Annotated in this window: 36 protein-coding genes and 1 pseudogene (1 of these 37 cut by a window edge); 19 read left to right on the plus strand and 18 right to left on the minus strand. The window is 65.0% G+C overall.

All coding sequences use genetic code 11. The features are described from left to right. Together GTP69_RS19155 and GTP69_RS31735 are read right to left on the minus strand one after the other, a co-directional pair. Positions 1 to 993, minus strand: partial view of a bifunctional diguanylate cyclase/phosphodiesterase gene (locus tag GTP69_RS19155; protein ID WP_229261046.1) — the 5' portion only. It extends 1,758 nt beyond the left edge of the window; 993 of the gene's 2,751 nt are visible here — the first part of the coding sequence; it begins with the start codon at positions 991 to 993; its stop codon lies off the left edge, out of view. 150 nt (positions 994 to 1,143) lie between these two features. Further along, positions 1,144 to 2,736, minus strand: coding sequence for a methyl-accepting chemotaxis protein (locus GTP69_RS31735; protein WP_161056351.1), 1,593 nt, complete (start codon positions 2,734 to 2,736; stop codon positions 1,144 to 1,146). 165 nt (positions 2,737 to 2,901) lie between these two features. On the opposite strand from GTP69_RS31735, the gene GTP69_RS19165 reads away from it, so the two are divergent. The 3 genes from GTP69_RS19165 to GTP69_RS19175 are packed head-to-tail and all read left to right on the plus strand — an operon-like array spanning position 2,902 to position 6,865. Then, positions 2,902 to 4,167 carry a c-type cytochrome gene (locus tag GTP69_RS19165; RefSeq protein ID WP_161056352.1) on the plus strand — a complete coding sequence of 422 codons (1,266 nt, stop codon included), beginning with the start codon at positions 2,902 to 2,904 and terminating at the stop codon, positions 4,165 to 4,167. Further along, positions 4,167 to 4,640, plus strand: coding sequence for a (2Fe-2S)-binding protein (locus tag GTP69_RS19170; RefSeq protein WP_161056353.1), 474 nt, complete (start codon positions 4,167 to 4,169; stop codon positions 4,638 to 4,640). The genes GTP69_RS19165 and GTP69_RS19170 overlap by 1 nt, the downstream gene beginning before the upstream one ends. Next, complete coding sequence (locus GTP69_RS19175; RefSeq protein ID WP_161056354.1) at positions 4,637 to 6,865, plus strand: xanthine dehydrogenase family protein molybdopterin-binding subunit; 2,229 nt, start codon at positions 4,637 to 4,639, stop codon at positions 6,863 to 6,865. The genes GTP69_RS19170 and GTP69_RS19175 overlap by 4 nt, the downstream gene beginning before the upstream one ends. On the opposite strand, the gene GTP69_RS19180 is transcribed toward GTP69_RS19175, so the two are convergent. Then, positions 6,854 to 7,738, minus strand: coding sequence for a LysR family transcriptional regulator (locus tag GTP69_RS19180; RefSeq protein ID WP_161056355.1), 885 nt, complete (start codon positions 7,736 to 7,738; stop codon positions 6,854 to 6,856). The two genes, GTP69_RS19175 and GTP69_RS19180, sit on opposite strands and share 12 nt — an antisense overlap. 2 nt (positions 7,739 to 7,740) lie before the next feature. Continuing rightward, entirely contained in the window at positions 7,741 to 8,835 is a 1,095-nt protein-coding gene (locus GTP69_RS19185; RefSeq protein WP_161056356.1) for an alkene reductase, read from the minus strand. A gap of 217 nt (positions 8,836 to 9,052) precedes the next feature. Here GTP69_RS19185 and GTP69_RS19190 point away from each other — a divergent pair, with 217 nt between their 5' ends. After that, complete coding sequence (locus GTP69_RS19190; RefSeq protein ID WP_161056357.1) at positions 9,053 to 10,027, plus strand: SLAC1 family transporter; 975 nt, start codon at positions 9,053 to 9,055, stop codon at positions 10,025 to 10,027. Then, the gene (locus GTP69_RS19195; RefSeq protein WP_161056358.1) at positions 10,024 to 10,986 is read left to right on the plus strand and encodes a GlxA family transcriptional regulator; all 963 of its coding nucleotides are present in this window, start codon (positions 10,024 to 10,026) and stop codon (positions 10,984 to 10,986) included. Before GTP69_RS19190 ends, GTP69_RS19195 begins: the two co-directional genes overlap by 4 nt. Here GTP69_RS19195 and GTP69_RS19200 read toward each other — a convergent pair. After that, positions 10,983 to 14,657: an ATP-binding protein gene (locus GTP69_RS19200; RefSeq protein WP_202424484.1), complete on the minus strand. Its 3,675-nt coding sequence runs from the start codon at positions 14,655 to 14,657 to the stop codon at positions 10,983 to 10,985. The genes GTP69_RS19195 and GTP69_RS19200 overlap by 4 nt on opposite strands. 148 nt (positions 14,658 to 14,805) lie before the next feature. On the opposite strand from GTP69_RS19200, the gene GTP69_RS19205 reads away from it, so the two are divergent. Further along, positions 14,806 to 19,254 (plus strand): DEAD/DEAH box helicase, encoded by a 4,449-nt coding sequence (locus GTP69_RS19205; protein ID WP_161056360.1) that lies wholly within the window; start codon positions 14,806 to 14,808, stop codon positions 19,252 to 19,254. Positions 19,255 to 19,310: 56 nt separating this feature from the next. Next, complete coding sequence (locus GTP69_RS19210; RefSeq protein ID WP_161056361.1) at positions 19,311 to 21,326, plus strand: AsmA family protein; 2,016 nt, start codon at positions 19,311 to 19,313, stop codon at positions 21,324 to 21,326. Here the strand turns inward: GTP69_RS19210 and GTP69_RS19215 are convergent. Continuing rightward, the gene (locus tag GTP69_RS19215) at positions 21,313 to 23,703 is read right to left on the minus strand and encodes a glycoside hydrolase family 127 protein (protein WP_229261047.1); all 2,391 of its coding nucleotides are present in this window, start codon (positions 23,701 to 23,703) and stop codon (positions 21,313 to 21,315) included. The genes GTP69_RS19210 and GTP69_RS19215 overlap by 14 nt on opposite strands. 72 nt (positions 23,704 to 23,775) lie before the next feature. On the opposite strand from GTP69_RS19215, the gene GTP69_RS19220 reads away from it, so the two are divergent. Continuing rightward, entirely contained in the window at positions 23,776 to 25,305 is a 1,530-nt protein-coding gene (locus GTP69_RS19220; protein ID WP_202424486.1) for an MFS transporter, read from the plus strand. Between the two features lie 16 nt (positions 25,306 to 25,321). Here GTP69_RS19220 and GTP69_RS19225 read toward each other — a convergent pair whose 3' ends face one another. From GTP69_RS19225 to GTP69_RS19235, 3 genes are all read right to left on the minus strand, one after another. Beyond that, positions 25,322 to 25,588 carry a UBP-type zinc finger domain-containing protein gene (locus GTP69_RS19225; protein WP_161056362.1) on the minus strand — a complete coding sequence of 89 codons (267 nt, stop codon included), beginning with the start codon at positions 25,586 to 25,588 and terminating at the stop codon, positions 25,322 to 25,324. 82 nt (positions 25,589 to 25,670) lie between these two features. Beyond that, the gene (locus tag GTP69_RS19230; protein ID WP_161056363.1) at positions 25,671 to 26,741 is read right to left on the minus strand and encodes an SGNH/GDSL hydrolase family protein; all 1,071 of its coding nucleotides are present in this window, start codon (positions 26,739 to 26,741) and stop codon (positions 25,671 to 25,673) included. 13 nt (positions 26,742 to 26,754) lie between these two features. Beyond that, positions 26,755 to 27,684, minus strand: coding sequence for a LysR family transcriptional regulator (locus GTP69_RS19235; RefSeq protein WP_161056364.1), 930 nt, complete (start codon positions 27,682 to 27,684; stop codon positions 26,755 to 26,757). 109 nt (positions 27,685 to 27,793) lie between these two features. Between GTP69_RS19235 and GTP69_RS19240 the strand changes: the two genes are divergently transcribed. Continuing rightward, positions 27,794 to 28,543, plus strand: coding sequence for an SDR family oxidoreductase (locus tag GTP69_RS19240; RefSeq protein WP_161056365.1), 750 nt, complete (start codon positions 27,794 to 27,796; stop codon positions 28,541 to 28,543). Between the two features lies 1 nt (position 28,544). Here GTP69_RS19240 and GTP69_RS19245 read toward each other — a convergent pair whose 3' ends face one another. The 4 genes from GTP69_RS19245 to GTP69_RS19260 all read right to left on the minus strand — a co-directional run bounded on the left by GTP69_RS19245 (position 28,545) and on the right by GTP69_RS19260 (position 36,068). Further along, on the minus strand, positions 28,545 to 29,522 hold the full coding sequence (locus tag GTP69_RS19245) for a ribonuclease T2 family protein (RefSeq protein WP_161056366.1): 978 nt from the start codon (positions 29,520 to 29,522) through the stop codon (positions 28,545 to 28,547). Positions 29,523 to 29,590: 68 nt separating this feature from the next. Beyond that, positions 29,591 to 30,211, minus strand: a complete 621-nt coding sequence (locus GTP69_RS19250) for a response regulator transcription factor (protein ID WP_161056367.1) — start codon at positions 30,209 to 30,211, stop codon at positions 29,591 to 29,593. Positions 30,212 to 30,222: 11 nt separating this feature from the next. Further along, positions 30,223 to 35,688, minus strand: a complete 5,466-nt coding sequence (locus GTP69_RS19255; protein WP_161056368.1) for a trifunctional serine/threonine-protein kinase/ATP-binding protein/sensor histidine kinase — start codon at positions 35,686 to 35,688, stop codon at positions 30,223 to 30,225. After that, the gene (locus GTP69_RS19260) at positions 35,685 to 36,068 is read right to left on the minus strand and encodes a response regulator transcription factor (protein ID WP_158288086.1); all 384 of its coding nucleotides are present in this window, start codon (positions 36,066 to 36,068) and stop codon (positions 35,685 to 35,687) included. Before GTP69_RS19260 ends, GTP69_RS19255 begins: the two co-directional genes overlap by 4 nt. A 203-nt stretch (positions 36,069 to 36,271) precedes the next feature. Here GTP69_RS19260 and GTP69_RS31110 point away from each other — a divergent pair, with 203 nt between their 5' ends. Beyond that, on the plus strand, positions 36,272 to 36,541 hold the full coding sequence (locus tag GTP69_RS31110; RefSeq protein ID WP_202424487.1) for a hypothetical protein: 270 nt from the start codon (positions 36,272 to 36,274) through the stop codon (positions 36,539 to 36,541). Positions 36,542 to 36,544: 3 nt separating this feature from the next. On the opposite strand, the gene GTP69_RS19265 is transcribed toward GTP69_RS31110, so the two are convergent. Continuing rightward, entirely contained in the window at positions 36,545 to 37,414 is an 870-nt protein-coding gene (locus GTP69_RS19265; protein WP_161056369.1) for a LysR family transcriptional regulator, read from the minus strand. 97 nt (positions 37,415 to 37,511) lie between these two features. Between GTP69_RS19265 and GTP69_RS19270 the strand changes: the two genes are divergently transcribed. Together GTP69_RS19270 and GTP69_RS19275 are read left to right on the plus strand one after the other, a co-directional pair. Continuing rightward, positions 37,512 to 38,897: an MFS transporter gene (locus GTP69_RS19270; RefSeq protein WP_161056370.1), complete on the plus strand. Its 1,386-nt coding sequence runs from the start codon at positions 37,512 to 37,514 to the stop codon at positions 38,895 to 38,897. Continuing rightward, positions 38,885 to 39,106 (plus strand): 2-hydroxymuconate tautomerase family protein, encoded by a 222-nt coding sequence (locus tag GTP69_RS19275; RefSeq protein ID WP_161056371.1) that lies wholly within the window; start codon positions 38,885 to 38,887, stop codon positions 39,104 to 39,106. Before GTP69_RS19270 ends, GTP69_RS19275 begins: the two co-directional genes overlap by 13 nt. Positions 39,107 to 39,120: 14 nt before the next feature. On the opposite strand, the gene GTP69_RS19280 is transcribed toward GTP69_RS19275, so the two are convergent. Next, positions 39,121 to 39,726: a TetR/AcrR family transcriptional regulator gene (locus tag GTP69_RS19280; RefSeq protein WP_161056372.1), complete on the minus strand. Its 606-nt coding sequence runs from the start codon at positions 39,724 to 39,726 to the stop codon at positions 39,121 to 39,123. 162 nt (positions 39,727 to 39,888) lie between these two features. Here GTP69_RS19280 and GTP69_RS19285 point away from each other — a divergent pair, with 162 nt between their 5' ends. The 3 genes from GTP69_RS19285 to GTP69_RS19295 all read left to right on the plus strand — a co-directional run bounded on the left by GTP69_RS19285 (position 39,889) and on the right by GTP69_RS19295 (position 43,346). Beyond that, on the plus strand, positions 39,889 to 41,106 hold the full coding sequence (locus tag GTP69_RS19285) for an MFS transporter (RefSeq protein ID WP_161056373.1): 1,218 nt from the start codon (positions 39,889 to 39,891) through the stop codon (positions 41,104 to 41,106). Between the two features lie 46 nt (positions 41,107 to 41,152). After that, positions 41,153 to 42,103, plus strand: a complete 951-nt coding sequence (locus GTP69_RS19290; RefSeq protein ID WP_161056374.1) for an alpha/beta fold hydrolase — start codon at positions 41,153 to 41,155, stop codon at positions 42,101 to 42,103. A gap of 67 nt (positions 42,104 to 42,170) precedes the next feature. After that, a complete protein-coding gene (locus tag GTP69_RS19295; RefSeq protein ID WP_161056375.1) occupies positions 42,171 to 43,346 on the plus strand; it encodes a GGDEF domain-containing protein in 1,176 nt (391 codons plus the stop codon). A gap of 136 nt (positions 43,347 to 43,482) precedes the next feature. Here GTP69_RS19295 and GTP69_RS19300 read toward each other — a convergent pair whose 3' ends face one another. Continuing rightward, the gene (locus tag GTP69_RS19300) at positions 43,483 to 44,217 is read right to left on the minus strand and encodes an SDR family NAD(P)-dependent oxidoreductase (protein WP_161056376.1); all 735 of its coding nucleotides are present in this window, start codon (positions 44,215 to 44,217) and stop codon (positions 43,483 to 43,485) included. A gap of 108 nt (positions 44,218 to 44,325) precedes the next feature. On the opposite strand from GTP69_RS19300, the gene GTP69_RS19305 reads away from it, so the two are divergent. The 3 genes from GTP69_RS19305 to GTP69_RS19315 all read left to right on the plus strand — a co-directional run bounded on the left by GTP69_RS19305 (position 44,326) and on the right by GTP69_RS19315 (position 49,016). Further along, complete coding sequence (locus GTP69_RS19305) at positions 44,326 to 45,234, plus strand: LysR family transcriptional regulator (protein WP_161056377.1); 909 nt, start codon at positions 44,326 to 44,328, stop codon at positions 45,232 to 45,234. 101 nt (positions 45,235 to 45,335) lie between these two features. Beyond that, positions 45,336 to 46,646, plus strand: coding sequence for a sugar MFS transporter (locus tag GTP69_RS19310; RefSeq protein ID WP_161056378.1), 1,311 nt, complete (start codon positions 45,336 to 45,338; stop codon positions 46,644 to 46,646). A gap of 165 nt (positions 46,647 to 46,811) precedes the next feature. After that, entirely contained in the window at positions 46,812 to 49,016 is a 2,205-nt protein-coding gene (locus tag GTP69_RS19315) for a TonB-dependent receptor plug domain-containing protein (protein ID WP_161056379.1), read from the plus strand. A 17-nt stretch (positions 49,017 to 49,033) separates the two neighbouring features. Here the strand turns inward: GTP69_RS19315 and GTP69_RS19320 are convergent, their stop codons facing one another. Both GTP69_RS19320 and GTP69_RS19325 read right to left on the minus strand, forming a co-directional pair. Then, the gene (locus GTP69_RS19320) at positions 49,034 to 50,431 is read right to left on the minus strand and encodes a sensor histidine kinase (protein ID WP_161056380.1); all 1,398 of its coding nucleotides are present in this window, start codon (positions 50,429 to 50,431) and stop codon (positions 49,034 to 49,036) included. Further along, the gene (locus GTP69_RS19325) at positions 50,424 to 51,107 is read right to left on the minus strand and encodes a response regulator transcription factor (protein ID WP_161056381.1); all 684 of its coding nucleotides are present in this window, start codon (positions 51,105 to 51,107) and stop codon (positions 50,424 to 50,426) included. The genes GTP69_RS19320 and GTP69_RS19325 overlap by 8 nt, the downstream gene beginning before the upstream one ends. 180 nt (positions 51,108 to 51,287) lie before the next feature. Between GTP69_RS19325 and GTP69_RS19330 the strand changes: the two are divergent. Continuing rightward, positions 51,288 to 51,824 (plus strand): annotated as a pseudogene (locus tag GTP69_RS19330) (efflux RND transporter periplasmic adaptor subunit); the annotation flags it as partial.

The following is a 51,824-nucleotide window of genomic DNA, read 5'->3' on the forward strand; positions in this document are numbered from 1 at the left end:
CTCACGCGCTGCGGCCACGTCTTCCAGCACCTGCCGGCGGCGCTGCACCAGGATCAGGCCACCGCTGGCGGTCAGGCCGAATACCAGCCACGCCACGCCGCAGGTCCAGGCCATGCTATGCCAGCCGGCGGCCACCAGGGCCTGGTTGCGGCCCAGGCTCACCACCAGCGTCTTGTCCAGCCCAAGGCCGCGCAGCAGCATGGTGCGCTGGACCACCAGCCGCTGTTCGCCGCTGGCGGCCACGCCATCGAACACGGTTTCGGAGCGATGGCTGTTCTGGTGACGCACAAAGAATGGATCGGGCGCCGCGCTGGTATTGCGCATGGCGGCGGGATCGGCCGGCACGAACAGGATACGGCGGCCGCTGTCCTCGGTGATGGCGCTGTTCATGTCCGGCGCATACAGGGCCGAGCGCATCACGGCGTCAAAGTATTCGGGATTGAGGATGGCGCTGACGGCGCCGTTGTTCTTGCCGTCCGGCCCAATCAGCGCCATCGACAGCTTGATGTTGAAGACGCCGGGGGTATTTTCGTAAGGCTGCGACAGGTACAGCGTGTCCGGATCGCGCATGTGCTCAACGCGGCTGGTGTAGTTCTGGTCATCCAGGCGGCGGTCGCGCAGGTCGTCGTCGGACATCACGATCTCGCCTTTGCGGTCCAGCACCAGCAGCGCGCGCACGCCGGGCATGGCGCGTTTCAGCGATTGCAGCAGCGTGCGGCGGCAATCGGCGGTGCAGTTGCCGCCACCGCGCAGCGCATCGCGTACACTATCCAGCGCACTGCGCACGCCTTCCAGCTGGTGGCTCAGGTTTTCGTCGATGATCAGCGTCTGCAGGCGCATACGCTCGATATTGGAGGTCAGCAGCAGGCCGCGCTCATTCCAGACGAAATAGGCAATCAACAAGCCGCTGAGCACCAGCACGAAGGCCAGCATCAGCCATTCCACGGCGACCGTGCGAAAACCGGACAGCTTCCTGTAACGTTGGACGAACATACTTCCTCCCTGATTGAGCATGGACTCAATATAAAATCCGGGAAGATTTATGGAAATTGCACCTTCGTATGCAAACTCATACCAAGGTTTAGGTTGCTTTTCGCAAGTGCTTCAGCACCGCGGGCGCGCGACCGGCAACCGATCTCGCGCTCAGCTCAGCGCCAACAGCGGCCGGCGCAACTCCGCGCCGCCTTGCGCCAGGCGGAATACGCCAACGCAGCCGGTCAGATAGCTGGCCTGCTCCTGCATGCTGCCCGCCGCCGCTGCGGCCTGCTCCACCAGTGCCGCATTCTGCTGCGTCACCGCGTCCATTTCCGTAATCGCCTGATTGACATGACCGATGCCGGTGCTCTGTTCGCGCGATGCATCGCTGATGGCCGCCATGATCTGCGTCACCCGCGACACGCTGCTCACCACCTGCGCCATGGTGCTGCCGGCTTGTTCCACCAGGCTCTGGCCGGCGGCGATGCTGGCCACCGAGTTATCAATCAGCTGCTTCACCTCGCGCGCCGCCGCCGCACTGCGTTGCGCCAGGTTGCGCACTTCGGTCGCCACCACCGCAAAGCCGCGTCCCTGATCGCCGGCGCGCGCCGCCTCCACTGCGGCATTCAGCGCCAGGATATTGGTCTGGAAGGCGATACCGTCGATCACGCCGATGATATCGACCACGCGGCTAGAGGCGTTGTTGATGTCGCCCATGGTCTGGATCACGCGGTCGATCACCTGCCCGCCCTGCTGCGCCACCTGCGCCGTGGTCTGCACCAGCTCATTGGCCTGGTGCGCATTCTCCGCATTCTGCCGCACTGCGGCGGTCAACTGCTCCATCGACGCCGCCGTCTCCTCCAGCGAACTGGCCTGGGTCTCGGTGCGCGTCGACAAATCCAGGTTGCCGACCGCGATCTGGCTGGACGCCGTGGCGATGGTCTCGGCGCTGCCGCGTATTTCGCCGATGGTGCCGACCAGGTTGTGCTGCATGGTGTGCATCGCATGCAGCAGGCTGCTGTCGTCGCCCACGCTCAGCACCACCGGCTTGCTCAGGTCATTGGTGGCGATGCGGTTGGCCACTGCCACCGCATACTCCGGCGCGCCGCCCAGCGCCCGGCTCAAGCTGCGGTTGACCGCACCGGACACCAACAGCAGTAAGGTACCCGCAGCCACCAGGCCAAGCGCCGAAATCATCAGAGAGCGATGGAAGTCCGCTTCGATATCGTCGGTATAGACGCCGGTCAGGAATACCCAGCCCCACGGCTTGTAGCTGCTGACGCGCGCCAGCTTGGGCGTGGCTTCCTGCTTGCCGGGACGCTGCCACAGGAAATGCACAAAGCCGCTGCCCTCCGCCGTGGCGGCGATGCGCGCGAACTCGCGGAAGATATAAATGCCATCGGCGTCGCGGAAGTCCAGCATATTCTTGCCGTTGGAGGCGGGATTACCGGGATTCTGCAAAATCGTACCGTCCGCGCTGATCAACGACACATAGCTATCGCCGGCGTAACGGATGCTGTCCAGCGTTGTCATGGCGCGCCGCTGGGCGCCGGCCAGGTCGGTCTTGCCGCTACTGGCTTCCGCCGCATAGCGCCGCACGATATTCAGCGCGGCGTCATTCATATCCGTCAGCGCCTGCCGGCGTTCCTCGAAGCGCGTGGTGCGCAATTGCAGCGCATCGATTACCGCCACGGCGGTCAGGCAAAACATGGCACAAATCACTGGCAGCCACAGTTTCTGTTTAAAGGTCAGCGTAGGCATGGCGTTCTCCGTCGGGATAGTCAGACATCCGACTATAATTGATCAATCGATTAATTACAATCCGTCCAGCCATGCAGTTTCGGAATAGTCACCATGCCATATGGTGAGTTACCAAGCCGCGCCGCCGATGGCAAAGTAGCACCATGGACCAAAAAGGGAACTCCAATGAAAACAAAAACCTGGATCTGGATCGCCGGCGTGCTGGTCGCCGGCGGCGTAGCGGCGGCGGCATGGATGATCCAGCCGGCCATCGCGCCCATCCAGCCACCATCACCGAATGATTTCAGCAGTGACAGCATCGCACGCGGCGCCCGTGTCGTCGCCCAGGGCGATTGCATGGTCTGCCACACCTCAGCCGGCGGCGCGCCTTACGCCGGCAGCCTGCCTTTGCGCACGCCGTTCGGCACCATCTATACCACCAACATCACGCCCGACGCGGCGACCGGCATCGGCAACTGGTCGCTGGCCGCGTTCACGCGCGCGCTGCGGCATGGCGTGGCGCGTGACGGCCACCTGCTCTACCCTGCATTCCCCTACATTCACTACACGCGCATGTCCAGCGCCGACATCAGCGACGCCTACGCCTACCTGATGACGCGCACGCCGGTGGTGTCCCGCGCGCCGGACAACGACCTGCTGCTGCCATTGCGCTTCCGCCCGATGCTGGCCGGCTGGAACCTGTTGTATCTGCGTCCTGGTGCTGAGGCGGACAATCCGGCGCAAAGCGTTGAATGGAACCGTGGCCGCTACCTGGTGGACGGCGCCGGCCATTGCGCCTCGTGCCATAGCACGCTGGACCCGATCGGCGGCGAACGCAGCCCCGCCTTCAGCGGCGGCAATATCGACGGCTGGGATGCACCGGCGCTGACCGCGCTGCTGCAAACGCCCAAGCCATGGAATCGTGAACAGCTGGCACACTATCTGCGCCATGGCTGGTCGCCGGAACATGGCGCCGCCGCCGGCCCGATGGGCCCAGTGGCACACAGCCTGTCGCAGGTGCCGGAGGCGGATACCAACGCCATCGCCACCTACATCATGTCGCTGCAAAGTTTGGCCACCAAAGCTGCACCAGCCGCCGCCAGCACCAGCACCGACGTCGCCCGCGTCCAGCAAGGCGCCATCCTGTTTGCCGGCGCCTGCGCCAGCTGTCATGGCACGGCCGCGCCGATGATGGCGGCCGGCGGCCGTCCATCGCTGGCCCTGAGCAGCGCCGTCACCGGCGACAAGCCGGACAACCTGATACAGATCGTGCTGAATGGCGTGCCATGGGTCCATCCGGAACCAAGCACCTTCATGCCGCCGTTTGCCGCCGTGCTGACCGACACGCAGATCGCCAGCATCGCCGCCTACGTCCGCGCCGACATCGGCAAGCGTCCCGCATGGTCCGACGTTGAGCAGCGCACCACCAAGATCCGCAAGGAGAACCAATAATGAGCACCCTGATTGTGAATGGCGTCCGCCATACGCTGGACATCGATCCCTCGACGCCGCTGCTGTACGCGCTGCGCAACCAGCTGGAACTGAACGGCGCCAAATTCGGCTGCGGCATGGGACAATGCGGCGCCTGCACCGTCATGCTGGATGGCCAGCCGGTATTCAGCTGCCTGACGCCGGTGACCGCGTGCGAAGGCCGCCAGGTGCGCACCATCGAAGGCCTGGGCACTGCCGAAAAGCCGGGCAAGCTGCAAGCGTCGTTCATCAAGCACCAGGCGGCGCAGTGCGGCTATTGCATCGCCGGCATGGTGATGCGCGCGCAAGCGCTGCTGGAACAGAATCCGCATCCGACCGAAACGCAGATCCGCACCCACATGGAGCCTAATCTTTGCCGCTGCGGCACCCATATGCGCATCATCGCCGCCATCAAGGAAGTGACACAGGATCAAGGACGGGGAGCGAAATCATGAGCGACGACATCATCGACCTGCGCCGCCGCACCATCCTCAGCGCCGGTGCGCTGGTGCTGGGCTTTACCATGCTGCCGCGCCGCGCGCTGGCGGAATTCAACGGCATGGGCGTGCCGCCGGTCGCCAATAAGGAGCTGGCAGGCAGCCTGCAACGCACGCCCATGCTGGACGCCTGGATCAAGATCGCGCCGGACGGCAAGGTCACCGTCTTCACCGGCAAGGTGGAACTGGGCACCGGCGTGCGCACCGCATTGCTGCAAGTAGCGGCCGAACAGCTGGACGTGGCGCCGGCCGCCGTCAACTTCATCACCGCCGACACCAGCCTGACGCCGAACGAAGGCTTCACCGCCGGCAGCCACACCATGGCGGACAGCGGCACCGCGCTGCTGAACGCCGCCGCGCAAGTGCGCGCGCTGGTGGTGCAAGGCGCCGCGGCCCAGTTCAAGCTCGCTCCGGAAACGCTCAAGACCAGCAACGGCAAGGTGATTGCGCCGGATGGCCGCACCATGCATTACGGCGAAGCGGTGAGCGGCATCGACCTGCACCGCGCGGCACAAGTCAAATCGCCGCTGAAGAACGTCAACGACTACACGCTGATAGGCCATTCGCTGCCGCGCGTGGACATTCCCGCCAAGCTGACCGGCGGCGCCGCTTATGTGCAGGACATGCGTCCGCCCGGCATGGTGCACGCGCGCGTGGTGCGTCCTCCGGCCTATGGCGCCAAGCTGCTGTCGGCGGATACCGTCGGCGTGGCGCGCATGCCCGGTGTGCTGAAAGTCCACGTGGACGGCAATTACCTGGCCGTGATCGCCGACGGCGAATGGCAGGCGATACAAGCCATGCGCGCATTGTCGGCCAGCGCCAAATGGCAACGCGGACCGGCGCTGCCGTCGCCGGCCAACATCCACGCCACGCTGCGCGCGCTGCCGTCGCAGGACATCGTGATCGACGACAGACACGGTAGCGGCATCAAGCCGGTACTGACGCTGAAACGCCGCTACACCAAGCAATACGTGCTGCATGGCTCGATCGGCCCATCGTGTTCGGTGGCGCTGCTAGAGCAAGGCGCCATGACGGTGTGGACCCACACGCAAGGCGTCTACCCGCTGCGCGCCGCGCTGGCGGAGATGCTGTCGATGAAGTTTGAACAGGTACGCTGCATTCATACCGAAAGCGCCGGCTGCTATGGCCAGAATGGCGCTGACGACGTGGCAGCCGATGCCGCCCTTCTGGCGCGCGTCATGCCCGGCCGCCCGGTGCGGGTCCAGCTGATGCGCGACCAGGAAAACCAGTGGGAGCCCTACGCGCCGGCCATGAGCACCCAACTGGCGGCATCGCTGGACGCCAGCGGCAAGATCTGCGACTGGCAGTACGAATTATGGAGCGGCTCGCACAACGAACGTCCCGGCAACGCCGGCAAGCTGATACCGGCGCAACTGCTGGCCAAGGCCTTTATCCCGAGTCCCTCGCAACCGATGCCGATGCCGGAAGGTGGCGGCGACCGCAACGCCATTCCGCTGTACACGCTGCCGCAGGCGAAGATCATCAACCACTTCCTGCCGGTGACGCCGCTGCGCAGTTCCGCCATGCGTTCGCTGGGTGCGCACATCAACCTGTTCGCGATTGAAGGCATGATGGATGAACTGGCGGCGGCGGCCCATGCCGATCCGGTGGAATTCCGCCTGCGTCACCTGGACGACCCACGAGCGCGCGACGTCATCGAACGCGCCGCCAAACAGTTCGGCTGGAACCAGCGCCAGCGCCGCCGCGACCATGGTTTCGGCTTTGCCTTCGGCCAGTACAAGAACATCATGGCGTATGTGGGGCTGGCGGTGGAGGTCCGCGTCGAGCGCAGCACCGGTGCGGTGCACATCGTGCGCGTAACGGCGGCGGTGGATTGTGGCCAGGGCGTCAACCCGGACGGCATTCGCAACCAGATTGAAGGCGGCATCCTGCAATCGTCCAGCTGGACGCTGTATGAACAGCTGCAATTCACGCCGGAAGGCATCACCAGCGTGGACTGGGCCAGCTATCCGATCATGCGTTACTCGAATGTGCCGGACAAGGTCGATGTGATCCTGATCGACCGTCCCGGCGCGCCACTCCTCGGCGTGGCCGAAGCAGCGCAAGCGCCGATGGCGGGGGCGCTGGGCAACGCACTGGCCGACGCCACCGGCAAACGCTGGTTCGACTTGCCGCTGGCCGGACCGCAGCTAAGGAGTTAACAGCTCTTCGACGAAGGCCACAAACGCACGCGCCTTGGCGCTGGCCTTGCGGCCGGCCGGGAACACCGCCCACAGGTCCATGGCCGGCAGCGTCCAACCGGGCAGCACGCGCTGCACCTGGCCGCTGGCCAGCTCGGGACCGAACATCCACTCCGAGGTGATGGCGATACCCATATCCGCCAGCACCGCCGCGCGCACGCCCTCAGCCGCCGACACGCGCAAGCGGCCGTCCAGCGTCACCGGTTCCTGCATCTCGCCACACTGGAACAGGCAGGTCGCACCGCCACCGGCGCGGTGATACACCACCGCCTGATGCCGCGCCAGATCCGACGGATGGAGCGGCACGCCATGACGTTCCAGATAGGCCGGCGTGGCCAGCACCGCGCGCGGACTGCGGCTGATACGGCGCGCCGTCATGGCGGAATCGCTCAAGGCGCCGAGACGCAGCGCCACATCGATGCCGCCTTCCAGCAGGTCGATATTGCGGTCGTCCAGCACTATATCCAGCGAAATTTGCGGATGCTGGTCGAGAAAGCGCTGTATATGCGGCATGACGTGCAGCCGCGCCAACGTCACCGGCGCCGTCACCACCAACTTGCCATCCATGCCGGCGCTGGCGCCACGAGCGCTGTTGTCCGCCTCGGCGGCGGCGTCCAGTGCCCGCCGCGCGCCACGATAATAGGCCAGCCCCGACTCGGTTGGCGTCAGCCCGCGGTTGGAGCGCAGCAGCAGCTGCACGCCAAGATCGGCCTCCAGCTGCGCCACCACCTTGGAGACACTGGGCTGGCCCACATCCAGGCGGCGGGCGGCGCCCGAAAACGAGCCCGCCTCCACCACATGGACCAGCGTTTCCATCGCCTGCCATCGGTCCATGATTAGCCCAGCGTCGGATAGTCGGTGTAACCGCGCTCGGTGCCGCCGTAGAACGAGAACGGATCCGGCTGGTTATACGGGCCACCGGCGGCAATCCGCGCCACCAGGTCGGGATTGGACACGTACTGGCGGCCAAACGCCACCATATCGGCCTTGCCCTGTTCCACCAGCTGCTGCGCGTCGTCCGGTGTCAGGCCGGCGTTGGCGATCAACACGCCGCTGTAATTGCTGCGAATGATGTCGAGGATCTTTGGCATATCCGCCACGCCGCCCCAGGCGTTGGTGTCGGCGCCGTGGATGTAGCCGATGCCGTATTCATTCAGCATGCGCGCCACGTAGCCATAGGTTGCGGCGACATCCGTATCGGTAGCGTTGTTGTAGGCGGCGTAAGGCGAGATGCGCACGCCTATGCGCTGTTTCGGGAACACCGTCAACACGGCCTCGATCACCAGCCGCAGGAAGCGCGCGCGGTTTTCCACGCTGCCGCCAAATTCGTCGGTGCGGCGATTGACCAGCGGCGACAGGAACTGCTGCGGCAAGTAGCCGTTGGCAGCGTGGATCTCCACGCCATCCAGCCCGGCGCGTTTGGCGTTTTCGGCGCCGACGCGGAACTCCTCAACGGCCGCATACACTTCTGCATTGGTCATGGCGCGCGACGGCGAGGCGTAGATGCGGGTGTAGTAGCCGTTGCGCAGCGCGCCGTAGACCTGCAACAGTCCCAGGTCGTCGTTATAGCCAGATGGCGACAGCGGCTCGGCGCCTTTCAGCAGCGAATACGAGCTTACGCGGCCGCTATGCCACAGCTGCATGAACATCTTGCCGCCGGCAGCGTGTACCTGCTCGGTGACGCGGCGCCAGCCGGCTACCTGCGCATCGTTATAGATCGCCGGCGCCAGTTCGAAGGCGGCCGAATTGGGCGACACGTTGGTGGCTTCGGTGATGATCAGCCCCGCCGTGGCGCGCTGCGCATAGTATTCGGCGTTGAGCGCGACCGGTACGCCATCCTCGCCGGCGCGGGCACGGGTGATCGGCGCCATGGCGATGCGGTTGTTGAAGGTGACGTCGCCGATCTGGATCGATTGCAGTAGCTGGTTCATGGTAATGACTCCGGGTGAGTAGTAGATGAGTCACTGTACCGCCTGCGCCGCGCGGCGATAAGACGGCGCGGCTCATCAACACCTTTGCGCAAAGCGCAAAAATCAGCACAGACCGGATTCGGTGCTACATTGGCAGGATTCGATCCATCTGACTGATTTATGCCGCCGGCAGTAGCGCCTAAAATCGACACATCGATCACTTACTGCCACCAACATCATGAAAACCAAACTGCTACCCGCATCATTCTTCGCCCTTACATTGGGGTTGGCCGAAACCGGCAATGCCTGGCGCTTCGCCCACAACCTGTGGGCCTTGCCGCCGCTGGCGGGCGAACTGCTGCAAGCACTGGCCGTGCTGTCCTTCCTGGTATTTGGCGCGCTGTACGCGCACAAATGGCTGGCGCACAGCGCTGCCGCCATCGCCGAGACGCGCGACCCGGTGCAATCGTCCTTCCTGGCGCTGATCCCGGAATCGCTGATCCTGGTGGCGCTGGCGCTGCAACCGTATGCACTGTCCAGCGCCAAGCCGCTGTTCTGGATCGGCTCCGCCGCCAACGTCGCTTACGGCGCATGGCGCATGGCCGCGCACTGGAGCAGCCAGCGTGACGCCGCGCAGATCGTGCCGCCGCTGTACCTGCCCTACACCGCCAGCGTGTTGGTGAACGCCCTCGCCGCCGGCATCTTCGGCTATACCGACTACGGCTGGATGCTGTTCGGCGCCGGCGGCATCTCGTGGCTGATACTCGATTCGACCATCACCCACCAGTTGATGACCGGCGGCCTGTCCGACAAGACCCGCAACTTCATGGGCATCTACAGCGCGCCACCGGTGGTTGCGCTGGTCGCCTACCAGATACTGAGCGGCGCCAGCGTCAATCCCGCCATCACTTACGCGCTGGCCGGCTATTCGCTGTTCGTGTTTGCAGGCCTGGCACTGGCCATGCCTTGGTTGGCGCAGCAGGATTTCGCGCCGGGCTATTGGGCCTACACCTTCGGCCTTGCCACGCTGGGTCAAGGGCTGATGCTGATGGCGGAACATCAGGGCAGCATGCTGCTGCAAGCCGTCGCCGGTGTCGTCTTCGCCGCCACTCTGCTGCTGGTGCTGTATGTGGCTTGGGGTTCATTGCGATTGCTGGCGCGCGGCAGCTACTTCCCGACCGCGCCACTGCCGGTGGTGGGGCGGGCATCTTGAAAACCCTCGCGCTCGTGCTGTTCCCCGGCGTGCAGTCGCTGGACGTCTCCGGCCCGATGGACGTTTTCGCCGAATCCAACGCCTTCCTGCCGCCGCAGCAGCACTACCGCCTGATCACCATCGGCACCACGCCGGCGCCGATTCGCGCCTCCAACGGCCAGCAGCTCGGCTATGACCTGACGCTGGATGCAGCGGGCACGGACTACGACATTGTGCTGGTGGCGGGCGGCCCGCAACTGGCGCAGCAAGCGGACAATCAGCAGCTCTCGGCCTGGCTGCGCGAAGTGGCGCAGACGGTGCCGCGCTACGGCTCCATCTGCACCGGCGCCTACCTGCTGGGACGCGCCGGCCTGCTGGACGGCAAACGCGCCACCACCCACTGGAGCGACGCCGCCCGCCTGGCGGTGGAATTCCCGCTGGCCCAGGTCGAGCATGACCGCATCCACGTGCGTGACGGCCGCCTGGTGACGTCGGCCGGCGTCACCGCCGGCATCGACCTGGCACTGGCGCTGGTGGCTGAAGACCACGGCCAGGCGGTCGCGCTGGCGGCGGCCAAGCGCCTGCTGGTGCTGGCACAGCGCCAGGGCGGCCAGTCGCAATTCAGTCCCTATCTGTCGGAGGCATCGACGCCCGACGCACTGGCCACCATCATCCAGCGCCATGTGATGGACAATCTGGCGCAGCCGCTGTCGGTGGAACAGTTGTCCGCCGTCGCCGGCATGAGCACGCGCAGCTTCGCGCGCCAGTTCGTCAAGGAGATGGGAGTTACGCCGGCGGAATTCGTCCAGCGCGCCCGCGTGGATGCGGCGCGCAATCTGCTGGAGGGCAGCGAACTGGCCCTGAAGACCATCGCCTACCGCTGCGGCTTTGGCAGTCCGGCGCGCATGCGGCTGGTGTTCGCGCAGCGCTTCGGCGTTACACCCAACCAGTATCGCGACAGCTTCCGCGTCGGCGGCTAGGCCACGCGCGCGCTTTGCAGCAGCGCATCCAGCCGGGCCAATTCCAATGGCTTGGTCAGGTGATGTTCAAAGCCTGCCTCCCGCGCGCGCTGGCGATCCGCATCCTGTCCATATCCGGTCACCGCGAACAGCCGCAATGACCCAGCGCCAGGCTGTTCGCGCAAGCGCAAGGCCAGTTCATAGCCATCCATGCCCGGCAAGCCGATATCGAGCAGTCCTACCTGCGGCCGGAACTGCGGCGCCACCGCCAGCGCTTCCGGTGCGCTGAACACCACCTTGACGGTATGCCCCATCAACTCCAGTCCCTCGCCCAGCGCCCGCGCAGCATCTTCATTGTCGTCGACTACCAGGATCGACAGCCCGCCTGTCCCGAAAGCGGTGACCGCTTCCTGCGCCGCTGCCGGCTGATCAAGGCCCTGCCAGGCCGGCATGCGCACCGTGAAGATACTGCCGCGGCCAACGCCGTCGCTGCTGGCCGTCACACTGCCGCCGTGTAATGCCATCATGCTGCGCGCAATCGCCAGCCCTAATCCAAGGCCGCCCTGCGACCGGCTCAAAGCCTGGCGCGCCTGTTTAAAGCGCTCGAACACCGCGTCGATCATGTCCGGCGCAATGCCGATGCCGTTGTCGCCCACCTCCACGATCACCTGCGCGCCGTCACGCCGCGCGCTCACTGTCAGCCGGCCGCCAGCTTCCGTGTACTTGGCCGCATTGGTCAACAGATTGGCCAGCACCTGCGCAAACCGCACCGGATCGGCCTGCACAGCGAGACCGGACGACGGCATGTCCAGCGTCAGCACATGGCGCTTTTGCTCGATCAACGGGCTGGCGGTTTCAATGGCGCGCGCGATCACATCGCCCACTTCCAGCACCTGCCGGCTTAACTGGATCTTCCCTTCCGCAACGCGCGACACGTCCAGCAAGTCGTCCACCAGCGCCACCAGATGCCTGGTCTGACGCTCAATCACGGCGCGCTCCTTGATGGCGAAGTCGCTGCCGCGCATGCGCATCAGCTGTAGCGCTGTGACGATCGGCGCCAGCGGATTGCGCAGCTCGTGGCCCAGCATGGCGAGGAATTCATCCTTGGCACGGTTGGCCGATTCCGCCGCGCGCTTGGCGGTGGCCAGTTCGGTCACCTCGAAAGCCACCACCGCCACGCCATACGGCGTATCGCCGTCATCCAGCAGCGGCTGGTACACAAAGTCGAACCAGCATTCGCTCGGTTCCTGCTCCGGTGCGCGCCGCATGTTCAGTTGCACCGAGCGCCCTACATACGGCTGGCCGGTTGCCAGCACGCCGTCCAGCAGTTCATAAATGCCCTGCGACGCCAACTCCGGGAAGGCCTGCCGTATCGTCAATCCAAGCAGTGGGCGCGGGCCGACCAGCCGTTGATAGTAATCATTGGCCTGCTCGAATACATGCGTCGGGCCACTGAGAATGCAGATCGCCACCGGCGCCTGACTGAACACGCCTTGCAAGCGCCGCGCCGCCGCGCCTTCCACCACGCGCATGCGCTGGCGCAGCCGCAGCACCTCGATGCGCGCCGACAGCTCGCGCGCGGAGAACGGCTTGACCAGATAATCATCCGCCCCCGCCTGCAAGCCTTCCAGCCGCGCTTCTTCACCGGCGCGCGCGGATAGCAGCATGAACGGAATGTCGCGCGTGGCCGGATGCGCGCGCAACGCCGCCAGCAGGCCAAAGCCGTCCAGCTGCGGCATCATCACATCCGACAAGATCAGGTCCGGCGGATCGCGCTCGATGATCGCCAGCGCTTCCATGCCGTTGTTGCAGACCTCCACCTGCCACTGCGCCTGCAACAGGCGCTGGAGATAGTCGCGCATATCGGCGTTGTCGTCCACCACCAGCAGGCGGCCATGGCTGGCTTGCTCGACGGCCGGCGCTGCCTGCTGCTGCACCCAGCCCTCCGCTTCCGCCACATAGGCTTCCGCCGCTGCCGACAGCGATGGCGGCGCCACATCCTCATCCAGCTGCGCCGCCGGCAAATGCGCGCAGCCGAGCGGAATGGTCACGCTGAACACACTGCCGCAACCCGGTTCGCTGTCGACATCGAGCCGCCCGCCGTGCAGCGCCACCAGGTCATGCACCAGCGCCAGGCCGATGCCGGAACCTTCGTGCGTGCGCGAACGCGCACCTTCCACCCGGTGGAAGCGCTCGAACAGTTGCGGCAGCTGTTCGCGCGGGATGCCGGTGCCGGTATCGGCCACTTCCAGCCGCAGCCGGTCGCCGGCAATGTACTGGCGCACGCGGATCTCGCCGTCAAACGTAAACTTGAAGGCGTTCGACAGCAGGTTCAGGACAATCTTTTCCCACATGGCCGGATCGACATACACCTGCGCCACCAGCGGCTGGCACTCGACCTCCAGCTGCATGCCGGCGCCTTCGATGGCGGAGCGGAAGCTGCTGGCCAGGTCGCTGGTCAGCGCCACCAGATCCACCGCCGCAAACCGCGCCTGGGCGCGGCCAGCCTGCACACGCGAAAACTCCAGCAGTGTGTTGACCAGCTTTTGCAGCCGCTGCGCATTGCGCTGCATGAGCACCATGCGGTCGCGCTGCACCGGCGGCAGCGGCGCGTCGCTGTCTTCCAGCGCATCGTTGGCGGGTCCCAGCAACAGCGTCAATGGCGTGCGGAATTCGTGACTGACATTGCTGAAGAACTGCGTCTTGGCGTGATCCAGCTCCGCCAGTTTATCGGCCCGCAGCCGCTCATCCTCGGCCGCGCGCGCGTGGCGGATGGCGTTGCCGGCCTGCGTGGCCGTCAGCTCCAGAAAGCTGCGGTAGTCCTCATCCAGCTTGCGCGCTGAGCTCACGCCCAGCACCAGCGCGCCGGCCGACTGCTCCGCCACGCTGCCCGGTAACGGCAACACCAGCACTTCGCGCAGCGGCTGCTGCGCCAGTCCAAGCGGCAGCCCGGCCGGCAGTGCGCGTGGATCCAGCGACACCAGGCGCGGCATGCCGTCGGCGATCACGGCATCGACCGCAAACACCGCGCGCGCGCCGTCGATGTCAGCATGCGTGGCGTGCAGCAGCTGCGCCGACCCGGCGTCTGCGGCCAGGTACAACTGCGCAAACGGCACGTCGTCCGGATTACCAGCGATGGTGGCCAGCGCGATGGCGCAGACGCCGTGCACGGTTTTTTCCTGCAGCGTGCGCGCGTTCAGGTCCGACAGCATGTGCATGCGGCGCGCGTTCAAATGGCGGCTGGTCACGTCCAGATTGGCGCAAAACAGGCCCGCCACTGCGCCCGATTCGTCTCGCACCGGGCTATAGGAGAAGGCGTAGAAGGTCTCCTCCAGAAAGTCGCCGCGCCGCATGAACAGCCGCACATCGTCGGCCATGGTGGATGCGCCTTGCGAAAACACGCGGTCGGCCAGTGGGCCGCAAATATCCCAGATCTCGGCCCACACTTCTTCCGTCGGCCGCCCCAGCGCCCACGGGTGCTTGGTCATGCTGAGCACATCGATGTAGGCGTCGTTGTATAAAAACGTCATTTGCTCGCCCCAGCCTAGCCACATCGGCTGCGGAGAGTTGAGCATCAGATTAATCACCGTCTTCAGGCTATGCGGCCAGGCGCTGATGGGGCCCAACGGCGTATGCTCCCAATCGTGTGCCCAGAAGCGCGATCCCAGCTCCCCAGGAGCGTTGAGAAACATGGGGATGCCTTCTGGTGGGCGCGTAGACATGGGAGTAACAGCCATTCATGATTTACAATATTTTCAAGCTTACCATGCCACTGCTGAGATCCAGCGCGACATTGACTTTGACGGGTGCGCCCCAATCATCTCCCTTATGACAGAAGCCATGCCCGCCGCTCACGCGCACCACTTCCACCCTGCCGTCTCGGCATGGTTCGACGCGGCCTTTGCCGGCGCCACCGAAGCGCAGCGACAGGCCTGGCCGCACATTCAGGCCGGCCGCACCACGCTGATCGCCGCGCCGACCGGTTCCGGCAAGACGCTGACCGCCTTCCTGGCCGCCATCGACGCGCTGGTGCGCGAGAGCCGCAACGCGCCACTGCCGGATGAGACGCGGGTGCTGTACGTGTCGCCGCTGAAGGCGCTGTCGAACGACATTCGCGTCAACCTGCTGGCGCCACTGGAAGGCATCGGCCGCGAATTGGAAGCCATGGACCAGCCGCCGCACGGCATTCGCACCGCCGTGCGCACCGGCGACACCACCCAGGCCGAACGCAACGCCATGCGCCGGCGCGCACCGCACATCCTGGTGTCGACGCCGGAATCGCTGTACGTGCTGCTGGGTTCCGACAGTGGCCGCGCCATGCTGGCCAGCGCGCGCACCGTGATCGTCGACGAGATCCACGCGGTAGCCGGCAGCAAGCGTGGCAGCCACCTTTCCCTCAGTCTGGAGCGGCTCGACGCGCTGTGCGCGCGGCCGCCGGTGCGGGTCGGCCTGTCGGCCACGCAGAAACCGATATCGGCGGTGGCCAACTTCCTGGCCGGCGCCGGGCGGCCGTGCGCGGTGGTGGACGTGGGCCATGTGCGCGCGCGGGACCTCAACCTGGAACTGCCGCCGGTGCCGCTGGAGGCTGTGATGGCCAACGACGTGTGGGAACGCGTCTACGACCGCCTGGCCGAGCTGACGGTCATGCATCGCACCACTCTGGTCTTCGTCAACACGCGGCGCATGGCCGAACGCATGGCGCGCCATCTGGCCGACCGTCTCGGCGCCGAACACGTGGCGGCACATCACGGCAGCCTGGCCAAGGAATACCGGCTCGACGCGGAGCAGCGCCTCAAACGCGGCGAGTTGCAGGTGCTGATCGCCACCGCGTCGTTGGAGCTGGGCATCGACATCGGCGACGTGGATCTGGTGTGCCAGATTGGTTCGCCGCGGAGCATCGCCTCGTTCCTGCAACGCGTTGGGCGTTCGGGCCACCACGTGGGCGGCCTGCCAAAGGGCCGGCTGTTCCCGACCTCGCGCGACGATCTGATTGAATGCACAGCGCTGCTGGACTGCGTGCGCCGCAATGAGCTGGACGCGCTGCGCATTCCACCCGCGCCGCTGGACGTGATGGCGCAGCAGATCGTGGCGGAAGTGGCCTGCCGCGAGTGGCGCGAGGATGAGCTGTTTGCCCTGCTGCGGCAGGCGTCGCCTTATGCGCAACTGGACCGCCAGCATTATGACGATGTGCTGCACATGCTCACTGATGGCTACACCAGCCGCCAAGGCGTGCGCGGCTCCTATCTGCACCGCGACACGGTGAGCGGCACGCTGCGCGGACGGCGCGGCGGCAAGATGACGGCGGTGATGTCCGGCGGGACCATCCCGGACAATGCCGATTACACGGTGCTGCTGGAGCCGCAGGGCCAGAATATCGGCACGGTGCATGAGGACTTTGCGGTCGAGAGCCTGGCCGGCGATGTTTTCCAGCTTGGGAACACGTCGTATCGCATCCAGCGGATTGAGGCCGGCAAGGTGCGGGTGGAGGATGCGCACGGCGCGGCGCCGAATATTCCGTTCTGGCTGGGCGAGGCGCCGGGCCGCACCGACGAACTGTCGATCGGCGTGGCGCGCCTGCGCGGTGAGATTGACCGGCTGCTGGCCGGCGATGGTGACGGTGATGGCGAGGCCGCGCTGGAACGCGTGGTCGATTGGCTGGCCGAGCATCTGGGCCTGCGCGATGATGCGGCGCGTCAGATCGCCGATTACATGGCGCGTTCGCGTGCCACGCTGGGTGCCCTGCCAACGCGCGATACGCTGGTGATGGAGCGCTTCTTCGACGAATCGGGCGGCATGCAGCTGGTGGTGCATGCGCCTTACGGCAGCCGCGTCAACCGCGCCTGGGGACTGGCGCTGCGCAAGCGATTCTGCCGCACGTTTAACTTTGAATTGCAGGCGGCGGCCACCGAGGATGCGATTGTGCTGTCACTGTCGGAGAGTCACAGTTTTCCGCTGGATGAGGTGTGGCGCTATCTGCGGTCCAACACGGCCGAGCATATTCTGATTCAGGCTTTGCTGGATGCGCCGCTGTTCAATGTGCGGTGGCGCTGGAACGCGACCACGTCGCTGGCCTTGCCGCGCTTTGCCGGCGGCCGCAAGGTAGCGCCACAGCTGATGCGCATGAAGAGCGACGATTTGCTGGCGGCGGTGTTCCCCGATCAGGCAGCGTGCCTGGAGAATATCGTCGGCGAGCGTGAGCTGCCAAGTCATCCGCTGGTGGATCAGACGCTGGACGATTGCCTGCATGAGGCGATGGACAGCGAAGGCTGGCTGGCGCTGTTGCGGCGCATGGAGGCTGGCGAGGTGCGGCTGCTGTCACGCGATCTGCCTGCGCCGTCACCGCTGGCGATGGAGATTCTGAATGCACGGCCGTATGCGTTTCTGGACGATGCGCCGCTGGAGGAACGGCGCGCGCAGGCGGTGATCAACCGGCGCTGGACCGATCCGGCGTCCACTGATGATCTGGGTGCGCTCGATGCCGGCGCGATTGCGGCGGTGGCGGAGGAAGCCTGGCCGTCAGTGCGCAATGGCGACGAGATGCATGAGGCGTTGATGTCACTGGCTTGCGTGACGCAGGAGGAAGCGGCACGCGCGGAAAGCTGGCCTGCATGGCTGGACAGCCTCGCCGCCACCGGCCGCGCCACGCGCCTGCGCGACGCCACTAGCGGCGCCGACCTGTGGGTAGCGCTGGAGCGGCTTCCGTGCCTGAGCGCAGCCTATCCAGCGGCCACCACCACGCCGTCACTGACAGCTCACCTGGCCGCCAGTGCGCTCGTTGCCGGCGACGCGCAGGCCACTGGCGGCGCGCTGGCCGTGCGGGCCGGGGCGCTGGCTGCGGCAGAAGAATGGACGCGCGATGCGGCGCTGGTGGAGATTCTGCGCGCGCGGCTGGGTGGTACCGGGCCGCAGACCGTGGCTGCGATTGCCGCACCGCTCGGGCTGACCGCCTCCACCGTCACCATCGCGCTGACGCAACTGGAAACCGAAGGCTACGTGATGCGCGGCCGCTTCACACCCGGCGCCACCGTCGAGGAATGGTGCGAACGCCATCTGCTGGCGCGCATTCACCGCTACACCATCAAACGTCTGCGGCGCGAGATCGAACCAGTGGAACGCCAGGACTTCATGCGCTTCCTGTTCGAGTGGCAGCACCTAACGCCAGACGCACAACTCAAAGGGCCGGATGCCTTGCCGCAAGCGCTGGCGCAACTGTTAGGCTACGAAGCCGCCGCCGCCGCCTGGGAAAGCGATCTGCTGGCCCTGCGCGTGCAGGACTACTCGTCGCTTTGGCTGGACGACTTGTGCCGCGCCGGCAAAATCGTCTGGACGCGGGTCGGCGCACCATCCAGCGCCGTCGGCGGTCCGGTGCGCAGCACGCCGCTGGTGCTGCTGCCGCGCCGTCAACTGACGTTGTGGCACGCGCTGCCCGCCGTGGCCGACCAGGTGGAAGTATCGCCCCGCGCTGCCCGCGTGCTGGAAGCGCTGCGCCGCGACGGCGCGATGTTCTTCGACGAGCTGTCGCACGACGCCCGGCTGCTGCCGGTGGAGCTGGAGAACACGCTGGGCGAGCTGGTGGCCACAGGTCTGGTGAACGCCGACAGCTACGCCGGCTTGCGCGCCATGCTGGTTCCAGCCAACAAGCGCGCCAGCAACGACAAGCGCCGCCGCCGTGGCGCTGGACCGACGATGGAGGAAGCCGGCCGCTGGGCACTGGTCCGTCGAGGGGACAACCTGTCCATCACCGTGCGGGCGATCGAAACCGCCATCGCCGCCACGGCCACGCAGCCTGCCGCCCGTCCGGCCCCACCGGGCCGCAAGCCGCGCACCGATCCGGAAACGCTGGAGCACATCGCCATGACGCTGCTGCGCCGCTACGGCGTGATGTTCTGGCGCCTGCTGGAGCGCGAAGCCGGTTGGATGCCGAGCTGGCGCGAACTGCTGCCCGTCTATCACCGCCTGGAAGCACGCGGCGAAATCCGCGGCGGCCGTTTCGTGGCCGGCCTCTCAGGCGAACAATTCGCCCTGCCGGAAGCCATTCCCCTGCTGCGCGAAATGCGCCGCAGGCCGCACGACGGCAGCTACGTCTGCATCTCCGCCGTCGATCCGCTCAACCTGTGCGGCACCCTGCTGCCCGGCGACAAGGTCCCTGCACTGGCCGGCAACCGCCTGCTGTTCCGCGACGGCGCGCCGGTCGCCACCCAGGTCGCCGGCAAATTCCACTACCCGCCAGACGCCACCGACCGCGAATTGCTGCACGCCTGGCTGGTCGGCAAACAAGCCAGCATTTAGCCTACTGTGGCGTACCGCACATAAGCTGCGCCGATGGAGGCGTAGCATCGGTAGTCATGAAAAAATCGCGCCCACTCAAAATACTTGCTGGCCTGTTCGCCGCCCTACTACTGGTGCTGGTGGCGGTCGTCATCTTCCTGCTGACCTTCGACTGGAACCGCGCGCGGCCCTGGATCAACCATCGCGTCTCCGACAGCCTCGGCCGCGAATTCGCCATCAACGGCGACCTGCGCGTGCACTGGGAACAAGGCGACACCACCGAGTCGGGCTGGCGACGCTACGTGCCACGCCCACGCATCAGCGCCAATGACGTCTACGTCGCCAATCCCGACTGGACCAGCACCGGCCCGAAACTGGCCAGCGCCGGCAGCATCGTGGTGGCCATCCACCCGCTGCCGCTGCTGCATAAGGAAGTGGTCATCACCGACCTCGCCGTCGACAAGATCACGCTGGCCGCACAACGCCGCGCCGACGGCAGCAACACCTGGACCTTCAAGGACAACGGCCCGTCGGCATGGGAAGTCGATATCCAGCGCCTGACGCTGGGCGATGGCGACCTGCGCTACCTCGACGACGGCATCAAGCTGGATCTGCGCGCCAAAGCCAGCGGCATCAATGAAGGCGCCGACGCGCAGAAGTACGGCATCAAGTTTGACCTCAGCGGCAGCTATCGCAACGCCCCGGTCACCGGCGGCGGCAAAGTCGGCAAGGTACTCGCGCTGACCGACGAACACACGCAATTCCCGGTACAAGCCAACGCCAACCTGGGTAAAAACAAAATCGCCGTCGAAGGCATGCTGACCGACCCGCGTGCGCCGGCCGGTCTCGATCTGAAACTGTCGCTGGGCGGCGCCAGCATGGCTGACCTATATCCGCTGACGGGCGTGCTGCTGCCGGAAACGCCACCCTACGCCACCACCGGTCGTTTGATCGGCAAAAAATCCGGCGCGATCTGGAACTGGACCTACAAGAACTTCACCGGCACCGTCGGCGGCAGCGACCTGGAAGGCACGCTGGCCTACAGCCCGCGCAAACCACGCCCGATGCTGACCGGCGAAATCACCTCGCGCCAATTGCGCCTGGAAGATCTGGGGCCGACCATCGGCGCGGAGAGCAACGCGAGCAAAGCCAGTCGCGGCAAGGCGAAAAACCAGCCTGACGACAAAGCACTGCCGGTGGAGCAGTTCAACACCGCCAAATGGGATGCGCTGGATGCCGATGTCAAATTCAACGGCAAAAAGCTGATCCGCACCCACGACATTCCGCTGAACGACATCCAGGCCCACATCAAGATGAACAACAAGGTGCTGACGCTAACGCCACTGAACTTCGGCATGGCCGGCGGCGATATCAGCTCCAACATCAAGCTGGATGGCCGCCAGAAGGTGATCGACGCCGATATCCGCATGGCGGCGCGTCACCTGAAGATCAACCAGCTGTTCCCGAAACTGGAATCTATGAAAGCCAGTGTGGGTGAAGTGAGCGCCGACGCCGCGCTGGCCGGCAAAGGCAATTCCGTTTCCACCATGTTGGCGACATCCAGCGGCGAATTGGGCGCCACCGTCAGCGAAGGCTCCGTCAGCAAATTCATTCTGGAAGCCGCAGGCCTGAACGTCGCCAACCTGGTGTTCGTGAAACTGTTCGGCGACCGCCAGGTTCAGTTGAACTGCCTGGCCGGCGACTTCGTGGTGGAACACGGCAAGGCAGACGCGCGCCGCTTCGTGGTCGACACCCAGGAAGCCGTCATCAACGTCAGCGGCAACGTCGACCTGGCCAAGGAAACGCTGGATCTGGACGTGCGTCCACAAACCAAGGGCGTGCGCATCATCTCGCTGCGCACGCCGCTGTACGCCAGGGGCACCTTCACCAATCCGGACGTGGGTCCGCAAAAAGGCCCGCTGGCGCTCAAGGCCGGCGCCGCCGTGGCACTGGCCAGCATCGTCAATCCGCTGGCGGCGGTGATCCCGCTGATCAATACCGGCAAGGTCGATTCGGTGGACTGCGGCGCCCTGCTGGCGCAAGCCAACAAGACCCGCAACGACGCAAAAACCCAGCCGATCAAGAAGAAGTAAACAGCCGCACGCCAAACACCGGCCCCGCCGTGTGACCCGGCTCAGGATCGAAGCGCACCACCACGCTGCTCTTGCCGCTGGTGAGGCGCTCCGGCACCGGATACTCCTCGTCGATAAACACGCCCGGATGGCTGCCATCCAGCTTGACGCGGGCGATCCGTTCGCCGTCCACGCTGATGTAGAAATCGCGGTTGCGTTCCTCGCCCCAGTAGCTGGCTTGCAGCACCAGCGGGCCGGTCGTGCACTTCATGCGGAAGCTGAAGTAGCCGCCGGTGCGCGCATCACGGCCGTTGCGGCCACGGTAGGATACCGGATATGAGATGTCCGATTGCAGATCATGATCGCGCTCCGGCTGCATTTCGCCGAGGTGCATTACATCCACGGATCGTGCAGCCAAATCCTTGAGGCGCGCCTCCTCCTTGCGGAAGGCGACTTCCGACGCCGCCCATTCAGACTCGGTGTATGCATTGAAGTACACCGCCGCACGCCGTTCGTACTGCGAGAAGAATGGCGCAAATTTCATGTCGCCTGGCCGGCCGCTGCCGACGCTGCGGTACAGCGCTTTGCCCTTGTCCGATGGCGCGAAAGATCCGAGGATGTTGGCGCCTACCAGCGCCGGCGCCAGTCCGTCGAACGGCTTGTCGGCCGCGCCCAGATCGGCCGCCAGCACCATCGGACCGCGCAGCAGCGCCAGCACATGGTCATTGCCAGCGGTGGATTCCAATCGCAGATCCAGCGGCAGCGACAGTCGCACCGTGTCGCCCGCGCGCCAGCGGCGGCGGATCAGCACATAGCCCTTGTCTTGCCGCGCCTTGTGAGGCTTGCCGTTGACCAGCAGTGTGTGCTGCCTGGCCCATGCAGGAACGCGCAGCGCAACGGTAAACGTGCGCTGCCCCGCCAGCCGGCGCACCTTCAGGTCAATATCGCCTTCATACGGATAGCGCGTGTTCAGTTCCAGCCGCGCAGCGCCGGCCTGCCACTCTACCGTCGACGGGATATAGAGATTGACGAACAGCGTGTCGCCATTCTCCCAATAGATCGAATCGCCATGTTTGGCGTGGCTCTCCATGCCGGACAGCACGCAGCACCAGAAATCATTCTCCTCGCTGGAGTATTCGCGGGCCACGCCGGACATCAGCGGCGTCATATACGTGAACATGCCGGTGCGCGGATTCTGGTGCGCCAGGATGTGGTTCAGGTGCGTGCGTTCGTAGTAGTCGAAGTACGCGGCATCCGGCGCCCAGCTATACAGATGACGCGTCATCTTCAGCATGTTGTAGCTGCAGCAGGCTTCGCAGGTCTGCTCGGTGATGTGGGCGGCGATGGTGTCCGGCGCCGAGAAGTATTCACGATCACCATTGCCGCCGATGACGTAGCTGTGGTGCTGCGTGACGCGCTTCCAGAAGAAATCCACCGCGTTGGCGTCGCTCTGGCGGCCGGTCAGTTCGTGCAGGCGCGCGAGGCCGATCAATTTCGGGATCTGCGTATTAGAATGCAGGTTGGCCAGTTCGTCGCGGCCTTGCGTCAGCGGCAGCAGCACCTTGGTGTGATACAGCCGCTGCGCCAGCGCCAGCCAGCGCTTGTCCTGCGTGCGCGCATACAGTTCGGCGAAGCTTTCGTTGATGCCGCCATGTTCGCAGCCCAGCACCTGCTGCACCTGCTCGTCGTTGAGCGCCGCGAAGACGTTGTCGATGTAGCCGGCCAGACCCAGCGCCACTTGCAGCGCCTGATCGTTGCCGGCGCAGGTCTGGGCGTCGAACAGGCCGGCGAATACTTTGTGCCAGTTATACAGCGGTACCCAGCAGCCGTTCAGGTCAAAGCCCGCCGAGCGGATCTCGCCGCGCATGATTTCGGGGAAGATCTCCTTGCCGTCGACAACTTTGCCGTCCTTGCGTTTGCGCATAAAGCCGGCGGCGTAGCCATCGCCCTGCGCTTGCTGCACGCGCGCCAGTTCAGACACGATGTAGTCGATGCGCGGCTTCAGCGCCGGCGTGCCGGTTTGCGCATACATCAGCGACAGCGCGGACAGGTAGTGGCCCAATCCTTCGCCGGCAATGGTGTCGGATTCCCAGCCGCCGTAGATGGCGCCTTTGACCGGCAGCCCGGCGAACAGGTGGTAGTTATGCAGGAAGCGGTCGGCGCTCAGGCGCAGCAAGTAGGCCTGGTTGGCTTGCACTGCGTCCGCGTACACGGAAGGCAGCAGGCGCACCGACGATAGCGGCAGCGCCTGGGCGGTGGCCGGCACGCTGGAGGCAGCGGCGGCGGCTCCAGTGGCAACGGTGGCCGCGCTGGCGGCGTTCAATCCGGGGACCAGGCCCAGGCCGGCGGCGCCGCGCAGCACCAGGCGGCGATGGTGGAAGGACGACAAGGCGCGCATGGAAATCCTGAATAGATTAGTATTGCCGATAATGTACCGCGTCCCTCTTCACCCGTCTTGCATGACAGGAGCATGAAAAATGACGAATTCCGCACAATGCCGATTGGCCCCGACGAGCGGGCAAGGAACGCCATGAGCGCGGTGCCGCATCAGGGCTGCGACCGCGCCATCGCCGCAGCTGCCGGCGCAACAGTCGGCACATTGGGCAGCGAATCGGCCAAGGCATCGGCCAGCATGCCAGCGGTCACGCCCGCAGCCGCCGACCATCCGCGCATTGTGCTGGCGACCACCATCCTGGCTTCCAGCCTGGCTTTCATTGACGGCTCGGTGGTGAATGTCGGTCTGCCGGCGATTGGCCGCAGTCTGAATGCCGACGGTGGCGTGCTCTCTTGGATTATCAACGGCTACCTGCTGCCGCTTAGCGCCCTTTTGCTGCTGGGCGGCGCGGCTGGCGACCGTTTCGGCAGGCGTCGCATTCTAGTGCTGGGCGTGGCCTTGTTCGCGCTGGCGTCGGCCTGGTGCGCGCTGGCGCCGACGGCTACCCTGCTGGTGGCGGGACGCATCGTCCAGGGCGCCGGCGCAGCGCTGCTGATGCCCAACAGCCTGGCGATCCTTGGCACGCACTTTGAAGGCGAGGCGCGTGGACGGGCGATTGGCATCTGGGCCGCAGTCGGCGCGGCGGCGGGCGCAATCGGCCCGTTGCTCGGCGGGTGGCTGGTCGACGTCACCGGATGGCGCGCAATCTTCTTTATCAACCTGCCGCTGGCTGCAGCGACCATCGTGCTGGCCCTGCGCTATCTGCGTGCTGACGCGCCAGCAACGCCCGCCGCCGCGCTGGACATCGCCGGCGCGGCTACGGCCAGCATCGGCCTGGCGGCGCTCACCTGGGGCTTGACGGTGACCACCAGCGGTGCTGGCCTGCACTGGCAATCCGGCCTGGGAATCGTGGTCGGTGTGATGTTGATGCTGCTGTTCCTGCGCATCGAACAGCGCGCTGGCGATAGCGCCATGCTGCCACTGTCACTCTTCCGCTCGCACAGTTTCAGCGGCCTCAATCTGATGACTTTCCTGTTATATGGCGCGCTGGGTGCACTGCTGCTGGTGCTGCCGTTCGTCCTGATCGAATACGACCACTACTCGGCCAGCGAAGCCGGCGCTGCGTTGCTGCCGCTGCCGGTGGTGATTGCGCTTGCCTCCTCCACCATGGGCAGGCTCGCGGGCAAACTGGGACCACGCTTGCCGCTGACGGCAGGCCCGATCATCGTCGCCGCCGGCTTCATGCTGGCCATGCGCATCGGCGGCGGCAGCTACTGGACTACCACGCTGCCCGCCATGCTGGTGATCGCCATCGGCATGGCCGTCGCGGTGGCGCCGCTGACTACCGCCGTGCTGTCTTCGGTGGATGCCGCGCATAGCGGCGTCGCCTCCGGCTTCAATAGCGCCGTGGCGCGTGCCGGTGGCTTATTCACCACCGCGCTGCTGGCGGCGGTGCTCGGCGCACAAGGCGCTGCCTTGCTGGACGCTTTTCACGTCGCGGCATTGGCCTGCGCCGTCACTGCCCTGGCCAGCGCCGGCTGCGCCTACCGCTGGATTGCGGCCTGACGATCAAGGTCAAAACTCAAATCGGATCGAACATCTCGCGGTCGATATAGCACCAGCCCCACGTCTCGCCACGCTCGCCGGAGCGCATGATCGGATGGCCGGTGGTATTGAAATGCTTGGTGGCGTGACGGTTCTTCGACTGGTCGCAACAGCCCACATGGCCGCAGGTCAGGCAGACGCGCAAGTGCACCCACTCGTCGCCGGTCTTCAGGCATTCCTCGCAGCCGTTGGTGTTGGCGTGGTGGGTGTGGATCTGGTTGAAGTGCTGGCACTGTTCGCTCATCGCGGCCTCCGGATTGTAAAACCTCCAGTCTACCGCGTTAAAGCGAGGATGTACTCTCCCCTTGGATCAGTGGAACACGCCCTTACCAGCCCACCTTCTGGCGAATGAACGCCGTCAGCTGTGCCGCATTGGCCTGATGCTGCTTGACGCGCGGGTGCCCGCCGAAGCCATTCCACGGGAATAACAGCGTATCGATGCGCTGATCGCCCGATGCCTGCATCTGGTCCACCGCCGTACGCACATAGCCCGGCCACTTGGAGCCTTCCTGCACCGCATCCATGCTACCCAGCGCGCAGACGATATATGCATTCGGATACAGCGCGCGGATCTTCTGCACAAACGCGCGATACGCGGCGATGCGCTCGTCGTCGCTCGGCATCGGCGACAAGCGCTTTTCGCGGTCGACCAGCCAGCGGTCATTTTGGAACAGGTTAATCACCACCACATCCGGCGTCCACGACTTAAAATCCCAGTGCGTATCGTTGTTACCGACTGCGCTCAACTGGTCGTAAAAATCAGGCATGGTGAACGGGAACCAGCTGATCATGACGCCGATGCCGCTTTGCGAGACAATGTGCGCCTCCGCATCCAGCGCGCGCGCCGTGATCGACGAGTAGGACATGAAGTTGTTCTTGTCCTTCGGCAGATGATCAGGACCGTCATCCGGCGACTCGTTACCCATGCCGGTGGTGATGGAATCGCCGAAGAATTCAATATGCCGTTTTTTGCGCGGCGGTGGCGCCAGCAGCTTGCCGCCGTCTGCCAGCTCCAGTCCCTGGAAGAAGGTGCCGCCCTCCTCGCCCTCGGTACGCTTGGTGATCAGGAAGCGGTGCGCGCCCGGCGTCAGGCCGCTGACCACCGGATAGGTCTTGCTGCCCTGCGCCGCCTCGATCACCACCGGCTTGGCCAGGTCGTCATCAATAAACACGTTGAAGAAGTTCTTGCCCTGCTGGTCATCCAGCTTGACGGCCAGGCTGGCGCCCGTGAAGTTCCCTTCGATGCTGGTGCCGGGCCAGGACAGCATGGGACGCGCGCGGTCGGCGAAGTCGATGCGGCCGGTGTACTGCAACTGCGCGTTATCCGGCTGGATGGCCACGCCGGCGAAAGCCTGTCCCGCCAGCAGCAACGCCAGCATCCCTGTCTTGAACTTCATCGATACGTCTCCTTTATTGTTGGCGGAACCGCTCCGCATGCCCGCTGGCGCGGAATTGCTCGATCATGTAATCGACAAACACCCGCACCTTGGCCGGAACCAGCTTGCGGCTTGAGTAGTATATCGATAGCGGCCGGATTTCGGCATACCACTCCGGCAGCACGCGCACCAGCTCTCCGCTGTCCAGCAGCGGCAAGGCGTGCGGCAGCGGCAGCATGGCGATGCCCATGCCGCCGGCTGCGGCGCGCGCGATGGCTTCCGGGTCGTCCATCACCGCTACCGGCCGCACGCTGGCCACCACTTCCTGGCCGGCCTTGTTTTTCAGGGTCCATGCCGCCAAACGGCCGGTGGCCAATGAACGCCGCAGCAGGCCGCGATGGCGCGCCAGTTCCTGCGGCTGCGACGGCGCCGGCGACGCCTTCAGGTAGTCCGGCGATGCCGCCAGGATGATATGCACACGCGCCAGCTCGCGCGCCACCAGTGCGTCGGTCAGCTCGATGCCACCACCGATGGCGACGTCGAAGCCTTCCGCGATCAGGTCCACCTGGCGGTTATCGAAGTGCAGGTCCGGCACCACGTCCGGATAGCGGCGCGTGAATTCCGCCAGCAGCGGCACGATGTAATTGCGTCCCACCGTATGCGCCAGCGACACCTTGAGCGTGCCGGCCGGCTTGCCTGCGCCCTGACTCAGATCGGTCAGCGCATCGCCGATTTCATTCCACGGCAGCCGCACCTGCCCGTACAGGCGTTCGCCGTCGGTGGTCAGCGCCAGGCTGCGGGTGCTGCGCTGGAACAGGCGCACGCCGAGCCGCAGCTCCAGCCGGTTGACGCTTTTGCTGACGGCGGCCGGCGTCAGCCCCAGGCGGCGCGCGGCCGCAGAGAAGCTGCCCTCGTCGGCAGCAGCGATGAAGGCGTCGAGATAGCTGCTTAATTCAGTAAACATGCCCGTATCTTATACCAATGGTTGAAACTGTAGACGATATTTCATGACTACCGCGATCAAGTGGTGAAGACCATACTGTGTTCATCAACCAACCGAAAGGAACCAAATCATGACCTCGAACACTAAACTCAACGGTAAAGTCGCTTTCATCAACGGCGGTTCGCGCGGTATCGGCGCTGCCACTGCCCGTCGCCTGGCTAGCGAAGGCGCCAAAGTCGCCATCGGCTACGCCGCTTCGGCCATCGCCGCGGAAGCTCTGGTGGAAGAAATCAAAGCCGCCGGCGGTGAAGCCATCGCCATCAAGGCCGATGCCGCCAATGCCACCGCGCTGACCAACGCCATCGACAGCGTGGCCGATCGCTTTGGCCGCCTGGACATCCTGGTCAACAGCGCCGGCGTGCTGCTGCTCGGCCCAACCGACCAGTTCTCGCTGGAAGACTTCGACCGCACCCTGGCAGTCAACGTGCGCGGCGTGTTCGTCGCCTCGCAAGCCGCCGCCAAGCATATGAAAGACGGTGGCCGCATCATCAACATCGGCAGCACCAACGCGCAGCGCATGCCGTTTGAAGGCGGCGCAGCTTACGCGATGAGCAAATCGGCGCTGGTTGGCCTGGTCAAAGGCATGGCGCGCGACCTGGGTAGCCGCAACATCACCGTCAACAACGTGGCGCCAGGCCCGGTCGATACCGATATGAATCCGGCCGACAGCGATTTCGCCACCGGTTTGCATGGCCTGATGGCGCTGAAACGTCACGGCACCGCAGATGAAGTGGCAGCCATGGTGTCCTACCTGGCCGGCCCTGAAGCAGGCTTCGTCACCGGCGCCGACTTGCTGATCGACGGCGGCTTCGCAGCCTAAGTCAGTTCTTGCCGGCTGCTTCGACGTAGATTTCGTCGGCGCAGCCGACAGCGCGACTGGCGGCCGGCTTGGCGTTGGCTACCAGTTGCGGCAGTTCGCGGTCGGTGGCAAAGTCCAGCGCCAGCGACACGCGGATCTCTTGCAGGTATTTGTGCTGCGTGCAGACCAGCGTGATGGTGTCGGCGACCTTCTCGCCGTAGCGCGCCTTGATCTTGTCAAAAAAGTCGCTCACGCGAATGCTCTTGCCGGTATTCCCCAGCACGATCTTGCCCACTTCCGATTCATTCACCACCCGCACCGCCGATACGGCCTTGATGAAGTAATCATCAGGCGGCAGCGACTGGCACTTGCCATGCTTGTTCCACTCGTAGGCGCCGAAGGTGCGTTCGTAGAAGAAGTTCGGCATCCACGGTGCGATCTTCTCGATGGTGTCCTTGCTCAGCGCAAAAGGCTGGCCGCTGCAGCTGCCGTACTGCGTGCCGCATTCCTTCTTGTTTGGCCACAGGCCGTGCAGGCTGAGGGTCTTGGCCTCCAGCGTGCCGCCGTTCATGGCGTCGCATTCCGGCTTCTTGCCGTTGTATTTGGTGTGCTCGCAAAAACCGGGCTGCCAGGTGATGGCCAGCACATAGCTGTCCTGCTGGTTGGCCGCCGAGCATACCGCGCCGCTGGCGCCTTCCGGCAGACGGCTGGCTTGCTGATCTTCCAGCGCGGGCTTGCCGCATTCACGCTGCACCCAGCGCAGGGCCGGCTGCGCGCCGGGCACCTCGATGCGCACCCAGTCGTAATCGACCTTGTTGATTTCACGGACCGTGTAGCTGGTGCCGGCGCTGATCTTGACGTCGCCGGGATTGGTGCGCTTGGCGAACGAGGAAAACGCCTCGCAGCTTTGGGTGGCGGCAAAGCTGCCGCTGGCAGATTCACTGGCGCTGCAAGCCAGCGAGGTGAAGGCCAGCAGCGCGGCGGCGATATAGATGCGCATGAAATCCCCTGGTATTTGATCGAATTGCCAATATTCTACCGGAGGCGGAGAGCTAACCCCCTATTCCGCTAGCGGCTGCGCGTTTGCGTGATATTCAGGCGTTCGGCGTCGCGCACCAGATCTGGCAAAGAACGCGCCTGCATTTTGTCCATCACCTTGCGCTTGTGGGTCTTGGCCATGATTTCGCTCACGCCCAGTTCATCGGCGATCTGCTTGTTCAGCAGGCCGCCGATCACCAGTTGCATGGTCTCGCGTTCACGTGGGGTCAGGCTGTCGTGGCGGGCGCGCAGTTCGTCCAGTTCCTGCCGCTCACGATACGTCACAGCACCGGCTTCCAGCGCGCCGCGCACGGCGCGCAGCAGTTCTTCCGGCTCTACCGGCTTGGTGAGGAATTCCAGCGCCCCGGCCTTCATGGCCTGCACCGTCAGCGGAATCGAACCGAAGCCGGTGACGAAGATGATCGGAACGCCGGCGCCGGTGCGTTCCAGCTGCGCCACCACCTCAAAGCCATCCACTTCGGGCATGCGCATGTCCAGCAACAGGCAGCATGGCGCGTCCGGCAACGGCTGTTCAAAGAAAGTGGCGGCCGAGCCGTAGGCCTGCACCGTGTAGCCTTCCGATTCAAGCAGATTGACAAAGCCCTGGCGCACGCCCTCGTCGTCATCGACCACGATTACCACCTGGTTCATGCTCACTTCCATCAAACTCGCTCCGGTAATCTGAATAACACACTGCATCCATGCGGCTGGCGCGGTTGCGCGGAGATCGTGCCGCCATGCGCTTCCATGATGGAGCGGCAGATCGCCAGCCCCATGCCCATGCCATCCTGTTTGGTGGTGAAATACGCTTCAAACATCTGCGCCGCGCCTTCTTCATCAAGGCCGCTGCCGCTGTCGTCCACCCGCACCGCCAGCTGGCCGTCCTGCGTGCTGGTGGTAATGGCCAGGCTGCGCGGCCGGTCCTGTACCTCGCTCATCGCATCCAGCGCATTGACCACCACGTTCAGCAGCACCTGTTGCAGCTGCACCGTGTCGCCATCGACCCAGCCGCTGACCGCGTTCAGCGCCAGCGTCACCGCCACGTTCTGGCGTTCCAGCTCGGCGCGCGAGATGCCGATGATGTGGCGGATGGTGGCGTGCAGGTCGAACGGCGCCGATTCCTGCGGCGCCTTGCGGGTCAGCGCGCGCAGGCCGCGAATGATACCGCCGGCGCGCTGGCTCTGGGCCGCGATCTCCTGCAAGCCGGCGCGCACCCGGTCCAGCTGTGGCGGATCGCGTTCCAGCCAGCGCAGGCTGGCGCCGGCGTTGGACGAAATCGACATTAGCGGCTGGTTGATTTCATGCGCGATCGACGACGTCAATTGGCCGACCGTGGTCACGCGCGCCACGCGGGCCAGTTCGGCCTGGGTGTGGCGCAGCGAGTCTTCGGCCGCGCGGCGCGCCGTCACGTCCACCGTGGTACCGACGTAGACGGCGTTGTCGTTGACGCCGAACGGTTCGCCGGCGCCGGTCAGGTAGCGCACCTTGCCGTCGGCATCCAGCAGGCGGTAGTCGACCCGCAGCGCATGGCGGTGTTCGATGCCGCGGTCCAGCGCGCGCGTGACGCGTTCGCGGTCGTCCGGGTGCACGCGTTCGATAAAGGCCGCCAGGCTGACCTGCGGTTGCGCCGGGTCGAAGCCGAAAATGCGGCAGAACTCCGGCGAGCAATTGAGCATGCCCCGGTCCAGGTCCCAGGTCCAGCTGCCACTGCGGTTGATCTGTTCTCCCAGCAGCAGCGTGGCGCGGCTTTCGCGCAGCGCTTTCTCGGCCTGGCGCCGCTGCTGGTTTTCGTCCAGCAGTTCGGCGTACAGGCCGGCCGTCTCCAGCGACACCGCCGCCTGCGCGGCCAGCAGGGACAGCACCGCCGCCTGCTCGCTGGTGAAGGCGGCCGATGCCAGCCGGTTTTCCAGGTACAGCATGCCGACCAGGCGCGCCTGCTTCAGCATCGGGATGCAGATGGCGCTGCAACGCGGATAGCACAGCAGATAGGCGTCGCTGTCCCACGGCGCGGCACGCGGCGCGCCGGCCACGCCGACTGGCTTGAGGGTGCGCATGGCGGTGTGCAGCATGGTGAGGGGCAGATCGAGTTCGCCCGGCGCGGCCTGGCGCAGGTCAATCTGGATGCCATGTTCGCCCAGCACGGCGCTGGCTTCCATCAGCGGCGTTTCGCCATCCATGCGGATAAGCAGGCCGCGCTGGGCGCCGGCGTGTTCCAGCGCGATGGTCATCAGCGTGCGCACCAGCGGCGCGGTCTGGATTTCTTCCGACAGTGCGCGCACGGCACGGATCACGCTGTCGATGTTGCGGATCTCCGCCGTTTCGACGATGGAGATGGTGTCCTGCGCGGCGACGCCGGTGCCCTGCCCTGGCGCGTGCGGCGAGCGTTCCTGCCCTTGTAGCTCGGCCACTTTGCGCAGGGCGCCCCAGCGCCGGTAGGATTCGATGGCCGCCAGCCGGTGCGCCTGGGCGCCGGTGACGTGGCCGTGCTGGCGGCACAAGGCGGCGGCCAGTTCGTGGGCCACGGCAGCGCAATGTTCATAGCCTTGCGCGTGGGCGTGGCGGATGGCCTGGTCGTACAGCGCCAGTGCGCCGAAGGCATCGCCTTGCCGCTGGCGGATGGCGGCTTGCGCCAGCGCGTATTTGTCGGCAAAGGTGGCGGGATTGGACTCGGCCCATGCGGCCAGTGGCGCCAGGTGGGCGGCGACGTGCGCGTCTAGCGCATCATCGTCTACCGGGTCGGCGCACAGGCTCAATACGCTGAACAGGTGGAACTCCATCAGGTGCAGATGGCCGGGGGCGGACCACGCCAGTTGCGCCGCTTCGGCCAGGCTGGCGCGCGCCTTGGCGATGTCGTTTTCCAGGAAGGCCGCCATGGCCAGGTACAGCCAATGCCAGAAGCGCAGCGTGGCCATGCTGTCGGCGCCGGCTGGCGGTTGCAGCACGCCTTCGCCGCTGACGCCGCGCAGGTGGTCGACGAAGTCCTGCTGCACTTGCAGGATACCCTCGACGTCGCGGAATTCGATTTTGCCGACGAAAGCGCGGGCGCGGGCGATTTCACCGGACAGCGTATCGAGCTTGTCGCCGCGCGTCAGCATCATGCAGGTGCGGTGGCAGGCTTCGAAGGCTGCCGTGGTCAGGTCGCCAACGGCCAGCGCGGCGTCGTAGCCGGCCTGCGCGCAATCGAGCGCGAAGCCGAGCGGCTGGGTCCACACGCTGAGCTGGTCGAGGCCCAGCAGCACGAAGCCGGCGTAGGCGCGGTAGCTGTGCTGTTCGACCAGCGCGCGGGCCGCCATGCCGTACTCAAAGCCGTCTTCATTGTGGCCGTAGCGATGGCAGACCTGCACGCCGAACCACGCCAGCGCTACCGCCGTTTCGCCGCTCATGCCGTGTTCCAGGCTCACTTGCAGCGTGGCGCACAGGTGCAGGAACAGCAGCGATTGCGAGGTGAAGGTGGCCGGCGCCAGCAGGCTGGATAACAGCGCCATCAAGACGGCGGTATCGGGATCGGTTTGTTGCGGCAAGCCGCGCAGCAAGCCGCGCCAATCGCCTTGCAGGCTGGCGCGCAACGCGGCGTAAGCGCGCTCGCATTCGGCGTCGGATGGATCGGCGGCCATGTCGATGCCGAAGGCGCGCAGGCCTTCCAGAATCAGGCTGACCGCCAGCGCGTAGTCGCCGCGCCGGGTGGCGATATCGGCCGCCAGCCGCAGCACCTGGCCTTGCACGCGCGGCGCCGACGGGCCAGTGCGCAGGGCCGGCACCATGGCGGCGGCGGCATCCAGGTTACCGCTGAAGAAATAGCAACTAGCCTGCTCCAGCGCCAGGTCGAAGGCCAGCCGCTCAGTTGCGTTGTCGTCGCCAGCATCCAGCAGGCTGCGCGCCATGCTGAGGTAGGACAGCGCCGGCAGGTAGGCGCAGGCGCGGCGGGCTTTGCGGCCTGCCGTCAGGCCGATGGCGGCCATCTCTTGCCGCTCTTCGGCCGGCACCAGGTGCACGGCTTTTTGCAGATGGTCCATGGCGCCGAACAGCAAGTCGTCGCGTGCATTCTCCAGCGCGGCGCTGGCCAATAGGCGCGCCAGACGGACATGCAGGCGCTGGCGCGCTTCGCCATCCAGCTCGGCGTAGGCGGCTTCCTGCAAGCGGTCGTGGGTGAAGACGTAACCGTCGGCGTCGGCCAGCAGCACGTCGGCTTCCACCGCCACCGCCAGCAAGCCGTCGATCTCGCGCTCTTCCAGTTCGTACAAAGCGCGCAGCAGCGCGGTGCTGCCACTGCGGCCCATGCAGGCCAAGGCGCCCAGCATGCGACGAGTCGGAGACGGCAGCCGCGCCAGCCGGCCCAGCGCGATGTCGGCCAGATTGTCGGTGTAGCGCAGCGCGCCGACTTCCGACAAACGGAAACGCCACTCGCCACTGGCCGCATCACGCGCCACCAGGCCTTCATCGACAGCGGTCTGCACGAACTGCTGGACAAAATACGGATTGCCGGCGGTTTTCTGGTACACCAGCGCGGCCAGTTCGGTGATCTGCATCGGGTCGGCGGACATGGCCTCGGCCAGCATGGTTTGCAGCGCCGCTGGCGTCAGCACCGGCAGCGCGATCTCCACCGCCTGCTGGGCGCGGGTGCGCAGATGCGCGGCGGCTGGCGGCAGCGCATCGCCGTCAGCTGCGCGGCTGGTCAACAGCAGCAGGAACGGCAGGCCGCTGGCCTGTTCCAGCAATTGATCCAGCACTTGCAGGCTGGCCGCATCAAGCCACTGCACATCGTCGATCATCAGAATCAGCGGCCGTTCGCGCACGGCAAACAATTGCAACAGCCGGAACACGGTCATCGTCAAACGCGCCGGCGATTCCGGCGCGGCGGACGTGGTAGCGTTGGCGACATCGCCGGCCAGCAGCGCCAGCTCCGGCACCAGTGCGATCGCCAGTTCGGCGTGGTCGGCCAGCACTTGCTGCACGCGCTGGCGCCAGAACGCCACTTCCTGCGCGCTCTGTCCAAGAATGCGGCGCACCAGCGTGCGCAAGGCAGCCGATAGCGCGGCATACGGCGCGGTGCCGCCAAACTGGTCGACCTTGGCGCTGGCCACCGACGCGCTACGCAGTTGCGGATCGCGCAAAAACTGCGCCACCAATGCCGATTTTCCGACGCCGGACGGCCCGTGCACCAGCGCCAGCACCTCCTTGCCTTCGGCCACCACCTGCTGCCACGCGGCCAGCAGTGCGGCCATGGCGTCGTCCCGGCTATAAAGACGCGCCGGGAAGCGCAACGCCGGCGCCCCGCCCTGCCCCAGCTGGAATTGCGGAATCTGGCCCCGTTCGCGCCACGCGTCCAGGCAGCGCCGCAGGTCGGCCTCCAGTGCCGCCGCGCTTTGATAGCGCTCGGCCGGCTGCTTGGCCATCAGCTTGAGCACCACCTTGGACAACATCACCGGCATGGCCGCATGCTCGCGGTGCGGCGGCGACGGCTCGGACGCCAAGTGCGCATGCATCCACTCGCCCGCCGCCGCGCTGGCGTTGCCCAGGAACGGCAGACGGCCGGTCAGCAGTTCGTACAAGGTCACGCCCAGCGAATACAGGTCGCTGCGGGCGTCGATGCCCAGTTGCGTGCGGCCGGTCTGCTCGGGCGACATATACGCCGGCGTGCCGCGCACCACGTCCGACTGCGCGGCCCGCGTATGGGCGGCGCCGACGCGGGCCACGCCAAAACCGGTCAGGCGGCAGTGGCCGGCGCTGTCGGTCAGGATGTTGGCGGGCTTGATATTCTGATGCAGCAGGCCAGCGTCGTGCAAGCCGCGCAGCGTACCGCAGATGCTCAGCGCCAGCGGCAGGAAGGCGTCCGGCGCCAGCGGACCGGCGGCGCGTTGCGACAGCGGCGTGTCGCCGGCATCGGGATAAATCAGCGCCATCACGCCGTTGTGCCACGCCAGCCCTTGCGGCGCGCGCGACCACGCCGGCAACAGGCGCTCGCGCAGCGCGTATTCGTTGTTGAGGTACAGGGCCGCTTCGGCGGCGTCGCGCTCACAGGCGGCGGTGGTGATCAGGATTGCGCCGTGGCCGGCGGTTAAATGGCCACGCAAGGTGGCCAGCACGCCGTCCTGATAGAGAGGTTGGAACGTGTAGTCGTCCAGGTTCATGCGCCGTCGCGCCCGGACAACGTTTGTTCGATCAGCGCCAGCAGGCGGTCGACGTCGATCGGCTTGTGCAGCAACGCAATGGCGCCCGCGCGCAGTGCCAGTTGCTCCATCGCCTGGTCGGCGTGGCCGCTGATGAACACCAGCGGCAGCTTCAGGTCGAGCGCATTCAGGCTGGCTTGCAGTTCGAAGCCGCTCATGCCGCCGAGCTTGATGTCCACCACGGCGAAATCGATGTCGCCCAGCCGCGCATAGGACAGGCAGGCCTCACCCGACTCAAAGCACAGCGGAATGTAGTCGGCGGAGGTCAGCAGGTTGTCCAGTGCCTGGCGCACGCCGTCGTCGTCATCCACGACGCAAATCAGTGCAGGCCGCACGCTCATAGTGTCTCTCGGTTCATGTATTGGGCTATTCGATGGTTCGGTTGCCATCATACCTTGCCCTTTCGGCCGAGGGCAGTATCCATCCGTATAGGTAGCTTGGGCATAGGACGGGCAGTTGTCCTACAAACGCAGTGCAGTCACGCCGATACGATTAGGCCGCTGGAGTGGCTAAGATAGCAATCACCCATCAACAGGAGTCCACCATGAAACAGTTCCATCTTACTGGTAAGTTTGCTTGTGCCCTGCTCATTACCGCTGCCGTATTGGGCGGCTGCAAGAAAAAAGATGCTGACGTGCCGCCACCGGTGCCGGAAGCGACCCCGGCTCCAGCGGCCACTCCGGCACCAGCTACGCCGCCGGTGACCAACACGCCGACCACGGAAGGCGGCACGGCTACCCAGCCAGATCCGAACGCACCACCGCCAGCCACCACGCCACCGGCCACCACCGAACCGCCGCCAGCTAACCGCTAAGCGTCAGTTCTTGAGTGAGCTAAACGCCGCCGCGAAAGCATCGCGGGCGGCGTGTTGGGCGATGTCGCGCCGCCAGACCAGCATGGTTTGCACGCGCGCGACATCGTCCGGCAGCGCATGCACGCGCACGGATCTCGCCAGTTCGCGCTGCTTCAGCACTTCTTTCGGCATCATCGCCACGCCCATGCCGGCCGCCACGCAGCCGATAATCGCTTCAAACGTCCCAAACTCCGCAATCCGCGCCGGCGACACGCCGCCCTCGGCAAACCATCGCTCCAACCTTCGACGGTAAGAACAACCGCTGCGAAACCCCAGCAGCGTGCGCTTGGCCACGTCGGCCGGCGACGTGACCGGGCCGTGCAGACTGTCGGTCAGCAATACCAATTCCTCGTCAAACACCGGCAACTGCACCAGCTCCGGCCGCTCGACCGGCGCCGCCACCAGCGCCACATCCACCTTGTGATTCAGCACCGCATGCAACAGATAATCAGTGGGGCCGGTATCCAGCACCAGGTCCACCTGCGGATACTGGCGGTGAAATTGCCCCAGCACCAGCGGCAAGCGCGCGGCAGCCGTGGTTTCCATCGAGCCGATGCGCAACTGGCCGGACGGCTGACGGTCACCCCGCATGGATTCCTGCGCCTCATCCGCCAGTTGCAGCAGCCGCTCGGTGTAGGCCAGCAGCCGCGCGCCGTCCTCGGTGATCAGCATGCGCCGCCCGGAGCGGTGGAACAGGCTGACGCCCAACGATTCCTCCAACTGCGTCAGCCGGGCCGAGACATTGGATTGCACGCGGTTGAGCCGGGCGGCGGCTTGCGTCACGCCGCCCTCCTCGGCCACGGTTTTAAAGATGCGCAGGGATGAGAGTTCCATATCATTCTCTATAAAAGAATTATTCATTCAGTATAATTCATTTTTAATGATGCGTGATCAGGTCTATATTGGCAACATCGACCTCTGGAGCACCATTATGAAAACCACGCCCTCACTGGCCATACTGCTCGCTTGCAGCTTTGCCTTCATCATCGTCCAGCTGGATGTCACCATCGTCAACGTGGCGCTGCCGGAAATCGGCCGCGAGCTGCAAGCGGGCGTCAGCCAGCTGCAATGGGTGGTGGACGCCTACACGCTGGGCTTTGCCGTATTCCTGCTGTCGGCCGGCGCCATGGGCGACCGTTTCGGCTCGCGCAGCGTGTTCCTGACCGGCTTCGGCCTGTTCACCGCCGCCTCGCTGGCCTGCGCCATGGCGCCCGACGCGCTGGCGCTCAACCTGGCGCGCGCGGTGCAAGGCATCGGCGCTGCGCTGCTGGTGCCCAGCTCGCTATCCATCCTCAACGCCGTCTACGCGCACGAGCGCAAGCTGCTGGCCAAGGCCATCGCCTGGTGGACGGCCGCTGGCGGCGTCTCGATTGCCGCCGGGCCGGTGCTGGGCGGCATCTTGATGTCGGCCTTCGGCTGGCGCAGCATCTTCTGGGTGAATATCCCGATCTGCCTGATCGGCTTCTGGCTGACCTTGCGCGTGGTGCCAGTCATCCGCCACAACGGTCCAGCCCGCCATTTCGACATCCCTGGCCAGTTGCTGGCGGTGATCGCGCTGACTGCCTTCATCGGCGCGGTGATCGAAGTCCATGCGCTGGGCCTGACGCATCCAGCGGTGCTGGGCGCATTCGCCGTGGCGCTGGTGGCGGCAGTGCTGTTCGTCAGGGTGGAAGCGCGCAGCGCGGCGCCGATGCTGCCGTTGCAGCTGTTTAAGCTGGTAGGTTTTTCGCCGGCGGTACTGTTCGGCGTTTTCGTCAACTTTGCCTACTATGGCATCATCTTCGTGCTGAGCTTCTACCTGCAACAGGTGCGCGGCTTTTCGGTGCTGCATGCCGGCCTGATTTTCCTGCCGCTGACCGGCACCTTCCTGTTCGCCAACATCGCCAGCGGCTGGTTGCAATCGCGGGTCGGTTCGCGACGGCCGATGATTATTGGCGGCGTGCTCGGTGGCATCGGTTATGCGCTGCTCGGCGTGTTCGGGATTTCGACCTCGGCCAGTTTCTGGGCCATGCTGCCGGGACTGGCGCTGATCCCGGCCGGCATGGGACTGGCGGTGCCGGCCATGACGACCGCCATTCTCGGCTCAGTTGAAAAACATCAGGCCGGCACGGCGTCGGCGGTATTGAACACGGCGCGCCAGGTCGGTGGCGCGATGGGAGTGGCGGTCTACGGCGCGCTGGTGGCGGCGCCGGCCACGGCTGCTATCCTGTCGGGCATCGAGATCGCGCTGGGCGTGTCGACCGTCCTGCTGCTGGGCGGCGCGCTGCTGGCCGTATCGACCAATTTTAACCAAGGAGAAAAGTTATGCCATTCGTAAATATCCGCATCACCAATGAGGGCGCCACCGCCGAGCAGAAGCAGGAACTGATTCAGGGCGTGACCGACCTGCTGCAAAAGGTGCTGAACAAGAATCCGGCCACCACCTTCGTCATCATCGACGAGGTGGAGACCGATAACTGGGGCGTCGGCGGCACCGCCGTCACCACGCTGCGCCAGCGCGCCAAGGACGCGGCGGCCAAGTCGTAAGCCTTACTCCCTCCTCATTTCCTCGCGCAATCCCACAATAGCAGGATGTTGGTGACGGCGGCGTCCAGGTTTTCCGGCGACGTACCGTCGCGCGCGAGGGTCGATAGACCGACAAGAAAGCTTTCGAAAGCCGCTGCCAAGGCAGTCGGGTTGGTGGTGCTCGCAAGCTCCCCCTGTTCGATGCCGCGCCGGACGCACGCCAGCAAACCATTCCGGTTGCGGGCACGCGTCGCCGTCAATCCGGCGGTCACCAGCGCTTTGTCGGGCGCTCCCGCGCTCATCACACCCAGCGCCACCATGCAACCTTTCGGATGACCAGGCCCGCACTGCATGCGCGCGGACGCACGCAATGCCGTTTCGATGGCAACGCGCGGCGCCAGTTGCGCATCCCACAGACATTCCATGACGGTACCGTAGCGCTGCAGGTAGAGCGCGACCGTTTCCTGAAACAGCGCCTCCTTTGAGCCGAACGCCGCATAAAAACTCGGCGCCGAAATGCCCAGTTCAGTCTTCAACTGGCTTAACGAGGTGGCCTCGTATCCATTCTCCCAGAACAAGTGCATGGCACTGGTCAGCGCCTGGTCGCGGTCAAATTGTCGGGGGCGGCCCATCTGTGCCATAACGTTCTCCTCTTCACTACATAGATACTAAACGGTACAAAAGTAATTGACAAGCTCGGACGGGCTGAATAACATACGCCAACTTATATACCGATCGATACATAAGTATAGCAGCACAACCACGCCTTACCGATTCACTTTACTTTCACGAACAGGAACACGATGGATCACACACACTCGGACCACGGCCACGCGCAGGACAAGTTGCCGGTTGCCGCCTTGCTCGCGCTGGCGATGACCGGCTTTATTTGCATCGCCTCGGAGACCTTGCCCGCCGGCTTATTGCCCCTCATGGCGGATGACATGAACATCACTCAGGCAGTCGCAGGTCAAAGCGTGACTGCCTATGCCGTCGGCTCGGTACTGGCGGCGATTCCGCTGACCATCGCCACGGCAGGCTGGCGGCGACGCAACGTGCTGTTGCTGACCATCGTCGGCTTTCTGGTCTTCAATCTGATCACCGCCGTGTCATCGATCTTTTGGCTGACGCTGATCGCGCGCTTTTTTGCGGGCGCGTCCGCCGGTCTCGCCTGGAGCCTGCTGGCAGGCTACGCGCGACGGATGGTGGCAGTGCATCAGCAAGGGCAAGCGATGGCCATCGCCATGGTGGGTACGCCCATCGCACTGGCCCTGGGCGTGCCGCTGGGTGCATGGCTGGGACAGGCGTTCGGCTGGCGCAACGCGTTCGACATCATGTCGGGCCTGACCGTGCTATTGATTGTCTGGGTGCTGGCTAAAGTCCCCGACTATCCGGGCAACGCAAGCAATGAACGCACGTCGATGCACGCCGTGTTCACCACGCCGGGCGTCAGGCCGGTACTGGCCACGGTCATCCTGTGGATGCTGGCACACAATATTCTCTACACCTATATCGCGCCGTTTGTCGCCCAGGCCGGCCTGACCGACCGCATCGATACAGTGCTGCTGACCTTTGGCCTTGCGGCGCTGCTGGGTATCTGGGCCATCGGCCGAATGGTGGACCGCAGCTTGCGCGGAGCGGTGTTGTCCAGTCTCGCCCTGTTTTCACTGGTATCGCTGCTGTTCATCTGGGCCGCCAGCGAGCCCGCCGTGATTTACATCGGCACCGCCATCTGGGGGCTGACATTCGGTGGCGCCGCAACGCTGCTGCAAACCGCGCTGGCCGACAGTGCCGGTGATGGCGCCGATGTCGCGCTATCGATGAATGTCGTGGCGTGGAATAGCGCCATCGCCGGCGCCGGCGTCCTGGGCGGCGTGCTGCTCGACACTTGGGGCGCATCGGCGTTCCCTTGGGCCGTGCTCGGCTTATCCCTTGCCGGTCTCGCAGTCGTGTGGTCTGCCCGCGCTCATGGTTTCCCGGCCGGCCGACGTGCCGCGCTGACACCGGCTGTTGGCCACTAACCACCGCCACGCCCTACTCCTATTTTCACTCTCAAGAAAGCACATCATGTATCGACGTTTTGCAACCACCCTGCTCGCCACCTGCGCCATGGCGTTATCCACTGAGGTCTTCGCTGCCGAGGAATTTCCCCTGCCGCCGGGGTTCAGCAGCGAATACCAGACCATAGACGGCGTCAACATGCACTATGTAAAAGGCGGCGCCGGTCCGCTGGTGTACCTGGTTCATGGCTTCGGCCAGACCTGGTATGAATGGCATCAGTTGATGCCGGAGCTGGCCAGGAAGTACACCGTGGTCGCGCCCGACCTGCCCGGACTTGGCCAGTCGTCCGTGCCGGCGTCATACAGGGCCACCGACGTTGCGCCAATTTTGTACAAGCTTGCCCGGCAATTCAGCGGCGACCAGAAATTCGACCTGGTAGCGCATGACATCGGCATCTGGAACACCTACCCGATGCTGGTCGAACACCAGGACACGATACGCCGCGCCGTGTACATGGAAGCGCCGATTCCGGAAGAAAGTATTTATAGCTTCCCGGCCTTCACTCCAGAGGGCGAATCGCTGGTCTGGCATTTCAGCTTCTTCGCCGCGCAGAATCGCCTGGCCGAGACCCTGATCGCCGGCAAGGAGCGATTTTTCATCGAGCACTTCATCAAGGAGCATGCCAGCAACAAGGCCGCGTTCACGTCAGAATTGCTGAACCTGTATGGCAAGTCTTACGCCAAACCCCATAGTCTGAACGCCTCGTTTGAATACTATCGCGTACTCAACCAGGGCGTGAAGGATAACCAGCAACTGGCTAAAACGAAGATCACCATTCCCATGCTGGCGATTGGCGGCGGCGGTCATGGCGGAATGGGAACATACGAAACCGAGATGCTGCGCCGCTACGCCACCAACGTCACCGGCAAGGTACTGGAAGGATGTGGCCACTGGTTGCCGGAAGAGTGCTCGGTAAAGCTGAATGAGACAGTGTCGGTTTTCCTGTACGCACCGTGACAAATTCAAGTGACTCCAAATAGTTGAGATAATACGCAACTCTGGAGTTATCTTGAAAGTGTAGTAAGTGTTAAGAATCGACATCTCTTCCCTGTTCATCGCCATGACACTCAACCTGTCGATCATGGCGGTGGCGCTGCCGTATTTCATGGGCCGGGTCAACCGCGCCGCGCGTTGCGCGCAGGCGGGCATCGTGCTGCAAACGGCGGGCTGGATTTTCCTGCTGTCGTCAAGCACCTTCCCGCGCGGCGGCTGGGCCGACCAGCTGCTGTCGACGCTGGCCATGGCCAGCGTCTCCGGCGGCATGGTATGTAACGCCATCGCCTTCGAACTGTGGTGCGGCCGCCAGCCGAACGCGCGCTTGCCGGCCGCCATCGCCGTGGTGATGACGGTCGGCTACGGCATCGGTTATTCCGACTATGCGTTCCGCACCGGCTGGGCCAATGGCCTGCTGGCCCTGCAGATCGCCACCGTGATCGCCAGCCTGTGCCGCAAGCCGCAAGTGCCGATCGGGCGTTGGCGCTGGCTGCTGGTGATCTGCCTGTCGATCCAGATGGCGGTGATGGTTTGTCGCGCCGTGCTCGGTGCGTTCTACACCGCCGAGTTTCCCAATTTTTATGCGCCGCACGTGGTCAACCAGGTGTTCGCCTTGTCGTCCAACGCGATGATGGTGTTGTCCGTGGTGGCCATCCTGCTGGCGCACCGCGACGAGGCGGCGCGCGAACTCGAACGGCTGGCCACGCTGGACGGCCTGACCGGCGCCTTGAACCGCCGCGCCTGGCTGCTGCAGTCCACCATCGATCTGGCCAACAGCGTGCGCTACCGGCAATCGCTCGGCGTGTTGCTGCTTGACCTGGATTATTTCAAGCAAATCAACGATACGCACGGTCATGGCGTCGGCGACCGCGCGCTGCAAGTGTTCGTCACCGGCTTGCGCGCCGTGAGCCGTGTCGGCGACCTGTTCTGCCGTTACGGCGGCGAGGAATTCTGCGTGTTGCTCAACTGCGCCGACCTCAATGCGGTGATGGCCTACGACGAACGCCTGCGTCAATGGCTGACGCAGCATTCGGCTCGGGAACTGGGCTTCGGGCTGTCGTACAGCGGTGGCGTCGCCATGCGCATCCACGACGCCGACGCCATCGAGATCATGCTGCAACGCGCCGACGTCGCTTTGTACCAGGCCAAGGCACAGGGACGTGGCCACACGCTCGACAGCGCAGTCATTTCCTTGCCGAAGCCATAGCACCACAAGCACACGGGATCGCCCACGTACAGCAGCTTTATTTGGGTACTTTCTCACGCTGGCGGCGCGTGGTGATGTTTTCGCGATTGACGCCCCAGTTGTCGGTCTCCACTTGGCATGGTAGCTCTCCTTTGATTTACCAGGTGCCGGCGCTGCCGCCGCCATCGACCGGCAAAATGGTGCCGGTGGTGAAGTTGGATTCGGTCAGGTACAGCACGGCGTTGACCACGTCCTGCGTCACGCCGGTCTGGCCGCTCGGCGCCAGGGTGCGGTAGAACGCCTGGGTGGCGTCGTCCTGGCTATGCATCGGTGTGGCGATGATGCCCGGCGCCACCGCGTTGACCTTGACGTTGGACGCCGCCAGCTCAATCGCCAGCGCGCGGGTTGCGTGGTTCAGGCCGCCCTTGATCAGCACCGGCAGCAGCGCGGGCACTTTGACATTCGGCTGCATCGCGATGCTGGCGGTGATGTTGACGATGTGACCGGATTTATTCGCGCTCATGTGCGCGGCCGCCTGCTGGGTCGGGAAGAACACGCCCTTCAGGTTGGTGTTGAGCAGCTCGTCCAGCTCTTGTTCCGTGTAGTCGGTGGTCGGCTTGGCGATGAAAATGCCGGCGTTATTAATCAGGATATCCACCTTGCCGAACGCCGCCACGGCGCGCTCGAACAAAGCCTTGGCCGTTGCCGGCAAGGCAATATCGCCCGGCACCAGCAGGAAATTGGCCGGATTGCCCAGCTTGTCCGACGCGTCCTTCAGGCGCTCGATGGTGCGCGCATTGCCGACTACGTTGTAGCCGCGTTGCAGATAAGCCTCGGCGACGGCAAAGCCGATCCCGCTCGATGCGCCGGTAACGATGACTGTCTTGTTCATGATGTTTCCTTTCAAGGTTGGTGTGAGCAAACTATACTTTTGCGCAGAACCTTGATAAAGACATGGAAACACAAGACAATAGATACACCATGTAATGAATAAACCGCCATGAAACGCCAATTCGATGATGTGCTGCTGGGCAGCATAGAACTGTTCTGCCTGGCCGCCGAGCTGTCCAGTTTTACTGCCGCCGCCACTGCCGCTGGCGTCACGCCGGCCGCCGTCAGCCGTTCCGTGTCACGGCTGGAGGAACGATTAGGCGTGCGCCTGTTCGTCCGCACCACGCGCCAGATCCGCCTGACGGACGGCGGCCGCGTGTATTTCGAACAATGCCGCCAGGCGCTGTCGCAGCTGACCGAGGCCGAACGGCAGATCACCGGCGCCCAGGTCCAGCCGTCCGGCCCGCTGCGCATCAGCGCGCCGACGCCGTATGCGCACTACCGGCTGCTGCCGCTGCTGGGCGAATTCCGCCGCACCTATCCGGAAGTGACGATCGACATCCACGTCAGCAACCGCAACATCGACTTCGCCGACGAGGGCTATGACCTGGCGATCCGCGGCCGCGCGCCGGCCGATTCCAACCTGATCGCCCGCAAGCTGGAAGACGCCGAACTGGTGCTGGTGGCCGCCCCTGCCTACCTCAAGCGCGCCGGCACGCCAGCCTCGCTGGCCGACCTGGCGCGGCACGAATGCCTGCAATTCGACCTGCCCAGCACCGGCAAGCGCATTCCGTGGCCGTTCATGCAGGATGGCCAACAGGTCGATGTGGTGACCGAAGGCGGCCTATGCTGCTCAGAGGACGTGCTCGGCATCGTCACCCTGGCGCGCAGCGGCGCCGGCGTGGTGCAAACCTACCGTTTCATCGTCGAACAGGACCTGGCCAGCGGCGCGCTGCTTGAACTGCTACCGCAGCACGGCGGCACCTCGCGGCCGTTCATCCTGCTGTATCCGCACGCGCGCCACCTGTCGCTGCGGGTGCGCACCTTCGTAGAATTCCTCCTAAGCAACTTAACCTGAGCTGCTATACCCAAATGGTATTGATAATGATTTTTTTGGCATTGGAGAACATACGCACCCTGCGATAGCATAAGAGGTTAAGAAAACTTCTAGAGACATCCATGCCCGCACCACTCACCACCGCTGCCGTTTCCGCCGCACCGCAGACCAGTCCGGGCGCCAGCCCGCGCGCCGTCCTGTCCCTGTTGACCAGCCTGTTCTTCACCTGGGGCTTCATCACCGTCATCAACAACACCCTGCTCCCGCACCTGCGCAGCGTGTTCGACCTGAACTACACCCAGACCACGCTGATTGAATCGGTCTGGTTCATCGCCTACTTCTTCGCCTCGATTCCGTCGGCGCGCCTGATCGAGCGCATCGGCTACCAGAAATCCATGGTCTTCGGCCTGGGCATGATGGCGGTCGGCGCCCTGCTGATGATTCCGGCCGCGCGGCTGCCGTCGTATGGCGTGACGCTGTGCGCGCTGTTCGTGATCGCCTGCGGCATCACCTTGCTGCAAGTGTCGGCTAATCCCTACGTTGCCGTGCTGGGCTCGCCGGAGACGGCGTCGTCGCGCCTGAACCTGGTGCAAGCGTTCAACTCGCTGGGTGCGACGCTGGCACCGCTGTTCGGCGCCTACCTGATTCTGGGCCGCTCGGCTTCCGGCACCGCCGAAGTCGGCCATGTACTGACCCAGGCTGAAAAGCTGGCCGACGCCCAGGCCGTGCAACTGCCCTACCTGATCGTGGCCGGCGTGCTGGTGATCCTGGCGCTGGTAATTTCCCGTTTCCCGATGCCGAAGATGCACCACGGCGCCACCAGCCGCGTCTCGGACGCCGAGCGCGAGAAAATGTCGCTGTGGAAGCACCGCAACCTGGTGTTCGGCATTCCGGCCATCTTCATCTACCTGATCGCCGAAATCGGCGTGGCCAACCTGTTCATCAACTTCACCGGCCAGCCGGAAATCGGCGGCCTGTCGCATGAACAAGGCGCGCACTACCTGTTCCTGTTGTGGGGCGGCATGCTGATCGGCCGCTTCATCGGCGCCTGGGCGATGAACAAGACCACCGCCGAGCGCGTGCTGGCCTTCTGCGCGATTGGCGCTTTCATCGTCATGATGATCGCCGCGCTGGGCACCGGCAGCGTGGCCCTATGGGCGCTGATTTCGGTCGGCCTGTTCCACTCGGTGATGTTCCCGACCATCTTCACGCTGGGCATCAAGGGCCTGGGCCCGATGACCGAAGAAGGCGCCGGCCTGCTGATCATGGCGATCGCCGGCGGCGCGCTGGTAGTGGTGCAAGGCTGGCTGGCCGACACCGTCGGCCTGCAACTGTCCTTCCTGCTGACGGCGGCCTGCGAACTGTACGTGCTGTTCTACGCGCTGTGGGGCTCGAAAGCCACCAACGCCTTCCCGGACGCCAAAGCAGGCTAGACAGACCGCCGCTGCGACACGATGCCCGCCCAGTGCGGGCATTTTTTTTGCGTCATGCGCTGACCGACTTACCGCAACATAGGCACGGGTCGCCGCAATTGCATCGACCGCCGCCCAGCCATCGCCTAAGGTGAACGCTTTCGTACATTGGGATGTTTCATGCGCATGAATTTACTTGCCGCAGCAATCGCGGCCGCCTTGTCCATGACGCTGGCCGCCTCGCCAGCGCATGCCCTGCAATCCGCGATCACCAAGAACATTGGCGCGTCCACGGACGATCAGGGCGCGAAGGACAGAAACATCCAGCAGGTCACGGTGCGCGGCGCGCCCGACGCCTACGATCCGCGCCGCGACGACACCGCCAGCAAGATCGTGGTCAGCCATGACGAGATCGTCAAGTATGGCGACACCAGTGTGCTCGATGTGCTCAAGCGCGTGCCAGGCGTGACGGTCAGTGGCAGCGGCGGGCGTGGCAGCGAGGTGCAGATGCGCGGCCTGGGGGGTGGATACACACAGATCCTGATCAACGGCGAAAAAGCCCCGCCCGGCTTTACTCTCGATACGCTTTCCCCGGACCTCATCGAGCGCATCGAAGTGTTGCGCGCAGCCAGTGCCGAATTCTCGACCCAGTCGATTGCCGGCACCATCAACATCGTGCTGAAGAAGACAGTCAAGGCCGGGCAGCGGGAACTGAAGATCGGCTATTTGCACGCCTACGACGCCAAAGGGCCAAACGCCAACCTGCAGCTCGCCGACAAGACGGGCCGCCTGGCCTGGTCGGTCACGGCCAATGTCACGCGCGAGCGCTTTTCCCGGACGGTGGAAAACGTCGAGGAGCACGTCGATCCGGCCGGCATCCAGGACGGCCGGCGCGTGGGCAAGCTGCCCCAGGATGGGCGCGTCACGCGGCTCAACCTGAGTCCGCGACTGGTGTGGAGCCTGGAAAACGACAACGCGCTGGTCTCGCAGACCTTCGTCACGACTGGCCACTTCCAGAACAACGTCCACACGCTGGTCGATACCGAGCTGGGCCCTCCTCCGGACTATCCCGACCTCGAACAGACCATGAGCAACGACAATAAGCTGCTGCGCGAGGAACTCAACTGGACGCACAAGTACGCCTCTGGCGCCAAGCTCGATGCCAAACTGAGCGCCACCGCCGGCTCCGCCGCCAATACGATGTACCGCAACGCCGCCGGCAGCCCGGCGGCGGGCGGGCTGCATGAACTGGTCCAGTCCGACAACAACGTGCGCGGCGTGACTATACTGGGCAAGATCACCACCGCCAGCTGGGAAGGTCACGCCCTCGCCTTCGGCTGGGACGGCGGCTACATGAGATCGCATGACGCGCGCCGTGTCCGCGACGCCGACCAGCCCGACGTCTCGCTGCCGGAAGGCGACGAGCTGTACACCGCCAATGTCGCGCGCCTGGCCGTGTACAGCCAGGACGAGTGGAACGTCACGCCGCAGTGGTCGGTGTACCTCGGCGCGCGCTGGGAAGGCATCCAGACCAGAGTCGAAGGCAATACATTTGCGGACGCGGCCAACCGTTCGCGTGTCTTCAGTCCGTTGTTCCAGACGCTGTACAAGCTCCCCAACACGAAAGGCGACCAGCTGCGCTTCGCGCTCAGCCGCACCTACCGCGCGCCCACCGTGCAAAGCCTGATACCGCACCGTTTCACTTCGGCCAACAACAGCCAGACCAATCCCGATTCGATCGGCAACCCGGACCTGCGGCCGGAACTGGCGCTCGGCGTCGAGGGCGGCTGGGAGCATTACTGGAGCGAGGGCGCGCTGGTATCGGTGAGCGCGTCGGCCCGCAACATCGACAACAGCACGCGCAACCAGACCGTGTTCGATGGCAATCGATGGGTCTCGCTGCCGATCAACACCGGCCGCGCCCGCGCGCGCGGGATCGAGCTCGAAGCCAAATTGCCGTTGAAGGCCCTGATCGACACCGCCACCGCGCTCGCCCTGCGTGGCAGCCTGTCGCGCAACTGGTCGAGCGTCGACACGATCCCCGGGCCGAACAATCGCCTGCTGAACCAGACCCCGCTGTCGGCCACGCTGGGCGCCGATTACAATCTCGGCGCCAGCACCATCGGCGGCAGCTTCGTCTTCAAGAAAGGCGGTGAAGTGCGGGTGTCAGACGTCCAGGTCACCTACGAGAGCGTGCGCCGCGATCTGGACTTGTACCTGCTGTCGAAGTTGAACGCCACGACCCAGCTGCGCGTGGTGGCATCCAATCTGCTTGGACAGGATTTCATCTACGCAAGCAGTTACACCGTCGCGGGCAGCGGGACCCAGCGCAGCCGCACCCTCTATCCGAGCTGGCCGATGCTGCGGGCGACGCTGGAAATGAAATTCTGAGCACGTCCACCATTGTATTAAGCAGCGCCCGGCAGAAAGAGCGTGAAACGTGCTCCGCCTGTTGTGGCGTTTTCGGCTTCGATTCTTCCGCCGTAGGCTTGCATGATGGCTTGCGATAAGGCCAGCCCGAGGCCGACGCCGTCCACCTCGCCGGCGCGCGCGCCGGTGCCGCGGAAGAAGCGCTCGAACAGGAACGGCAGTTCGTGCTCGGCGATGCCCAGACCCTGGTCTTCCACCGACAAGGTCACGCCCGCCGCGCCGCGTTGCAGGCGCACGGTGATGTGGCCGTCGGCCGGCGAGAATTTCAGCGCGTTTTCCAGCAGGTTGCGCAGCACCAGGCTGACCGGCGCGCGGTCCACCTGCACCGGCTCGGCCAATTCGTCCTGCAACAAAATCTCGATGCGGCGCTCGGCCGCCGGCGCAGCCAGACGGCTGATGGTGTCTTGCGCCAGCATCGACAGTGAGGCCAGCTCGACCTGCCCCAGTTGCTGTCCGGCATCCAGCCGCGCCAGCATCAGCAGTTCTTCCACCAGCATGGTCAGCCCGCCGACTTCGGCCAGGCACGAGCGCAAGGCGCTGACGTATTCCTCATTCGAGCGCGGCCGCCGCAGCGTGATTTCGATCTCCGTGCGCAGCCGCGACAACGGCGAGCGCAGCTCATGCGAGGCATCGGCCGTGAAGCGCCGCTGCACCTCAAACGCCTGTTCAATCCGCCCCAGCATGGCGTTCAATGTATCGGCCAGATGGCCGATCTCGTCATCGTTGCCCGGATGCGGCAGCCGCCGGTCCAGGCTGGAATCGCCGATCTTGCGCGCCTGGTCGACGATGTTTTCCATCGCCACAAAGGTTTTACGCGACAGCCGCGCGCCGGCCCAGCCGACCAGCGCCAGCAAGGCGGTCGCCATCACCGCGAACAAAATCGCCGCCGATTGCAGGATGTGGTCGGCATCGTCGAGCGAACCGGCCACCTGCACCACGTAGCGCCGGCCATCGACCAGCGCCGGCACCGACACCATGCGCAACGGCTCCTCGCGGGCGTCGGGCAAGGTGTCGAAAGAGGTTTCGCCGGCCGCCAGTTGCGCCAGCAGACGCGGCGGCACCGGCAGCTTGTCGCCGCCCAGATTGGCGCTGCGCGCCAGCACCCGGCCATCGCCGTCGATGATCTGCACCAGCCGGTCCAGCCGGGTCAGCGACAGCGGCGCGCTGCCGGCCGCCGCTTCGTGCACCCGCACCGCCGTGCCGTTGGTGTCGGCCAGCATGCCGACTTCGGTATCGGCCAGCGCCAGTAGCGCCGAATCGAGCTGTCCGCGCACCGAACGCGACAACTGCCACCAGCCGCCCACCGCCGTTGCACCGACCGTCGCCACGGTGGCCAGCAAGTGGATCAGCACCAGGCGGCGGCGCAGGCTAAGCATCAGGCGCTCCCGGCGGCGCCAGACGGAAACCGCGTCCGCGCACGGTTTCGATCAGCGGTATGCTGCTGGCCGCGTCCACCTTGCGACGCAAATTCTTTATGTGCACGTCAATCAGGTTGTCGATGGCGATCAAGTCGGCGTGCCACACCTGCTCGGCCAGTTGCGCGCGGCTGACCACCTCGCCCACGTGCTGCACCAGGAAGTCCAGGATGGCGTATTCCTTCGGCGTCAGGTCCAGGTTGGCGCCGCCGCGACGCACCGCATGCGTCTGTGGATCGATGCTGAGATCGGCTACTTGCAGCAGCACCGGCGCCACCCGCACCGAGCGCCGCAGCAACGCCCGCACGCGCGCCAGCAATTCCTCGAATTCAAACGGCTTGGTCAGGTAATCGTCGGCGCCGGTATTGAGGCCGGCGATGCGGTCGGCCAAGGCGTCGCGGGCGGTCAGCATCAGCACCGGCAGTTGCAGGCCGCGCCGGCGCCATTCGCCGCACAGCGTGATGCCGTCCTTGCCGGGCAACATCCAGTCGAGGATGGCCAGGTCGGCGCGCGCCAGCACGTCGGCGTCGACCTCGTGCGCGTCATGCGCCACGCTGACCGTGTAGCCCTCTTCCTCCAGCCCGCGGGCTAGCAGACGCGCTGCCTTGTGATCGTCTTCTACCAACAAAATGTGCATGGGTTGCCCTCGACTCGACTGCCGGAGTATACCAGCGGCCCCGGCCGTCTTTCCTGAAGAAGAATTCAGGATGCGGTGCAGCATATTTTCGTACCATAGCGTCAATTCCAGCCTCCCCCTTGATTAGCGTGTCCCCACCGAGGGACACAGGCCGCGCTTTGCCCGGCGTTCCGGAGAAACATGATGAAAAAAGCCACGCTGTTGAAACTGTCCTTGTCCACCCTGCTGGTCGCGGCTGCAATGCGCCTGTACGCCACCCACGCCAGCGAGACCGCGCCGCCGGCCGACGTGCCGTCGCTGGTGCACGAGGGCGATCTGCTGCGCATACCGGAGCAGTCTCCGCTGAGGCGGTCGCTGACCGCGGCCGCCATCGATGAGCAAAGCATCGCCGCGCCGTTTACGCTGCCGGCGCTGGTGGAGGCCGATCCGGCGCGGCTGGTCAAGGTAACGCCGCCGCTGGCCGGCCGCATCGTCAGCCTCAACAAACAGCTGGGCGACGAGGTCAAGGCGGGCGAGGTGCTGTTCACCATGGATGCGCCGGACATGGCGCAGGCCGGCGCCGATAACGCCAAGGCGCAATCCGCGCTATCTCTGGCGCAGCGCAACCTGGCGCGCCAGCGCGAACTGGCGCAGTCCGACATCGCCGCCAAACGCGACGTCGAGCAGGCGCAAGGCGACTACGACAGCGCCGCCGCCGAAGCCGCCCGCGCCGCCGCG

This window comes from Duganella levis, from assembly GCF_009857605.1.
GTDB classification, from domain to species: Bacteria; Pseudomonadota; Gammaproteobacteria; order Burkholderiales; family Burkholderiaceae_D; genus Rugamonas; species Rugamonas levis.

What these genes read in the sequence shown, in the direction of transcription:
- GTP69_RS31735 (WP_161056351.1), bottom strand. Translation starts at nt 2,736, where the DNA reads ATGCCTACGCTGACCTTTAAACAGAAACTGTGGCTGCCAGTGATTTGT.
- GTP69_RS19165 (WP_161056352.1), top strand. Translation starts at nt 2,902, where the DNA reads ATGAAAACAAAAACCTGGATCTGGATCGCCGGCGTGCTGGTCGCCGGC.
- GTP69_RS19170 (WP_161056353.1), top strand. Translation starts at nt 4,167, where the DNA reads ATGAGCACCCTGATTGTGAATGGCGTCCGCCATACGCTGGACATCGAT.
- GTP69_RS19175 (WP_161056354.1), top strand. Translation starts at nt 4,637, where the DNA reads ATGAGCGACGACATCATCGACCTGCGCCGCCGCACCATCCTCAGCGCC.
- GTP69_RS19180 (WP_161056355.1), bottom strand. Translation starts at nt 7,738, where the DNA reads ATGGACCGATGGCAGGCGATGGAAACGCTGGTCCATGTGGTGGAGGCG.
- GTP69_RS19185 (WP_161056356.1), bottom strand. Translation starts at nt 8,835, where the DNA reads ATGAACCAGCTACTGCAATCGATCCAGATCGGCGACGTCACCTTCAAC.
- GTP69_RS19190 (WP_161056357.1), top strand. Translation starts at nt 9,053, where the DNA reads ATGAAAACCAAACTGCTACCCGCATCATTCTTCGCCCTTACATTGGGG.
- GTP69_RS19200 (WP_202424484.1), bottom strand. Translation starts at nt 14,657, where the DNA reads ATGTTTCTCAACGCTCCTGGGGAGCTGGGATCGCGCTTCTGGGCACAC.
- GTP69_RS19205 (WP_161056360.1), top strand. Translation starts at nt 14,806, where the DNA reads ATGCCCGCCGCTCACGCGCACCACTTCCACCCTGCCGTCTCGGCATGG.
- GTP69_RS19210 (WP_161056361.1), top strand. Translation starts at nt 19,311, where the DNA reads ATGAAAAAATCGCGCCCACTCAAAATACTTGCTGGCCTGTTCGCCGCC.
- GTP69_RS19215 (WP_229261047.1), bottom strand. Translation starts at nt 23,703, where the DNA reads ATGCGCGCCTTGTCGTCCTTCCACCATCGCCGCCTGGTGCTGCGCGGC.
- GTP69_RS19220 (WP_202424486.1), top strand. Translation starts at nt 23,776, where the DNA reads ATGAAAAATGACGAATTCCGCACAATGCCGATTGGCCCCGACGAGCGG.
- GTP69_RS19225 (WP_161056362.1), bottom strand. Translation starts at nt 25,588, where the DNA reads ATGAGCGAACAGTGCCAGCACTTCAACCAGATCCACACCCACCACGCC.
- GTP69_RS19230 (WP_161056363.1), bottom strand. Translation starts at nt 26,741, where the DNA reads ATGAAGTTCAAGACAGGGATGCTGGCGTTGCTGCTGGCGGGACAGGCT.
- GTP69_RS19235 (WP_161056364.1), bottom strand. Translation starts at nt 27,684, where the DNA reads ATGTTTACTGAATTAAGCAGCTATCTCGACGCCTTCATCGCTGCTGCC.
- GTP69_RS19240 (WP_161056365.1), top strand. Translation starts at nt 27,794, where the DNA reads ATGACCTCGAACACTAAACTCAACGGTAAAGTCGCTTTCATCAACGGC.
- GTP69_RS19245 (WP_161056366.1), bottom strand. Translation starts at nt 29,522, where the DNA reads ATGCGCATCTATATCGCCGCCGCGCTGCTGGCCTTCACCTCGCTGGCT.
- GTP69_RS19250 (WP_161056367.1), bottom strand. Translation starts at nt 30,211, where the DNA reads ATGAACCAGGTGGTAATCGTGGTCGATGACGACGAGGGCGTGCGCCAG.
- GTP69_RS19255 (WP_161056368.1), bottom strand. Translation starts at nt 35,688, where the DNA reads ATGAACCTGGACGACTACACGTTCCAACCTCTCTATCAGGACGGCGTG.
- GTP69_RS19260 (WP_158288086.1), bottom strand. Translation starts at nt 36,068, where the DNA reads ATGAGCGTGCGGCCTGCACTGATTTGCGTCGTGGATGACGACGACGGC.
- GTP69_RS31110 (WP_202424487.1), top strand. Translation starts at nt 36,272, where the DNA reads ATGAAACAGTTCCATCTTACTGGTAAGTTTGCTTGTGCCCTGCTCATT.
- GTP69_RS19265 (WP_161056369.1), bottom strand. Translation starts at nt 37,414, where the DNA reads ATGGAACTCTCATCCCTGCGCATCTTTAAAACCGTGGCCGAGGAGGGC.
- GTP69_RS19270 (WP_161056370.1), top strand. Translation starts at nt 37,512, where the DNA reads ATGAAAACCACGCCCTCACTGGCCATACTGCTCGCTTGCAGCTTTGCC.
- GTP69_RS19275 (WP_161056371.1), top strand. Translation starts at nt 38,885, where the DNA reads ATGCCATTCGTAAATATCCGCATCACCAATGAGGGCGCCACCGCCGAG.
- GTP69_RS19280 (WP_161056372.1), bottom strand. Translation starts at nt 39,726, where the DNA reads ATGGCACAGATGGGCCGCCCCCGACAATTTGACCGCGACCAGGCGCTG.
- GTP69_RS19285 (WP_161056373.1), top strand. Translation starts at nt 39,889, where the DNA reads ATGGATCACACACACTCGGACCACGGCCACGCGCAGGACAAGTTGCCG.
- GTP69_RS19290 (WP_161056374.1), top strand. Translation starts at nt 41,153, where the DNA reads ATGTATCGACGTTTTGCAACCACCCTGCTCGCCACCTGCGCCATGGCG.
- GTP69_RS19300 (WP_161056376.1), bottom strand. Translation starts at nt 44,217, where the DNA reads ATGAACAAGACAGTCATCGTTACCGGCGCATCGAGCGGGATCGGCTTT.
- GTP69_RS19305 (WP_161056377.1), top strand. Translation starts at nt 44,326, where the DNA reads ATGAAACGCCAATTCGATGATGTGCTGCTGGGCAGCATAGAACTGTTC.
- GTP69_RS19310 (WP_161056378.1), top strand. Translation starts at nt 45,336, where the DNA reads ATGCCCGCACCACTCACCACCGCTGCCGTTTCCGCCGCACCGCAGACC.
- GTP69_RS19315 (WP_161056379.1), top strand. Translation starts at nt 46,812, where the DNA reads ATGAATTTACTTGCCGCAGCAATCGCGGCCGCCTTGTCCATGACGCTG.
- GTP69_RS19320 (WP_161056380.1), bottom strand. Translation starts at nt 50,431, where the DNA reads ATGCTTAGCCTGCGCCGCCGCCTGGTGCTGATCCACTTGCTGGCCACC.
- GTP69_RS19325 (WP_161056381.1), bottom strand. Translation starts at nt 51,107, where the DNA reads ATGCACATTTTGTTGGTAGAAGACGATCACAAGGCAGCGCGTCTGCTA.